The organism is Rathayibacter sp. KR2-224 (assembly GCF_049446075.1).
Lineage (GTDB): Bacteria > Actinomycetota > Actinomycetes > Actinomycetales > Microbacteriaceae > Humibacter.
On record NZ_JBMSEB010000001.1, the window covers coordinates 1,883,879 to 1,939,357 of the forward strand.

Genomic DNA, 55,479 nt, shown 5'->3' on the forward strand with positions numbered 1-55,479 from the left:
TCCATTGGGGTCGCCGATCCAGCCGGTCGGCAGTGAGTAGTGGAATTGCGGACGATACGGCTCTTGGTAGCTCGCGCCGCTGCTTCCCGTGGAAGACGAGACGGGCTGAGGGGTCGCCGCTTCGCTCGGGAGCGGCGCCAGGCCGGCCAGGGCGATTCCGCCGAGTGCAGCTGCAGCGACCGCCTTCGCGAACCGCGCCCGCAAGCTGAGACGCCTGGCCGGGCGGCGGAGGTGTGTTGGAACCATGGAACGACCTTCCTCTCTGAAGGTAAAGCGACTCGGGATGGCCCGTCAGAACAGATCAGGGCAGCGATACGTATGCGTCGCTCCTATCAATGCGTATCGACAACGGTGTGCAGCGGACCCATTCACCCGCCGCGATTTCACGCGACGGTGACGACGTCCTCCGGTCGGGTCACCGATGCGACAGGTTCGGTCTCGACCGTCGTGGCGAGGGTCCACACCACGGCGTCGACCGGCGCCTCGAGTGTCCACGCGGTGCCGCTGAGCGGGTAGGCGCGCGTGGTCAGCGAGCGTCCTGCGTTCGTGAACACCTCGATCACCGACCCGTCGAGGAACACCCTGACCGCGGGCCTGCCGGATGAGGCGTCGAAAGCGTCTATGGCGACCGCGCGGCCACCGCGGGCGCGGGAGCTCGTGCTGGCATGGTCGGTGTCGATGGTGACCGTCCCTTGTGCGGAGTCCAGGTCGATGTCGACCCACTCTTCGGCTCCGAAGCGCAGACGCACTCGGCCGGTGCCGGCGGGCACCGCGATCTCGGACTGAGGTGAAAGTGTCGAACCGTCGGCTGGTCGAGGGTCACCGGTGCGTAACCCGGCGAGCGCGGGATGCGGCTCGCTGCACAGCCGCGCATCGCCGGCATCGTCTGGGCTCAACCAGACCCGTCGCGGCAGCGAGATCGCGCCGGCCCAGCCCTCGTGCTTCCACCACGCCTCGTCGCGTCCCTCCCTGATCCAGCCGAAGAGGAGCGGCCCGTACGAACTCTCTCGAAGGACCGAGGGTGCGTAGAAGTCGTGGCCGTCGTCGACCGCGTGGGGTGCAGGCGCCGCGTCGATCGGGAAGGCCAGAACCGGCCCCGGCCCGTCGGCGAACGACCAGGAGCAGACGACGGCGATCTCGCGGCCGTCGACGCGGATGATCTGCGGGCACTCCCAGCCCTCCCCCGTATCGGCGCCGCCGACGACGCCTCGCTGCAACTCGGTCAGGTGACCGTCGTAGGCCCAGTCCAGACCGTCGTGCGAGCGGTAGTGGCGGATTGCGGCGAGCCCGTCTGCGGCGTCGGAGCCGACCGCCATGTGCCAGCCGTCGGCATCCGTCCATACGAACGGGTCACGGAGCATGCGGATGCCTTCGGTCGTTGCCGGGTCGTCGAGCAACCGAGTCGGAGGACCGAAGTTGGCACCGTTCTCGTCGCTCAGCGCCGTGAGGATGTGCTCCAGTGGCCTCGATTCGATATGGCCGGAGTAATACGCGCGCACTCGGTCACCGTCGACGACCGCGTTACCGGACCAGCATCCGTCTGAGTCGTATCCGCCGGGCAACGGGCTCATGGCGGGACGATGCAGTCTCCAGCGCACGAGGTCGGTCGTCGTCGCGTGTCCCCACTCGACCGGCACGGCCATGTCGGCCAAGGACCGGGACTGGTAGTAGAGATGGAACACGTCGCCGAGCTCGATCGGCCCGTTCGGGTCGTTGAGATAGCCGCGCGGCGGGCTGATGTGGAACTTCGGGCGATGGTGGGGATAGTGGTCGGCCATCGGCTCGCTTTCTTGAGACGCTCGGCCATTTGCGCCGAGCGGTGGACGGGCGACGACCAAGGGACGGCTCAGGGATGCGAGCCGGTCACGGTCGTGCTGGAGGCTGAGTCAGCGGAATGACCCGGCGGTGACGCCTTCGATGAAGTACCGCTGAGCGAAGATGAACAGGATGACGCTGGGGATCATGGCGAGGATGACGCCTGCCAGCACGATCGAGATCGATCCCGTTCCGAGGTTGCCCTGAAGGCCGACGAGGCCGAGCGGCAGCGTGAAGTGGCTCTCGGAGTTGAGGAAGATCAGCGGCCGGTAGAACTCGGCCCAGAACCCGGAGAAGTTCAGGATGCCCAGGGTGGCGATCGCCGGTGACGCCATGCGTGCGTAGACGTGCCAGAAGACGCCGAATTGAGTGGCGCCGTCGATGCGCGCCGCCTCCCCAAGCTCGCGAGGCATCTGCATGAAGTACTGCCGCATGAGGAACGTGCCGAATGCGCTGCCGAGGGCTGGGATGATCAACGCCCCGAGGGAATCGCTGAGACCGAGGATCCTCACGATGACGAACACCGGGATAATGATCGTCTGCAGGGGCACCATCATCGTCGCCAGAAAGACCCCGAACACGACGTTCTTCCCCGGGAACGAGACCATGGCGAAGGCGTAACCGGACAGGGTGCAGGTGATGGTCTGCCCGACCACGATCAGCACCGTGACGATCACGCTGTTGACGAAGAACTGAGCGATCGGGATCTGATTGAACACGGCAACGTAGTTGCCGAAGTCCCAGTCGGTCGGAATCCACTGCGGAGGATTCGAGAACGCCTCTGCAGGGGTGCGCAGCGACGTGCTCAGTGTCCACAGCAGCGGCCCGAACGCGAAGATCGCCCCCAGGATCAGCAGGACCATGCCGACGATGCTGCCCAGCTTCACGATGGGGCGTCGACGGCGCCCCGCGGCACGCACCGTGCTGTCTACTTCGAGTGTCGTCATTGGTAGAACACCAGCTTTCGCGCGGCGAGGAATTGGATGCCCGTGACGAGCAGGATGATCACCAGCAGCAGGATCGCGATGGCCGACGCGTATCCGAACTGCAGGTTCTGGAAACCCGTCTGGTAGATCGAGATCGTCGCCGTGGTTGTCGCCGTCCCAGGGCCGCCCTTCGTCATGATGTAGGGCTGATCGAACAGCTGCATCGCGTTGATCATCGCCACGACGGTCGCGAAGAGGATGGTCGGACTGATCAGGGGGATCTTGATGCGGAACAGCGTGCGCCACGGGCCGGCCCCATCGATCGCGGCGGCCTCGGTGACGTCGGTCGGCACGGAAGTGAGCGCGGCGACGAAGAGCACGAACGTGAAGCCGACCTGCTGCCAGACGACCACGAGGATCATCGTGATCTGCGCGGTCGTCGGATTGATGAGCCAGGGGATGCTGGGCATGCCGAGCTCGTTCAGGTAGTAGTTGATGAACCCGAACTTCGCGTCGAACAGGTATCCCATGAAGATCGAGACGGCCGCGGTGGATGCCAGCAGCGGCAGGTAGAACGTGGTGCGGAAGAACACCTTCGTCCACTTGTGCTTGCGACCGTTCACCAACACGGCCAGGAGCAGGCCGAGGCCGATCTGCAGCACCACGATCCCGATCGCCAGCAGGACCGTGACCCCGAATGACGACAGCACCTGCCCATCGGAGAAGAGCCTCGCGAAGTTCTTGAGGCCCACGAATTGCGGCGGAGTGATGACGTCCCAGGAGAAGAACGAGAGTCCCAACGACACGAGGATCGGGATGAGCGTGAATACGGTGACGAACGCCACCGCCAGCCCGATCATCAGGTAGCCGAACACACCCTCCCTCCGGGCCGCCCGTCGCACACCTGGGCGACGGGCGGCCGTGGAGGCCTTCACCCGAGACGCGGTCGCCCGCGTTTCGGTTGTTGCAGACATCAGGAGTTCGCCGCCGCCTTCTCGAGGTCGGACTGCATGCCGTCGAGCGCCGCCTTCGCGTCACCGCTCGACACGGCCTGCGTCGTGCGCTGGTTCAGCGAGGTGGCAAGCGCCTGGTAGTACGGCGGAGCCGAGATCGGGACCGAGCCATCCAGCTGATCCCAGAACACCGACCAGTGCTCGGGTCCGGTCGTCTTGTAACGCTCCGCTGTCATGAGCGACTTGCGGGCAGGGGTGGTGACATTGCCCGGGAAGACGAGGTCGAATGTCTCGGGCTGAACGAGCATCTTCACCACCTCCCACGCGAGGTCCTTGTTCTTCGAGGTGTTGAAGATGCCGTAGCCGGCCGCGCCGAACAGCGACTTGTTGCTCTTCCACTTCGGGAACGGCGCCACGTCGAAGCTGCCGGTCTTCATGCCCGCGTTATGCAGGCCGCCCGCCCAGAACCCGCCGCCGATGGTCATGCCGATGCGACCATTGGCGAACAGGCCCTGCAGCGTTCCGCCGCCTCCCACGTCGGGCGAAGGGGAGAGGTTCGCCTTCTGCAGTTCGATCACGTACTCGAGAGCCTCAACAGCTGCAGACGAGTTCGCGGTCGGTGCGCCCCACTTGTAACCGCCGGCCCTTCCCTTGGCTTGCGCGTTGTTGGCGTACGCCTTGTTCCACAGCCAGTCGCCGCCCGAGTACTTCTCCTCAGTGAGCAGATTTCCGTTGTTCGCATAAAGGAACGACGTCCAGCTGCCCCACAGGCGCACCACCCAGTCGAAAGCATTCGTGTTCGACCCGAGCGCCGCGAGCTTCTGTGCGTTGTTGTGGAAGTCATCCATGGTCCACGACGCCGAGGGGGCTGAGAGCCCGGCCTTGGAGTACAGGTTGCTGCTGTAGAACATGCTGCCCGCGTTGAAGCTGTCCGTGAGCTCGTACAGGTGCCCCTGGTACATCATCGACTCGACCAGTGCCGGGTGCACATCGTCGAAGTAGCTCTTCAACGAGCTCATGTCCTTCGTGACGTAGGAGTCCAACGGCACGATCATCTGCTTCGACGCCATCTCCTGGAGACCCTCGGTGGCCACACTCACCAGGTCGGGTGCGGAGCCGGCGGCGATCTGGGTCAGCACCTTCGCGATGAAGTCGTTCCAGTCGGTGCCGTTGATCCCGGTGATCTCCAGCGTCGCGTTCTTGTCGATCTTCTTGACCTGCGGTTCAAGCGCCTTCTGCAAGGTGGTCGCCGCGCTCTGCTGGCCGAAGTACAGCATCTTCAGGGTTGCGGAGGCGTTCTTGCTGCTGGTCCCCGCTCCCGCGGACGTTGCCGAACAGGCGGACAGCGCCCCCAGCCCCGTCAGTGCCAAGCCGGTGCCGCCGAGCTTCAATAGCGTGCGACGATCCATGGTCGGGCCAAAGCTGCCGGTCATAGTTCGCTCCTCTCTGAGCAGTCGTATCGCGAGTTCGGGAATCCCACGACTTCGCAACCAATACGTATTTACCGGTGCAACATAACCACGCGCCAAGAAAAATAGCAATACGTATTGGCGTCGTGACAGGATGGTTACGAAAGGGGGAGCATGCCGAAGCAGAGGAACCGCGAGACGGCGCCAGCAGATGCGGTCCCAGACGACCAGGTGGGCGCTCTGCGCCGCGTGACGATGAAGGATGTCGCAAAGCGCGCGGGTGTGAGTCAGCCGACCGTGTCGTTCGTGCTCAACGATCGACGGGATGTCTCGGTCGCCGAGGCCACGCGAGCCCGGGTCTTGGAAGCTGCGAGGGAGCTCAACTTCCAGCCGAACCAAGCGGCGAGGGCTTTGCGCTCGAACAAGTCGTACACGATCGGGGTGATCGCTGATCGCATCATTTCCGAGCCGTACGCCGGTCAGATCGTGCTCGGAGTGCAACAAGCGGTGCAACCGGCAGGCTACGTCTGCTTCGTGGTCGAGACGTCGAGCTCATCGGATGCGGTCGACACCGCCGTGCACAACCTGATCGCGCAGGGCGTCGCCGGGCTCATCTACGCGGCCCCTGGCCCGGAGCCGGTGCATGCCACCATCACCGAAGCCGGCGTGCGCACGATCTTCGTCAACTGCTGGGCAGCCAACCAAGAAGGCACACCCCAGATTCTTGCCGACGAATACCAGGGCGGTCGGGATGCCGCCGCAGCCGTGTTCGCGGCAGGACACCGCCAGGTCGCATACATCGGCGGCCCGGCAGACGACTATGCAACCCAGGAACGCGAACGCGGGCTGGTCGATGCAGCGCTCGAAGCTGGAATCGACCCGGTGAGCATCCGTCGGGAGCACCGCGACTACCAAGTGAACTCCGGCTATGAGCTCGCGCTCACCGTCCTCGCCGAGGACAAGCCCACCGCGCTGATCTGCGGCAACGATCGCATCGCGGTAGGGGCGCTCATGGCGGCGCACTCCGCAGGGCTCGACTGCCCAGACGACATCAGCATCGTGGGATTTGACGACCAGCCAGACATCGCCGCCCAGCTCCACCCTCCCCTGACCACCGTCGCCCTGCCGCACCTTCAAATGGGGCTGGCGGCCGGCCGCATGCTCCTCGCCGACGAAGAGCCGACGGGGCGGCAGCTCATCCCCTGCAGTTACATCCCGCGGGGATCCCTCGCGGGACCACGCACCGCACACGCCTGAGGCTCTTCAACGCGGGCTACCGCGGGCTCACGCGTGCTTCCGTTTGGTAGTACTCGATCGAGACGATGCCCGTTGCTTCGCTCCAGCTCGGGATGGGCGAGATCGAATCGGTCGGAGCGAGGTGAGGAAACCGTACGGCTCGCCCTGACCCGCTCTCGTCACCGTTCAGTACCCGCACCACCTGCCATGTCCCATTCACGTGGTCCAGCTCGATGGCGCTGCGGATTCCGACCCCGTGGTCCCCCCAGCAGTTCGCGCTGATCGAGCATCCGCGGGCCACCACGAAGATGCGGCCTGGTGCTTCGTGCACGATCACGGCGTACGCGGGGTAGATCGGCGTGGCGAGCCCCAACGGGTCGGCCGTCGTCACGGTGAGTTGCAGGTCGCCGAGGGTCACGGTCGCCGTCGTCTGCTCTTTCGTGAGCATGAAGCCGCGGGTTTCGGCGTTCGGTCGCTGCTTCAGGATGTGCGCGACCGCTGCCAGCAGATGGTAGCCGTCGCGTAGTTGCGCCGATTCGTCGTGGGACAGGACCGAGTCCGCACCGAACGGCGAGACCAGCATGGCGTCGTGCTCGCCGACGGCCCTGAACATGTGGGCGACGCCCTTCGCACCCCGCTGCATCTCGGGGATGAGAAGGCCGCCCGCGAGCTCGCGATAGTCGGCGGCGATGGTGTCGAAGTCGGCCGCATAGATGTCTGGGGCGCACAGATCGATGGCCGGAGCCGCGGCGCGCCAGATCGGTACGACCGACCGAACCGGGCCGCCGCTGGGATAGACGCCGGCGATCCGACCTCCGGCGAGCGCCACCGCGGGCGGTTCGTCGACCATGGACAGGTCGTAGTCGGTGGGGAGTTCGAGCCAGGCATTCACGAACATCGGAACGTCGAACGCTTCCCTTCCCTTCAGGGCGACGGCGTTCACGTACTCGGCGTAGGCCGCGGCCATGAACGCCTCCTCAACAGGCAGGGAGGCACCGAAGATCTCCGGCCAGGTGCCGGTCTCGCGCGACCCGGCATCCCGCCATGCCGTATGCACGGGCAGGCCCGGATGAGTTCGGATGACATCGAGAACGACCGCAGGAACCGGCGAGTTCCAGCTCTCCTCCGCGGCCTCGCCGACGTCGCGAGCACCGCCGAGGAGGCCGACCTCGTTCTCGACCTGGATCATCTCGACCACGTCTTCAGCAGCCACTTCGCTCAGGTGCCGCGTGAGGGCACCGAAGGCGGCAGCATCGGCGTCGCGGTTCGCCGCGGAGAACGGCGAGAGGATCTCCACCGGTCCGTTCTTTGTGCGTGCCCGCGGAAAACGCCGCGGATCGGTCTTCACGAACCCGGGCACGTAGGTCGACATCCCGTTCTTCCACGACCCGAACCACAGGGGAATGAGGCCGAGGCCGGAACTGCGCGCCGTCTCGAGCATGAAGTCGACCAGGGTGAAGTCGAACCGGCCCTCGTCGGGTTCGATCGTCTCCCAGGCGATCGGGGCGAGCACGGTCGTCGCCCCGAGTGCCCGTACTCGTTCGAAGGATCGCGCGATCTGCGTCTCTGTGCTCGAGCTCGAGTTGTGGAGCTCCGCACCCAGCAGCAATCGGCGAGTGCCGTCGACGAAGAAGCGCCCTTGCCGAATCTCTTTCACGTGGCCCGGGTGTCCCTCTTGCATGTCTCTTCTCTTTCCTCGTGGGTGGATCACGGCAGCGGATGACCGTGGTGCCGCAGGGGCCCCGCGCAGGCATCCCGCAGCACGGAGCCGACGGGCGACGCGCGCGGCAGATGTCAGGCTTCGGTCTGGCGAGCCTCAGAAGCCCTCGGCAGTCATCCGCCAGCCGTCCGGGAGCTCTGCGTCCGACTCGTACGCCCGCACGAGATGAGCGATGGCAGCCAGGAGGCCACCGTTGGAGGGCAGATACACGGGGAGGAACCCGGGACGTTGCGGGTTGTGACCGTTCTCCAGGTACTGGTTCTTCGGGCTGTCGAGCACGAGGAAGTGGAGAGACTTCTCAAGAAGCCCGAGCCGCGAAGCCGTCATCGACATGACCGGGTAGTCCCATCCCCAGGTCGACTGGAGGTTCCAGCGATCCTCCACCTCGATAAGGGTGCGATGCGCGATCGAGGCGTCGATGAGCTCGGTTGGCGGCAACCAGCCGTAGGCCATGAGCATCGAGGGGTGGTCTTCCCTGATCACGTAGGGCTCGTTGGAGATCGCGGCATAGGTGCCGTTCGGTAACACCGTCGGTCGTCTCATCCCTTCGGCGACCCGCGTCCACTCTTCGTCGTCGCTCTTGCCGCACAGCCGCCGCCATTCGTTCGCAACAGAAAGGGCCCACGACCAGTACGCCAATTCGAATGTCGGGTTGGCGGTCGTCGCGCGGTCCGGGTAGTAGCTCTCCTGCGCAGGCACCAGCGGCGGAGGGAGTTCGAACCCATTGGGGCCTTCGACGACGAAGCCGACCATGAACTCCGCCGTCGCCTGCACGAGAGGAAGGTGGCGCTGCACGAAGTCCACTCCGCGGCCTCGCGAGCGGATGAGCTCGAGAAGGTGGATGATATGCGGCTGTTGCCAGATGATGAACGCCCCGATCTCGCTCGGAGATTCGTCACCGGAGGGGTCCGTCTGCTTCGGCCATCGCGCGCCCGGGTATCCCTGGTGCCTGGCATGCTCGCGCGCCACGGGAAGCGTCGAGTGATACCACCCCAGGCTTCGTTCGAGCAGTTCGGGTCGTCCCCACAGGGCGAAATGCGCCGCGTGCCACCAGTGCATCTCGAGGTGGAACTTTCCGGACCACGAGTTCAACGTGAGTCCCGTTTCTTGCGGAGGTGTTGCGCCTGCACAGTTCACGGCGGTCAGGTATTGGGAGAGCACGACGCGTCTTTCCAGCTCGTCCGCTTCGGGTGCACTGCTACCTGCAAAGCTCACGGCTGCGCCGTTGTTCCAGAACTCGGCCCACCACGCGGTCGCCGCCGCGAACACCTCGGCGGCGGCCGGCACCGGCAGCTGCGCTCGGAAACGACGATCGACCTCGGAAAGGCGGACCACCACCTCGAGCGTCGACGACGTGGTGTGCGCGACCACGCCATCGGTGGCGACCCGCATCTCGACGCTGCCCGAGCTGGCGAGCTCGGCCGAGTACGAAGACGACCCGACGCGACGATGGGCCGTCGCCCGGCCGTGCCCGACCTCCCAACGGCTCGACGTCTCTGGCGTCGTCTCGAAGGAGGCGAGGTCATCCTTCTGCGATTCGAACCGCCACTCGACCGCGAGCCCCTGTGCCAACAGGTCCGACTCGACCCGGGTCGCGATGACGCTCTCGCTGGGATGCACGGTCGTGGTCACGTGCACGCGGGAGCCGTGCAGAACGTAGTCGGCTTCGACCGTTCCCGAGTAGAGGTCGAGGCGAAGATGCTTCTCCCGCAGTTCGTCGGGATGCCCGGGTGCGGTGAGAGCACCGCGTGCGGCGAGCGCGAGGCGGCCGAGGTGAAGCCGCCGGGGGTTGAAGTGCAACCAGGCGGCAGCCTCGAGATCCGCGGGGATGTCGTCGGTCGGGCGGTACAGGCCCATTCTGTCCAGGTACGGAACCACGCGTCGACCGTTCCGGTAGCCGGTGGTGGCGTCGCGAGGATCCATTCGTTCTCTGCCCGGTGTCTCGTACCAGCCCCAACTGGACTGGGTGCGGAGCGGGATCTGGTAGTCGTCTTTGCGGAACGGGCGGTGTGCCTGGGGCGGGAGTCCCTCGCCGGCCGCGGAAGGCGGGATCCGCGCCGGATCGGGCCGCAGCTCGTGGAAGTCGGCGAACGTCTGCAGACCCGTGCAGTCGACGGTCGCGGCGAGATCGCCGTTGCCGACCGTGAGAACGGCTGTCGGGTGGGCCCGAGTGAAGTGCGGATTGTGCCGTCTGACCAGAGAAGTTCGGTCGATCCGGTCGTGCTTCGTGACCATCGCGCGGCGTCCTATTTGATCGCGCCGGCGCTGATGCCGTCCACGATCTGGCGCTGCGCGACCAGGTAGAAGATCACGACGGGGATGATCGAGATCATCGTCGCGGCGAGAAGGATCTGCGGTTGAGGAGTCTCCGCCGACACGAAGCTTGTGAGGCCACGCTGCACGGGCATCAACGAGTTGTCGTTGAAGATCACGAGCGCCATCAGATACTCGTTCCACACGGCGAACGCCTGAATGACGGCGACGGCGGCCAGGCCCGGCCTGGCCAGCGGCAGCATGATGCTGAAGAAGGTTCGCACAGCGGATGCCCCGTCCAGGGCTGCCGCTTCTTCGAGGTCGACAGGCTGGGAGGCGAAGAAGCTCCTCATGATCAGGGTCGAGATCGGGATGCCCGACGTGATGAGAATGAGCACGTACCCCTGGCGCGTGTTCGCGAGATCGAGCGAAAGCAGCACCTTGTACTGGGCGAGGAACATCGCCGGGGCCGGAATGATCATCACTGCGAGGATCAATCCCGTGAACGCCGCCTTGCCCTTGAACGGGATGCGTGCGAGCGCGTATCCGGCAAGGCTCGACACCAGGAGGATGCCCGCCACCGCGGTGAGCGTGTAGAGGATGCTGTTGGTCAGGTAGACGCCGAGGTCTCCCTTCACCCAGGCCGTGACGTAGTTGCCCCACTGGGGCGCCAAGGGAACCAGCGTGCCGCCTTTGAGAAGCTGCGGCAGTGACTGCAGCGAGCCGGACAGCATCCAGACGACGGGAAAGAGTGCGCTGATGGCCGCAGCAGTGAGCAGCGCGTAGATGGCGACTCGTACCGGGGTGAGCCGCCGCCCGCGACGCACGCGTGCAGGGTCGGACGCCTCAGTGGCGACGTGCATGGGGGCATCAGTCGTGGTCGTCATGGTGGTCACCGGGGAGCTCATGCGTTCGCGCGCCGTCTGGACAGTGCGAGTTGCAGGACGGAAAGAAGAATCAGGGCGCCGCCGAAGATCACCGACATGGCGGCCGCGAGGCCGTAGTTGTTGTAGGTGAAGGCCTGCGTGAAGATCTGGAGGGTCGGGACCATGGTCGAGTAGCCGGGCCCGCCGTTGGTCAGCACCTGCACCGTGCCGAAGATCTGCAGTGCGGCCAGCAACGTCAGCAGACTGACGATCGTCGTCACCGGCGCCAGCTGCGGCCACGTGATGTAGCGGAACTTGGCCCATCCTCGAGCGCCGTCCAGTTCCGCCGCCTCGTAGAGATAGCGGGGAATGTCTTGGAGCCCGGCGAGGAAGAGGATGAATCCGAAGCCCCAGTGGAGCCAGAGGAACACACCGATCACGGCCAGCAATGCGACCTTGGGGTCGTTGAGCCAGTCGTGCTCGAGCCATCCGAGTCCGACCGCACCCAGGATGCGGTTGATGATGCCGGACTGCGGGTCGAGCATCGCGGAGAACACCATGCCGACCACGACCACGGAGAGCACCCCTGGCAGGTAGTAGACCGTGCGGAAGAACGCGCGTCCTTTTCGGATGCTGTTGACGGCGATGGCCATGGCCATGGACACGCCGTTGCCGATGAAGAAGCCGACGGCCCCGAAGATCACCACGTTCCTCATCGACGCCCAGAACGGAGTGTTCTGGAACGCCGCATGGAAGTTGGCCAGCCCCACCCATGGCGTATCGGGGCTCACGCCGTCCCAGGATTGGAAGCTCAGCAGGATCGCCTCGACGAACGGCACGAGGGTGAAGAGCGCGATCAAGACGAGCGCCGGGAGCAGGAACAGGTATCCCGTGATGCTGCGACGGCGGGTGAGCCGCCGTCCGTGCGGCGCCCCTGCGAGGGAGCGCCGCACGGCCAGAGGAGCCGAAGACGACGTCACTGGCTGCCGCCCTGTGCCGTTTGCACGTCGGCGACGACCTGGTCGACCGTCATCGTTCCCAGTACGAGCTGCTGCGAGTCCCGAGTGATCGCGTCAGCCACGGGAGCGCTGAACGTGTTCGGGATGACCTGCAGCGACTTGATCGAGGAGGCGAAACCCTGCAGCGGGGCCGGCAGCTTGCCGCTGGCGAGCAGCGTCGGGTTCGTCGGAATGATGTACGCCTGGTCTACGAACGCCTTCTGCTGCGCTTCGTCCGTCAGCCATTTCACGAAGTCGAGGGCGGCCTGCACGTGCTTGCCGCGCGGGTTCACGGCAGCGCCCTTGCCAGGCACGCCCGGAGCGCGAGGCGTGTACTTGCCGTCGGATGCCTTGGGGACCGGCAACGAGATGTACGACGTGTAGTCGGGAGACGTCGCGTGAGCGACCGATACGCCCGGGGTTCCGTCGAAGTACGCCGCGACGCTGTGCTTCGTGAAGAAGTTCGTCTCGACCGTCGGATTGTCGTTCTGGCCGCCCGGGAGGGCGTTGTTCTGGATGGCACCGGCCTCACGCAGGTCGGCGAGGAACTGGAAGGTCTTCTTCCAGCCTGAAGACGTCCAGCTGTACTTGCCCGCGAACGTGTCGGAGATCTGCTGGTCGGTGAGATAGTTCGAGGCGACGTACTGCAGCAGGTAGGGGCTGACGGATGCCGCGACCGAGAATCCTCCCTTGCCCGCCTTGTTGCTGGCGGCAAGCTTGCCGATCAGGGCGGTGGTCGTCTTCGGAAGGTTGTCGGCGCTGATGCCGCTGGCCGTCGGGTCGGCGAGGATGCCGTAGGACTGGGTCTCCCAGTGGGCGCTGTAGATGCCTGGCTTGATGCCCAGGTTGTTGCCCTTCACGAACGTGGCCATCTTGATCACCGATGGCGTGAAGTTCTTGCTCCAGTCGCCTTTCAGCTCCTTGGTCAGGTCCATGGCCCAGCCCGCCTTGTAGAAGGGCGCCATGGACGTCGCGTTGAGAGCCGAGAACACGTCGGGCATCTGCTTTGATTGCGCAAGTGCCTGCAGCTTCGGCAGGTAATCGGCGGGGCCGGGCGAGTCGACCGTGACCGTGACGCCCGTCTCCTTCTTGTACTGCTTCACCAGGTATTCGAGGGCGGCTTGCTGGCCGCGTGACTGGTTCAAGAACGTGAGGGTCACGCCCTTCTCACTCGTACTGGTCTGCTTGGCGGGCTGCCCGCTTGCGCTGCATCCGCTGAGCAGGAGCGCCGCGCTCGCCAATGCAGCACCCGCGATCACAGCCATCCGGCGGCGAACCCTGAATTGATTCACTTTCCTTGATTGCATTGTCCTCATCCTTGAAAGACATCGGGAGACGCGAGGTCCCCAGCTCTGGCGCGCAATGACGGATGTCCGCGCCCGGGATACTCAGGTGAACGAACACTGAGTGGGTATTAGTGTTCGCATCGTGGACGCTATCCTGACTCGCAAGTCGTGTCAATACAGAGTGGCCAATAGCTTTAGGCCGATGTTGCGCTAAAGTGGCGGCCATGACGAAGGTGACCGACGGTCCGCCGGTGAAGGCGGCCGGGGCGCGCGGCAGCTATGCCAAGACGCGGGCACGACGCCGTGCCATCGCAGAAGCCACGCTCAATCTCGTGCTCGAGAAGGGTCACAAGGCCGTGCTCACGTCGGAGGTGGCGAAGCGCGCGGGGTTGAGCGAACCTGGGGTTCTATATCACTTCCCGAGCAAAGACGACTTGCTGCTGGCCGCACTACGTCTATCTGACGAGTACGAATGGGGATCGCTCCCCGACGGTGAATCCGTTCGCCAGGCCCCGTATCGAGCCGCGGTCAGTCTTCAACGCACCAATATCGTGCGTTTGCACACGGCGATGTTCGGCGAGTCGAGCAATCCGGGGCATCCTGCTCACGAGTACTTCAAGGAGCGCTGGCGGCACGGCGATGAGCTGATGGTGGAGAGCATCCGCCGGCTGCAGTCCGAGGGCATCGTCGACCCCGACCTGGACCCGCTGCGAGCTTCTCGATGGATCCACGCGGCCTGGGAAGGCTTGCAGCTGCAGTGGCTCGCTTCGCCTGACTTCGACATCGCCAGGGAGCTGAGGGCGCTCATCGAGACGATCCTCGGCGACCGGTTCCGCGACACGCAGGCCTGAGCGGGCGCCAGTGCCGATGGCTCCCGCCGCGCTATTCGGCCGGCCATCCTCAGCGACCATCCTGTCTGCCGACGGGGGCAAGGTCCACGCGCGGCACGCTCGCGCCGTCAATTTGTGCCGCATCCCCTGTCGGATTCCGGCCGAAAGTGACGGCGAGGGGGTAGTGCTGTTCCGGGCCGATCAGCGGGGAGTCGCCGCGAGTAAACGCCGCGGCAGTCGGCCCATACGTCGCCTAGATCCAGAGGCCGTGGAAGAAGTCCGTGCGCTCCTCGGATGCCTCGCTTGCGAGCTCGACGCGGACGACGGGACCGGCGTCCCCCGACCTGAGCCGCTCGGGAATTTCGACGATCAGGGCTGAATCATCGAGAGTCCAGTCCAACTGTCCCGTGTGCCCGAGAACCCGCACGTCGACGATCGGCGCATCCAGGAGCCGGCTGGATGCGCCGAAGCTCGCGATGCGAATGCGGCCGTCTTCTGGCTGCGTCAACGCGATCGCGTAGACGTACCGGTGCCCCACCTCGGTCATCGTGGTGAAGCGCAAGTCCGCGCTCGTGTACGCGGCAGACGTGGCATCCGCGAACGAACCGGGCGTGGGCTGCGTCGGTCCCTCGCCGAACACGACCCATGGCGAGGTGCCGTAGATGGCCTCGCCGTTGACCGTGAGCCATCCGCCGATCCGCTCGAGAAGCTCGACCTCTTCTTCGGCGATGGTCCCGTCGGGTCGCGGCCCGATATTCAGCAGGAGGTTTCCGTTCTTCGAGACCACGTCTGCCAGCTCGGCGATGAGGTCCCCCGCGCTCTTGTAGTCGTGACCTTCGACCCAGCTCCATGACGTGCGCGAGACCGATGTGTCGTTCTGCCACACGTCGGGAAGGATGCCTCGCATCGTTCCGCGTTCGATGTCGAGCACCGCGGATCCCGGCGCGAAGGCATCCCACTTGTAGTTGATGACGACCTCTCGGCCCCATTCGGCAGCGCGGTTGAAGTAGTACGCCGCCAGTCGCCGCAGGTACGGCTCGAACGACGGCTCCTCGATGCCCGTGTCGAAGTAGAGGATCTGAGGTCGGTATGCGTCGATGATCTCTACCGAACGCAGCAACCAGTCTTCGAGGAAGCGCTCGGTGGGGTTCATCTCCTTGCGCAGCGCGGGGCCGTACAGATCGGAGTAAGCGGGGTCGCGAACATCCGAGTCGAACGTCACGCCGCCGTTCATGAAGAACCAGTGCTCGGCTCGGTGCGAGGATGCCCCGCGAATGAGCCACGCTTCGTCGACCGCAGCGAGGAGCTCGCCGAAGACGTCCCGCTTCGGACCGACCACGGAGGTGCTCCACCTCGACCGGGCCGTTCGATACATCGCGTAGCCGTCGTGATGCTCGGCGACGGGGACGACGTATTGCGCCCCGGCCCGCTTGAACAGCGCGGCCCACTCGGCCGGGTCGAAGCGTTCCATGCGGAAATGCGGGATGAAGTCCTTGTACCCGAAGTCCTTCTGCGCACCGTACCTGGCGACATGGTGCTCGAAAACCGGGCTCCCCTGCCGATACATGTTGCGCGGGTACCACTCGTTGTCGAACGCCGGAACCGAGTACGCGCCCCAGTGCAGGAAGATGCCGAACTTGGCATCGGAGTACCAGCGCGGCGGGCGATACTGCTGGAGAGACTCCCAGGTCGCTTCGTAGGGACCGGCGTCGATGACCGCTTCCACCGCGGCGAGGCCGGACGTGTTGTCGGAGATATCGACCGGTTCGGGCAGCGTGGCCGGGTCGAGGGGCTCAAGTGGCATTGGCGGCTGTTCCTTGTGTCGTGTTCGGTGTTCGGTGTTCAGTGCGTCGATGTCGGATGTCTCGGTGCGCGGTGGCGGCACGCGGCGCGCCTTTCGGGGGTCGGAGGCGCCGTACCGTCAGTCGTCCAGCCGCGCCACGGAGCCTCCCGGCACCAGTCGAGGATCGATGAGCCGGGTGATCCGCGGCTCGCCCGGGTCGTGCTTCTCCGACAGCCGCTTACGCATGATGGCTGCAGCCTCCTTCGCGATCGTGCGCGTGGGCTGCTCGATGATGGTGAGGCGCGGCATGGTCACCTGCGCCAACTCGAGGCTGTCGAATCCAAGCAGCGAGACATCGCGTCCCATGCGCAGACCCGATTCGTTCACTGCGATGACGGCCCCCATCGTCAGCTCGTAGTTGGTCGCGAACAGGGCGGTGGGCCGGTCTCGCCTACCGAGCAGCACGGCAGTTGCGGTGCGGCCGTGGTCGACGGTGAGCGGACCGGATGTCTGCAGCGAGGCATCCAGGTCGACCCCGGCGTGCAGCAGCTCGGCGGCATACCCAGCGGCACGCAGGCGCATGGTCGAGACCGTCTCGTCTCCCCCGACGACGCCGATGCGGCGGTGCCCGTGATCGAGCAGGTGCATGGCGGCGAGCGCACCCGCGCGTTCGTTGTCGAGGAGCACCCGGTCGACGTCGAGGTCGGACGCGTCCCAGTCGACGATGACGACGGGGATGCGTTCCGCCGCCTCCTGCAAGGGCGCGACGTCGTGCGCAGACGGAATCGCGATGATGCCATCGACCATGCGGTCCATCAGCAACTCGACCGCCTGCTCGGCCGGCGTCGGACTGGACGAGACGATGACCGTCATGCCGTCTTGCCTCAGTGATTCCTCCGCGCCGGCGATGATCGTGAGGTGGAAGTCGTTGTTCAGCACCGGCAGCAGCACACCGATGGTGCGCGAGCGCTGCAGGCGTAGGCCGCGGGCGAACGGATTCGGCCGGTAGTTCAGGTCGGCAGCGGCCGCCTCGATCGCAGCACGATTCGCATCGAGAACGGTACGCCCGTTGTAGTACTTCGAAATCGTGGCCAGGGAGAGGCCGGTCTTGCGCTGGATGTCCTTGTAGCTGACCATTTCGGCCTTACCCTCCCGCTCCGATCGTTCGTCTTGTGCGCCCGCCGCCGGTCAGCGGAGGCCCACGGTGAGGATGAGATTGGCGAAGAGGCGCTCGTCGCCCGTGGCGATGACCAGTCCGACGTCGGCCGAACGGGCCAGCTCGTAGAACGCCCACCTGTCAACGCGTTCGAACGGCACTCCCTCGCCCAGCAGCGACCGGTACTCGTCGTGTGCGTCGACGGGCGAACCGTCATCCGGCCCCATGATCGTGGCAGCCTCGAAATTCACCGCGGTCATGAGCGGCTGCAGCACCTGCCCGACACCGAGAAGGCCGGGAGCGACGTTCAGGTGGATGAGGCGCGCCGACTCGTTCTTGACGGTGAGGTACGGGTAATTGCCGTCGGCGATGAGCACCTTCGACCCGTGCCCCGCTGTGCCGATGGCATCCATCAGCGGCGGATGGATCAATCCGTATTTGAGCACGTCGGCCCTTCCTTCGATGACGGAGAAGTTCTCGAGAGAGTGCTGGTCACCGAACCCGGTGGTTCTCGTAACCGGACCAGCCGGGGATGCTGCCGTCGACATCCCAGAGATCCAGCCAGGAGCCGGCGCCGGGCCACAGGAAGACCTGTCCCTTGATCAGACGGTTGTTGCGCTCAACCGACCGCATCTCCTCGATCTCGTCGGGCGTCAGCGGATCGTCGACGATGGCTGCGAGGTTGGCCGCGTACTGAGCCTCTTTCACGGAGAACGGGATGGGGATCTGCCCGCGTGACACCGCCCACTTGAGGCAGATAAGAGCAGGGTGCACGCCGTGGTCCCGCGCGATGCGCACCACAACCGGGTGCTCGATGTCGACGATGTCGTCGGGTGTGCGGTCGCGCTCGGGGCGCGACGGCGAGCCCAGCGGCGAGTATCCGACGGGCTGGATGCGGTGGTCCAGGCAGAACCTGAAGAGCTCTGGCTGCTGGAAGGTGGGATGCAGCTCCATCTCGTTGAGCGACGGCGCGACTCGGGCATCGCGCAGGATGAGCTCGAGCTTGGGGATCGTGACGTTCGATGTGCCGAGGTGGCGCACCTTGCCCGACTCCTGCAAGCCCTCGAGCGCACGCCAGGTGGCCATGAATTCGTCGTGCACGTACGGCCGGGCCTGCGGGTCTCGCGCATCGGGATCGGCGAACGGAGCGTGGGAGTTGGGGAAGGGCCAATGCACGAAGACGGCATCGAGGTAGTCGAGGCCGAGATCGTCGAGCGACTTCTCCACGGATTGGACCGTGGCGTCGGGCTCGTGCGCGTCGTTCCACACCTTCGACATCACGAAGATCTCTTCGCGCTCGAGACCCTCGGCCCTGGCCTCCGCCAGCGCGCGGCCCACCTCTGGCTCGTTGCCGTACACCGAGGCGCAGTCGAGTAACCGGTAGCCCGCCTTCAGAGCGCCGCGCACAGCCTGCGAGACGGCATCCGCGCCATAGCGGTCCGACCCGAACGTCCCCATGCCGATGGCCGGAATCGCAGCGCCGGTGCGAAGGATGCGCCGCGGAACCGTGGCGGGATCAATGGCGACGGGATCGGGATTCGTGGCGGGCTGGGACATGGCGCCTCTCGAGTGTGCTTCAGAACGAAACGTTTCGCCTTGAGCTTAGGAGAGGTTGTCGCCGCGCGTCAACGTCCGGGTTCCCTTCTCCAAGACGGTGAGATCGGGGATCGATGTCTCTGCCGTAACGTTTCACCCGAGCTCGAGCAGGACGGGTCCAGCCGGCGGGGACCGGCGCCTTCCTATACTTCGAGCATGAACGAGGATGCCGCTCCGAGGGTCCTGGTGGTCGAGGACGACCGCCGGCTGGCATCCATGCTTGCCGAGCTTCTACAGACGGAGGGATACGAGGTGGTGCTCGCGCACGACGGTCAGCGGGCACTGCACGAGGGCCTCACGCGTGAGTTCGATGTCATGGTGTTCGACCGGGGTTTGCCTGTGATGGAGGGCCTGGATGTCTTGGGCAAGCTTCGATCCAGCGGCGTCGTCACACCCGCGCTGGTGCTGTCGGCGTTGGGCAATCCGGCCGACCGGGTCGAGGGCCTGAACCGAGGCGCGGAGGACTACCTGGCCAAGCCGTTCGATGTCGACGAGCTTCTCGCACGACTGCGCGTGCTGCGTCGACGGCTCCTCTCGACCGCTCCTGTTCTGCGTGTGCCAGGCGGCAGCCTTGATCTCGAGCGTCGCGAGGTCACGACGGACTCCGGCGGCACCGTGACCCTGTCGGAACGCGAGGCCGACCTGCTCGCACTGCTGGCCAGGCATCCTCGTCAGATCTTCACCCGCGACGACCTCATGGCGAGGGTGTTCGCCGACGCCGACGACAGCGGCGTCGTCGACACGTATGTTCACTACGTGCGGAAGAAGCTCGGGCGCGGCTGCATCGTGACCGTGCGTGGCATCGGATACGGCATCGGTCGCACGTCATGAGCACGACCGAGGCCATCGAGCTGCGACGTGCGGCCAGACGCCTGGCTGTCAGCTTCGCGGCGCTCATGGTGTGTCTCATCTTGATCGTGGGCGCCGTGGTGTTCGGCGTCGTCATCGCCGGTCAGAACGAGTCCATCGCTCAGTCGCTGGTCAATGCGGAGCATCTGGATTCGCCGAGGGATGCCGCGCCGGGCACGTACATCGCCATCGTCGAAGGCGGGCACACCCTGGTCTCCCAAGATGCGCCGAAAGGCTTCCCGGACGAATCGATGCTGGCGCAGGTGAGCCGGGATGGACGAGCGGCGGAGGCGACGAAGACGTTCGATGGACGGGACTTCGCGGTGCGAACGGACAGCGACAGCGGGCGCGTCGTTCAAGTGGCGGTGGGCCGCCGCGAAGGCCAGGAGGAGCTGCAGAGACTCGCGATGGCGTTCGCGGCGGCCGCATTGGTGGCCATCATCGCCGCGGGCTTCGGCGCCGCCTGGATGTCTCGACGTGCGATGCGCCCGATGGCTCAGGCTCTGGTGCTCCAACGAAGGTTCGTCACCGACGCGTCGCACGAGCTACGTACACCTCTCACTCTTTTGAGCACGCGCGCGCAGCTGCTTCGCCGACGCGTGCCAACCGACGACCACGGCGGTCTCGCCGAGGGCGTGGATGAACTCGTGCAGGATGCGAAGTCGCTCACCGAGATTCTGGAGGACCTCCTCATCGCGGCAGATCCGCGAGCGGCCGCCGAACGCACAGAGGTGGATCTCGTGGCGATCGCCGACGAGGGGGTCGGCACCATGAGCGCCGAAGCGGAAAGCCGCGGAATCTCGATCGTGCGCACGGGTGCCCGAGCGCCTGTCGTCGTCACCGGCGCTCGCAAGGCGCTCTCTCGTCTCGTCGTCGCGATCCTTGCCAACGCCCTCGATCACGCGCGCTCCGACATCGTCGTGGATGTCGGCATCCACGGCACGCAGGCGGTCATCCGGGTCGGAGACGACGGGCCGGGATTTCCGGCAGAGCTCAAGGAGCGAGCCTTCGATCGCTTCGCCAGTTCCAGAAACGGGTCAGACCCGGGTTCGGAGGGCGGCTCAGGGGCGGGCCAGGAGGGCGCATCCCGGCACTACGGTCTCGGGCTCGCCCTGGTTGCCGAAGTCGTCGCCAGACACGGCGGCGCGGTTTCCATCGACAGCTCCTCGCTCGGCGGCGCCGAAGTCGTCGTGCGGCTTCCGCTCTCTGAGTCGCAGCGCGACTGACCGCTCGTCCCCAACAGCCATCGGCCGGGCTCCCGGATGCACAGGCAATGCATCGACTCCTCGCCGCGTCCTTACAGCCCGGCTAAGAAAGTTGGAAGATCATCCGGCGAGAGTTGAATCAACGCACCTCGAAAGGAGCCACGATGAACACCAGGATCCGCGGAGCCCGCCTCGCCCGCACGCTGACCGCGGTACTCGGTGTCGGCAGCTCAGCTTTCGCCCTCGTCGCCGGTCTTGCCCTGTGGCACGCGACGCCGGTGCACAACAAGACCACCTCCAGCACCTCCCAGAGCACTGGGTCGGGCTCGTCGCAAACCAAAGACGATTCGAAGTCCGGAGACGATTCGTCGACAAGCTCGCCGACGCCCGACGACTCATCCTCCAGCACGCCCGCGCCGTCTCCGACCACATCCAGTCCGTCCACGGACTCCGGGTCGACGTCGAGCACCTCGCCCGTGGCGCCCAGCCAGTCGTCGAATTCGTCGCAGGCCACTTCTTCCGGTTCCTGAGCAGCTGACGAAGCGTGGACAGCGGTCGTGGCGCGGAAGGCAGGCAGCACATGACGATTCACGCGAAGACCGGAGCTCCTGCTCGCCGCGACTGGAAAGTCTGGGGGCTCGACGCATCCGTCGTGGTCGACGACTCCGAGCAGCTCGACGCCGCTGAGCACGCTGTGCGGGAGGTTCTGGATGCCGTCGACCTGGCGTGCAGCAGGTTCCGTTCCGACTCAGAGCTTTCGTTGCTGCGGGGACGCCTTGCTCACGGTGCGACGGTGTCTCCCATGCTGGCCGCGCTGGTGACGGCCGCACTCCAGGCGGCCGAGCTCAGCGGCGGCGACGTCGACCCCACACTCGGCAACGACCTCGAGGCGCTCGGATACGATCGCGACATCGCACAGCTCCAGACGTTCGGCACGTCGTCTGCCACGGTGCGGGTGCTACGCCGCCCGGAACCCGGCTGGAGGCGAGTCGCGTTGCACGACGGCCTGTTGACGGTTCCCGACGACCTCACACTCGATCTGGGAGCGAGCGCGAAGGCCGTGGCAGCCGATCTCTCGGCGCAGCGCATCGAAGCGAGCCTTGGCACTGCCGTGCTCGTGAGCCTCGGCGGCGATCTCGCCACGGCTGGTCGCCCCCGCGACGACGCCTGGGAGGTCCTGGTGCGCGACACAGCCGACGATCCCGGCCAACAGGTGCGCCTGGCCGGCGGCTGGGCGATGGCGACGTCGAGCACCCAGAAGCGCAGGTGGATGGCCGACGGGCATCATGTGCACCACATTCTCGACCCGAGATCGGGGCTGCCGGCCGCCCCCGTGTGGCGCACCGCGACCGTCGTCGCGCCGACCTGCCTGCGGGCCAACGCGCTCAGCACCGCAGCCATCGTCCGCGGTACCCAGGCTGTCGGATGGCTGGCCGCGCAGGGTGCGCCGGCCCGCCTCGTCGACGAGGCCGGCCGCATCCATGTCACCGAAGCATGGCCATCCGACATTGGGCGGGGTGATGACGTTGTTCGATAACGCCATGTGGGCTTTCGGCCGGATCAGCGGGATCGTGGCGCTTGCGCTGTTCACCGTCACCCTGATCCTCGGCATCGTCACGCGGTCCGGTAGGCCGCTGATCGGCATGCCGCGCTTCTCGGTGACGCTCGTGCACCGCAATGTGGCGCTGCTGGCATCCGCGTTCCTGGTGCTGCACGTTGGAACGCTCATGTTCGACAGCTATGCGCACCTGAACCTCGCCGATGTCGTCGTACCGTTCCTCGGGTCGTTCAAGCCGTTCTGGCAGGGCCTGGGAACCGTGGCCGTGGATCTCCTGATCGCCATCGTCATCACGGCGCTGTTGCGGAGGGCGGTGGGGGTGCGCGTGTTCCGGTTCGTGCACTGGTTCACCTATGCGATGTGGCCGATCGCGGTTGCTCATGCCATCGGCAACGGCACGAACGGAACGGACAAGTGGTTCCTGCTCGGCACAGTCGCGGCCTGCCTCTGCGTGGGAGCGGCGGTGATCTGGCGACTCACGGATCGCTTCAGTGAGACGGCAAAGGCACGAAGAGAAACGGGCGCGCTATGAGTGCCACGACCGCACCACGCTTGTTCGCCGCAGGTGCGCGCGCGAGCTACCAGACCCATCTGCAGACGTTCGGGTCATTGGACACCGGCAGCATCCAGTCCTCACTGTTGGGCGAGTTGGAACGATCAGGGCTCACCGGGAGGGGCGGTGCCGGCTTCGCCACATGGCGCAAGCTCCAGGCGACCGAGGAGGCACGCACCAGTCGGGTCATCGCGAATCGGCCCGTGGTCATCGCCAACGGGGCCGAGGGCGAACCGCTCAGTCTCAAAGACAAGTCACTGCTCGAGAACGCACCTCACCTGGTCATCGACGGTCTGCTCGCCGCAGCCGCAGCGGTGCATGCCACCAAGGCATACGTGTACGCGACGTCCCAGAGCCTCGAAGCGCTGGGTCTGGCGATAAGCGAGCGGCGGGATGCTGAGCGCATCTCTCTCGCCGAGGCGCCCGACACGTTCATCTCCGGTGAGGCGAGCGCGGTTGTGAACAGCATCGAAACGGGCATCGCGGTACCGCAGGACAGGGTGAAGCGACTGAGCGAAGCAGGTCTGAAGCGCCGACCGACACTCGTGCACAACGTAGAGACACTTGCGCACATAGCCCTCGTTGCCAGGTATGGAGCTGCGTGGTTTCGCGGCACCGGCTCTCAGAGGGACCCCGGAACCAGGCTCGTGACGGTCACGGGGAAGGCGCCGGGAGACCGGGTCATGGAAGTGCCTGGGGATGCCATGCTGGCCGACGTGCTCCGTGCCGCGGGCGTCGATCTCATGGGCGTGCGAGCCGTGCTCGTCGGCGGCTTCCACGGCGCGTGGGTGGAGCGTGACGAGCTCGACGCGCCCCTGTCGGCCGATGGTCTTGCACCGCTGGGTGCGAGCCCTGGCGCCGGCATTCTCTCGGTGCTCGGCCGCGACGAGTGCGGTCTGCGGACCACAGCGCGCATCCTCGACTATCTCGCACAGGAGTCCGCACGGCAGTGCGGGCCCTGCATGTTCGGTCTGCCCGAATTGGCCAGACTGTTCGAGGAACTCGCGACCGGTTCCCGTGAGAAGGCCCTGCCCGCGAGGCTGCGCGCCCTTGCGGCAGACGTGAGCGGACGGGGGTCGTGTCATCATCCTGATGGCACGACTCGCATGGCCGCCAGCGCGCTGTCCGCATTCCGCGATGACGTGCACGCGCACCTCCAAGGCCATTGCCTCAGCTCGAAGCGACGATAGGAGCAGTCGTGAGAGACATCGACGACTACGCGCGTCTGCACATCGACTGGACTCGTTGCGACGGCCGCGGCCTCTGCGCTGAACTCCTTCCCGAACTGCTCGACAGGGACGAATGGGGCTATCCGCTGCCGCTGCAAGCCGGTGATCGTTCCAACGTCGTGGTGCCACCGCACCTCATCGAGGCCGCCGAAAGCGCTGTGCGGGTCTGCCCTCTGCTCGCGCTCAAGCTGCTGGATGCGCCTGGCCGCTGAACGGCAGACGTCGCGCCGCTCACCTTCGCCGCAAGCTCGCTGCTTCAATCGCACGCTGACGGGGGCCTTTCGGCCCTATTGCCGCTCACGCGCAGTTGCGACGATCGGAAGTGAGCATCGGAGGAGCCATGAGCCGCTCGATTCGCCTTTCGTTGACACTTCTTGCCACCGCCATCGGTTTGACGGCGATGGCCGGCGGATTCGCGCTCGTGCTCGGCACCGTCGACACGTCGAACGCCGGCGGGATAGCCCCGGACTATGCGTTTCTCGAAGGCAGCCCGTTCACTTCGTACCTCGTACCGGGACTCTTGCTCGCAATTGTGATCGGTGGCCTGCACCTGCTCGCCGCATTCATGTTGGGACGCGGGTCGCGGTTCGGCCCGCTCGCTGCGGCGGTAGCCGCCTTCGGGCTTCTGATCTGGATCTTCGTGCAAATGGTGTTCATCCCGTTCGGCCCGCTGCAGGCGATCTATTTCGTGGCCGGGCTCGGCGAACTCGGGTTCGTCCTGCTCATCCTGGGCCTGCTGCACCGTCCGGTGTTGAGCCGGTCATGACCGCCACATTGCGCTTCCTGGGCGCGACCGACACCGTTACCGGCTCGCGTTACCTACTGGAAAGCGAAGGCCGTCGCATCCTGGTCGACTGCGGACTGTTCCAGGGATACAAGAAGCTGCGCGAACGCAACTGGGAGCCACTCCCGGTCGATCCGGCGAGCATCGAGGCCGTCGTCATAACGCACGCACACCTCGACCACACCGGATATCTGCCGATACTGGTTCGCGACGGATTCACCGGCCGCATCCATGCCACGAGCGGCACGGCAGAGCTCAGCGAACTGGTATTGCGCGACAGCGGGCGCCTACTCGAGGAGCAGGCCGACTACGCCAACCGGCACCACACCTCCCGCCACGCACCGCCGAAGCCGCTGTATACGGAGCGGGACGCCATCGCAGCTCTTGAGCGGTTTGATCCCCATCCGTTCGATGAGGAGTTCCAACTGGGCGAGATGAGCGGGACGCTCTTGCCGGCTGGACACATCCTCGGCGCGGCACAGGTTGCTGTGACGTTACAGGGGTCCCGCGTTCATTTCACGGGTGACCTCGGCCGGGTGGACGACCCGCTCATGCGTCCGCCCCGCCCTCTCGAGCCGACAGACGTTCTTGTCTGCGAGTCCACCTACGGAAATCGGGCACATCCAGCCGTGGATGCCGAAGGGCTCCTCGCGGAGATCGTCACGCAAACATGCCGCAAAGGTGGCGTCGTCATCCTGCCAGCGTTCGCGATAGGCCGCGCCGAATCCCTGCTCCTGCACCTGAGCAGATTGCGCACAGCAGGGAGAATTCCAGACGTGCCGATCTTCCTCAACAGCCCCATGGCGGTCGACGGATCGGAGATCTACGCCAGGTATCCGCAAGAGCATCGCCTCTCGAAACAGGAGTTCGACGCGATGTACCACCTGGCAACACTCGTGCATTCGGTCGATGAGTCGAAGGCGCTCAACACTCGAGGCGGGCCGGCGGTCATCATCTCGGCGAGCGGGATGCTGGAGGGCGGGCGCGTGCTTCACCACATCGCCGCGTACGGCTCAGATCGGAACAACGCGATCGTGCTCACCGGGTTCCAGGCCGGCGGCACTAGGGGCGCCGCGCTCCAGCGCGGAGAACGCTCGTTGCGCATCTACGGACGCGACATCCCGATTCGGGCGCAGGTTCACTCGTTGGAGATGCTTTCGGCGCACGCCGATGCTGGCCAGATCGTGGATTGGTTGGGTGCGGCGTCATCTTCGCCCGAGGTCATCTACCTGACTCATGGCGAGCCGGATGCTTCGGACGCCCTGAGACAACGCATCCAGCGCACACTCGGCTTGGCTGCAAGGGTGCCCGAGTTCGGCGAGACGGTCGCCCTCGGGCGGGTACACGAACACGCGGGTTACGCGTCGTAAGAAGAGCTGGAAATCGGCGGGACAGCGGTGGAGATCTTAGTCAGCCACCCAGCTCACGCCAGTCGGCGATTGCGTCGCCCTCTGCCCGAAGAATGCGGCTCCCCCGAACGACGATCGCTTACCCACGGTGCAGCAACTGCAGGCGGAGCACCCTCACCCGCGTAAGCGCCCATGCTGGCGACCCACCGCAGTTGCGCCGACCGGTGCCGCTCGTCCTCGAGAGCGTGCAGTACCGAGTGCGTTGACGGTGGCGCGATTCGGGGGAGCACATACACAACGCTATGCGGGCCGTCTGCAGTCCCTAGGGCCGTTAGTCCTACCGCTCAGGCGAAGGCTCGCTCGCCAACGCTCAGCCGCTCACCTCAGCGGCGCTAGGTCGAACTGACCCTGTCGAGGAACCGCCGATGAAAGCGGTAGTCCTCCGTGACTTCCGGATGAAACGCCGTCGCGAGGAGGTTGCCCTGCTCGACCGCGACGATACGCCCGTCGGGTAGTGCGGCGAGCGGCGTGACGTCCGTGCCGACAGACTCGATCGAAGGGGCACGGATGAACACAGCACGCACTGCCGGCGACCCGAGGGCGGGTATGTCCAAGTCCGTCTCGAAGGAGTCGTTCTGCGACCCGAACGCGTTTCGTCGCACGGTGGCGTCGAAGCCGCCGAACGTCTGTTGGCCAGGCATCCCGTCGATGAGCCGATCCGCAAGCAGCACGAGACCGGCGCAGGTTCCGTAAACCGGCATTCCCGAGTCGATGCGCTCCCGGATGGGCCCGGCCAGGCCGAACGCCCGGCTGAGCTTGTCGATCACCGTGGACTCGCCACCGGGAATCACAAGCCCGGCGACAGCATCCAGTTCCTGCGGCCGACGCACAGGAACAGCGGAGGCACCGAGTTGCTCCAGAACCCGCAGATGCTCGCGGAAATCACCCTGGAGCGCGAGGACCCCAACCTGCAAGCCTGTGCTACCAACCACGTTGCGCAAGCCGGTGCGGCGCAGGCACGTCGGCAACGTTGATGCCCACCATCGCTTCGCCAAGGCCACGCGACGCCTCGGCGATCTGCTCGGCATCGTCGAAGAACGTCGTTGCCTTCACAATCGCCGCAGCCCGCTTGGCCGGCTCTCCAGCCTTGAAGATGCCCGATCCCACGAACACACCGTCGGCGCCGAGCTGCATCATCAGGGCGGCGTCGGCGGGCGTCGCGACGCCCCCGGCGGTGAACAACACCACGGGAAGTTTGCCCGTCGCTGCGACTTCGGCGACGAGTTCGTACGGCGCCTGCAGCTCTTTGGCTGCAACGTAGAGCTCGTCCTTCGTCTTGCTTCGCAGCGCGTTGATCTCGCCCGTGATCGTACGGATGTGTTTCGTGGCTTCGGAGACGTCACCAGTGCCCGCTTCGCCTTTCGAGCGGATCATCGCCGCGCCCTCGACGATGCGGCGCAGCGCTTCGCCGAGATTGGTCGCACCACACACGAACGGCACCGTGAACCGCCACTTGTCGATGTGGTTCACATAGTCGGCAGGCGAGAGGACCTCGGACTCGTCGATGTAGTCGACGCCCAGCGTCTGCAGCACCTGAGCCTCGACGAAGTGCCCGATGCGGGCCTTCGCCATCACGGGGATGGACACCGCCTCAATGATCGCGTCGATCAGATCGGGATCGCTCATGCGTGCAACGCCGCCCTGGGCACGGATGTCTGCGGGTACGCGTTCGAGCGCCATGACCGCAACTGCCCCTGCATCTTCTGCGATCTTCGCCTGGTCCGCCGTGACGACGTCCATGATGACGCCGCCCTTCAGCATTTCGGCGAGCCCTCGTTTGACGCGGGTGGTACCTACTTCTGGGGCTTCGATCGTCTCGTTCACCGTGCCATCCTACGGAACTCTCGATGTGTGGATCATTGGGGCCGGGCGGCGACGCTCCCCTGCTGCGGCGCGATCAGTACCAGGGCCGGATAGGTCACGATAGCGACGGCCACATGCATGACACCGAGGGTGAACACGCCAAGCGGAGCCTGCCCGAGGTGCCATATCCAGATGTCGGGCAGTAAAGAGACCACGGTCACGATGACCGCGAGCCAGAAGAACAGGCGAGCCGCCCGGGACGCGAACAACGTGACGACCGGCCACGCCATGCACGCGATGAGAACGCCGACGATTGCGAGTTTGGCGTAGTCCGCGAAGGCGAAATGACCGTAGCCGACCGTCGAGGGAAAGAGCGCCTCCGCGGCGGCGACCAAGAGCGCACATGCAGCCAGGGATCCGGCCACCGCTACGACTGTCGCCACACCGAACCGCCACAGTCTCGGCTGCCTCGACCCCAACGGGAAGTCGATGCCGATCATGCTCAATACCTGCGGCACACGCGTGCTCTGCCCTTTCGCCGAGGACATCTGGTCTCCGCTTTCTCACCGCAGGCGCGGCATCCGGCTTGACAGTACGTGAGCCGTCTCAGCACTTTCTTAGCCGAGGCGCCCGCAGACCGAGTGCCGAGCTCGGGGACGCCGTCGCTCATGCCTGTGGCGCGGGATGGCCAGACTGTGCCGCCGGTCGTTGCCTCTCGGCTGCAGGCGCGTCGCAGAGGTGCACGATCAGCACGATCAGTCCGGCGATCGGAAGCAGCAGCCAGAAGAGTTCTGCCCAACTGCGGCCGGCGTCACGCAGCCTGCGGACGGACACGGCCAGGGTGGGTACGAGCACGGCGATCGACCAGACGCCGGCCAAGCTCGATCCAGTTTGCACGACGCCCCAGGGCGTCACTGCGTTCATCGAACTGAGTGCGGCGCTCACCAGGGTGCTGAACAGAATGAACCACCAGAATTCCGGCCGGCTGGCGCGTCCGGTGAAATCGGCGTACTTACGGAACACCGTTGCGATTGCTTGACCCATGTTCATGAGATGTCTCCACTTCAGGTTCTCCTGAACCCGAGCATCGGCCCCGACCCCACTGCCGGACAGTGCCGAAAGTCCCGGGAGACAGGAAGGCGAGATCCGGACACGACCGTGCACTCGCCGCTGGAAACCGATGATCGGTGCGCGAGGAGCACCGATCCCACGGGACCAAGGGCCCTTCGGTCCGAACCGCGACGCGCTTTGCTGTTCGTGAGGAGTTGACGATGGCACTGATGCGCGCGTGGCGGACCACCGGCTCGGCGGAGGGCCTTGAGCTGGCCGAGATACCAGTGCCTGAACCCGCAAGCGACGAGGTTCTCATTCGGGTTCTCGTCTGCGGCATCTGCAGGACCGACCTCCACGTGGTGGACCATGAGATCCCGGTGCACCTTCCGATCGTTGTACCGGGTCATCAGGTGGTTGGACGCGTCGTGGCAGTCGGAGCGGCGGTCAAGGCGATCTGGTCGGGGGACACCGTGGGTGTGGCGTGGCTGCGCCGCACATGCGGGCAATGCGCGTTCTGCAGAAGCGGCTCGGAGAACCTTTGCCCGCATTCCGAGTACACCGGGTGGGATGCCGACGGCGGCTTTGCAGAGTACCTGGTCGCGCCCGCCGCGTACGTGTACCGCCTCGCTCCAGACACCGACGCACTGACAACGGCCCCGCTGCTCTGCGCGGGAATTATCGGATATCGTGCCCTCTGCCGCGCCCGGCTGCCTGCAGGGGGCATCCTCGGCATCTACGGCTTCGGTTCGAGTGCCCACATCACGGCTCAACTCGCCATGGCAGGCGGAGCACGCGTCTTCGCCATGACGCGAGGCGAACAGAACAGGGAACTGGCCAGACAACTGGGCGTCGACTTCGTCGCGGATGAAACGGCGCGGCCGCCTGAACCGCTCGACGCTGCGATCGTGTTTGCACCCGCAGGCGAACTTGTTCCCGTCGCCCTGCAAGCGACCGGCAGCGGCGGAGCGGTTGTGCTCGCGGGTATCGAGATGAGCGACATACCGAGCATGTCGTACGCCGACGCACTATTCCGGGAACGGGACTTGCGCACGGTGACGGCGAACACCAGGGCGGATGGTGAGCGCTTCCTCTCCCTCGCCCACAACCTGAAGCTTCAGCCCCGTGTCACCACCGTCGTATTCGAGAGGCTGGCGGATGCTCTCTCAGCCCTGCGCGACGGAACCGCCAAGGGTTCCATGGTGCTGACAATCACCGAACCAGACAGGCAAGGAGACATCTCATGACGAGCAGGACAGTGGTCTGCTGGAACGACTCAGCGCCGGCGGACGCGGCGGCGGAGTGGGCGTTGCGGCGTGCAGGATCCGGCGGTCGTCGAGTGGAATTGTTCGACGTCGTCGATGCCGCAGACTTCATCGACGAGCCACTTCGCTTGGAGCGGGCACGCGACCTGGCAAGAGAGCGATTGGAAGAACGGCGATGCGACCTGGCGGACGCCTACCCGAACGCCCGGTTGGAGAGCCATTTGCTCGTCGGGGATCCGCTCTCTTTACTCGCAGAGAAGACGCGGCCTGGCACTTTGGTCGTCGTCGGCACCGCTCAGCGTGTGACTCCGCACTTCACGTACGGGTGGTCGCTTGGGGCGCGGCTCGCGTCGGCGGCCTCTGGGCCCGTTGCGATCGTGCCCTTGGAGGAACCCGAGGTCGCACAGGGCCGCTCCGGAGTCATGGTCGGGATCGACGAATCGGACATCAGCGAACTCGCCCTCCGCTACGCCGCCGGCGAGGCGGCCAGTCTCGGCGCGCGGCTCAAGGTGGTTCACTGCTGGCAGGAGCCGCTGGCGGAAGACCCGCTCGTTGTGCCGAGCGAGGCGTTCGTCGCCTACCACGAAACGGTGCATCAGGAACTCCTCGACCATCACGTTCGACTCGTCAAACAGGAACATCCCGAGTTGCACATCGTCCCTGTCCTCCTTCGCAAGCATCCGGTTACGGGACTCAGGTCGGAGTCTGACAACGAGTTCATGGTCGTTGTCGGAAGCAGGCGTCTGACCGGCTGGAAACGCGCATGGCTCGGTTCCGTCTCGCACGGCCTGGTGCTCACACTGCGGGCGCCGACGGTGGTCGTCGGTGACGAGACGGAGACGGATGCCTGAGCCGCGCCACCGTTCATTCCCCGAGCAGCCCGCTAAACCCCGACGACGTTGAACAGCCGGCCGATGAGATAGGTGGCGACGAGCGCGATCACACCGCCGATGACGACACGCAAAGCAGCCTTGCCTCGAGGGCTTCCACCGATGGCCGCTGCGAGATAGCCGGTGAGGGCGAGCGCGAGGATGACGGCCACGAACGTCACAGGTATGCGCAACAACTCGGGCAGCAAGATGGTGAGCATCGGCAGCGCGCCGCCGACGAGGAACGACAGGGCCGACGCGAACGCCGCGTGCCACGGGCTCACCACGTCGTCGGGGTCGATATCCAGCTCGGCCGACAGGTGTGCACGCAGTGCGTCATGCGCCGTCAGTTCCTCGGCGACCTTGTGCGCCGTCTCTTCAGAGAGTCCCTTCTCCCGGTAGAGGCCGGCGAGTTCCTCGAACTCCTCGTCGGGCATCGTCGCGAGCTCATGCTTCTCCTTCTCGATGAGCGCCCGCTCGCTGTCTCGCTGGCTGCTGACCGACACGTACTCGCCGAGGGCCATGGACACCGCACCACCGACCAGAGCAGCCAGACCGGCGATCACGATCGGCCCGGCGTTCGACGTCGCACCGGCAACACCGACGACGATCGCCGCGACGGAGACGATCCCGTCGTTGGCACCCAGCACGCCGGCGCGCAACCAGTTCAGCCGTTGCGCTGTGCCGCCGACATGTGGCTCATCGGGATGCTGGCCGACTAGAGACTCTGATTCGCGATCCGACATACCAGAACTCCACCACAACTACCGCATGACAACAACGAAGATGAGGCACACCTCACAGGCCCGCCCGCGGCTGCTCAGTGGCTCAAACGCCGTCGGCGTCCTCTGCCGGGACCTGAGGCCGGACCACAAGGACGGGGCACAACGCGTGATGCACGCACTGCTCGCCGACCGAGCCGAGGAGCAAGCTCGCGAAGCCGCCCCTACCGCGCGAGCCGACCACGAGCATCCGTGCCCCAGCTGCAACGGCGATGAGCACTTCCGCCGGTTGTCCCAGCTCGGCGCGGAAGGTCACGTCGACCGACGGGTGGGCTTCGACGAGCGCGCGGGTGTCGGCCCTCAACTTGCTGTCCACCACGCGAGAGATCTCGTCGAACGACGACACGTAGCCGAACTCCTCCTCCGGTGCTTCCGGCGCCGTGTCGATGCTCCAGGAGCGCACGATGACCAGTGGAGCGTTCAGTGCCTCGGCCAGCCCAAACCCCTGTAGGAGCGCCTGATCCGCACCCTGCGAACCGTCGTGGCCCACCACGATGCTGTCTGCCGCTGCCTGCTCCGCGGCATCCATGAGGTTGTTGTCGTTCATTGCGACTCCTGTCTCCATTCATCGGACAGCCTCAGCCAACCGCCTCGACCGCATCGTGGGCAGGGCCGAAAGTCCCGACGGCGTCCGAGGATAGGGCGTGCAGGGCAGCCGTCAGTGGGCGGTGACGCGCCGCTCGCGGGGAGGGCGGGAAGCACGAAGGGCAGCGAGGATGGTGGCGAGGTCAACGGCTTCCTGAAGCAGCGCGCCGATCGTCGCCGGGATGACGCCGAACGCCGCTATCGCCATCAACACGACGGATGCCGCGATCCCGAGCCAGATGCTCTGCATTGCGATTCGAAGAGTGCGTCGCGCGATGATGACGGCGTCGGCGACCCCTGAGATGTCGTCGACGAGGAGCACGACATCGGCCGACTCGCTTGCCGCCGTCGCGCCTTTGGCACCCATCGCGACGCCGACGTCCGAGCTGGCGAGCACGGGAGCGTCGTTGACGCCGTCGCCCACCATGATGACCGGCCGCTCCTCGATGGCGCGCACCCTGGCGACCTTCTCGGCGGGTGGGCATTCCGATCGGTAGCGCTCGATGCCGAGCTCGCCCGCAACTCCCGCCGCCGTCTCTTCGACGTCTCCGCTGAGCATCTCGATGTTCTGGATGCTCAGCTCGCGAATGCGTCGAAGCGTCGGCACCGCGTTCGGTCGCGGAGCATCGCGGGCAATCAGTGCGCCTGCGTAGGTGCCGTCGACGGCAACATAAATGGCCAGTTCACCCGTATTGATCGAAGTGCGCCGAGCATCGGATGCTTCGGCCACCACGAATCTGAAACTTCCGACCACGGTGCGGCGGCCCGCGATGTCTGCGACCACCCCCTCCGTCGCGTGCTCCTCGGCGAAGCGTGCGGGCTCGAGCTCGATCGATCGGGAGGACGCCGCCTTCATCACGGACGCAGCGAGCACATGTGACGAGTATTGCTCCGCGCTGGCCGCCCACCGGAGTACATCCTCTGCGACGAATCCGGCAGCTGGTCGAACCTCGCGGACCTCGGGTCGCCCCGAGGTGAGGGTTCCGGTTTTGTCGAAGACCACGGTCCGCGCCGCTGCCAGCGCTTCGAACACCGACCCGGCCCGAACGATGATGCCCTTGTGGGCTGCCAGGCTCATGCCCCCGATGAAGGCGACAGGGGCGGCGATCAGCAGGGGGCACGGTGTAGCGAGAACCAACACTTCCGCGAACCGTACCGGGCTGCCGCTGAGCAGCCATGCCGCTGCCGCCAGCGCGAGGGAGAAGGCTGTGAACGGGACCGCGAAACGATCCGCAAGGCGCACCACCTTGGCCTTCGACTGCGCGGCACCCGCGACGAGCGCGACGATCTGCTGGTACTGGCTGTCAGCGGCCACCGCCGTCGCACGCATGCGGGCGGCCTCCGTCCCGTTGGTCGAACCGCTCAGCACCTGCTCGCCGTGCAGCTTCTCGACAGGAATGCTTTCGCCGGTTATCGATGACAGGTCGAGCGCGGCTCGGTCGGTCAGCAGGTCCCCGTCGACCGGCACGACCTCGGCCGGCCGGATCAGCAAGACGTCGCCGATTCGCACCTCGTCTGCTGGAACGTCGACGATCGCTGCTCCGGTGTCACGATGCGCCAGGCGAGGCTCCCGGCGCAGCAGTGCATCGAGTTCTCGGCGAGCCCGGCGGTTCGCGTAGTCCTCCAACGCCTGCCCGCCGCTGAGCATGAGTACGACGATGAGTGCCGCGACTTCCTCGCCGACGAGCACGGTCGCTGCTATGGCCGTGATGGCCAGCAGGTCTACTCCGCCGCCGTTCACCCTGATGGTCCGCACCATGCGAACTGCGTAGCCGGCCGCCACGATCATCGAGTACCCGCCGGCGACCCACACGGCAGCCGACGTCAGGCCGGCCAGCGCGAGGCCCGCGGCGACGACCCCGATCAGCAATGTGGCCGATACGACCGGATAGCGCACGACCAGCCGAGCCAACCTGGCTGACCTCGTTGGTGCGGCTGGGCCCTTCCGTTCGTCCACGTCGAGGGTCATATGGACGAAGACGCCTCGCTGTTCTCTTCTGATGCCGAACTCTGGACCGCCTCGTCGTAGACGAACACGAGACGAGCGGGCACTCCCCCCGCAAGCACTTCGACCACCGCCTCATTGACATCGCCGAGGTCTCTCGGCGACGCGACCACGCGGGTCCGGCCCGCAGCGTGCAGAGCGAACACCTCTGTCAGATCCTGTCGGGTGCCGACGATGGATCCGATCACGGAGATGCCCTTGAGCACCGTGTCGAACACCGGAATGGTGAGCGCGCCGTTTGCGGGCAGCGAGACCAAGATCAACCGTCCACCCCGGTTGAGGGATCGGAACGCCTGGTCGAAGACGGAGGGCGCGACTGCCAAGACAATGGCGACGTCAGCGCCACCCATGGCAAGGATGGCTTCCGCAGGGTCGACGTCGGCAGCGTTCACGACCGCGTCTGCGCCGAGCTTGGTCGCCAGCTCGAGCTTCTCCTGTGTGATATCCACTCCCACGACCAAAGCGCCGACCAGTCTCGCGTATTGCACCGCGAGGTGACCGAGTCCCCCGACGCCGAAGATAGCGACCCGCTCTCCCGGTACGACGTGCGCGGCCTTCACCGCGGCGTACGTGGTGACGCCGGCGCACGTCAGCGGGGCGGCATCCATCGCAGTCACGCCGTCGGGAACGGGCACGACGAACCGAGCGTCGGCCAGCGCATACTCGGCATACCCGCCGTCGACGGTGTACCCGGTGTTGTACTGCTGCTCGCACAGGTTCTCGCGCCCGTCCACGCAGTAGCGGCACTCCCCGCACGCGTGCCCCAGCCATGGCATTGCCACGCGCTGGCCGACGGTTCTCGAGGTGACCCCGTCGCCGAGCTGCTCGACGATCCCAACGCCTTCATGGCCTGGCACAAACGGCAGCGCCGGCTTCACCGGCCAGTCGCCGTTGATGGCGTGGATGTCTGTGTGACAGAGGCCGCATGCCTCCAGCCGCACGAGTATCTGTCCGGGCCCGGGTGCAGGGATCGGGCGATCCTGAACCGTGAGTGGTTGATGAAACTGATTGACGACGGCAGCGCGCATGGCGGTTCCTTTCGGTTGAGAACCAGTCTCGATTCGCCGGTGGCGGCCGCCCGGGCCGAAAGTCCCGTCAGCTGGAGCTGGAACTGGTTCGATCGGAGTGACCTTCGACCCTTCCGGCGCGGCCCGGCGACGGAGAGCCTGAACCCATGAGCAACACGAGCAAGGCCGCGAACGCGACCATCGTCTATGAGTCCATGTTCGGCAGCACACGACGAGTGGCCGACGCCATCGCCGACGGCCTGGGCGAGAGCCTGGTCGTCAGTGTCATACCCGTCGGGGATGCTCCGCGATCGTTCGCTGACGTCGACCTCCTCGTCGTCGGGGCGCCGACGCACGTGCATGGGCTCAGCCGGGCATCGACCCGGGAGGAGGCCAGGAGCTGGGGAGCCGACCCCGACCGCCACCTGCAGCTGGAGCCGGATGCCGCGAGAGCTGGCGTCCGGGAATGGCTGGATGGCTGTGAGCAGCTGCCGTCGCGCTTCGTCGCCTTCGACACCAGAGCCGATATGACCGAACTGTTCAGCGGTTCGGCAGCGGCCGCGATCGACAAGCGCATGGGAAAGCTCGGCTCGCACCGACTGCTCGAGAAGAAGAGCTTCCTCGTCGACAAGCGGAGCTACCTGGAACCGGGTGAAGTCGATCGCGCCCGCGAGTGGGGCTGGTCCATCGCCGCGGCGCTGCACATCCTCGTCGAGGACTGAGAGGTAGCTGCGTCTCTCGCCCGCGACGCAGGCCGGGTCGCGACTCAGGCAGAACGCGAAGACCGAGCGCGTGGTGACCGAGCGGTGAACCGCGCCGCGCGCCTGGCGACGCGGTGGGGATAGCCTCTGCGTCGCGCCTGGGCGGCGCGCGGAGCGCTCAGGCGAGCGTAGTACCAGACCTTCGCGAGCTCGACGAGAACGAGGTACACCGCGACCATCCCGACGAGCGCGAGGAAGAACGGCGCGGGCAGCAGCGCGAATCCGAGCAGTGCTCCCACAGGAGAGTACGGAAGCCAGACACCGAGTGCGACCACGGCGAGGACCGAAACGGTCAGCGGCATCGACGGCCGGCTCCGCAGGAACGGCACACGGCGCGTTCGCACGGCGAAGACGATCAAGGTCTGCGTGGCGATGGACTCGATGAACCATCCGGCCCTGAACTCCGGGGCGACCGCGTGGAAGACGAAGAGCATGAGTCCGAACGTCGCGAAGTCGAACACGGACGAGATCGGTCCGAACAGCAGCATGAAGCGGCGAATGGCACCGATATCCCAATGCGACGGCGCTCGCAGCTGCTCGGGATCGACGTGATCGCTCGGGATGGCGAGCTGACCTGTGTCGTAGAGCAGATTGTTCAACAGGATCTGCCCGGGAAGCATCGGAAGGAACGGAAGGATGATCGAGGCGATGGATGCACTGAACATGTTGCCGAAGTTGCTCGACGTGCCCATCAAGACGTACTTGATGGTATTCGCGAAGATGCGGCGACCCTCGGTCACGCCGTCCGCGAGCACTCCGAGATCCTTGTCCAGAAGCAACACGTCGGCGGCGTCCTTCGCCACATCGACCGCGGAATCGACGGAGATCCCGATGTCCGCGTGATGCAGCGCCAGAGCATCGTTGACACCGTCGCCGAGAAAGGCGACCGCGCGTCCCTTCTCCCTAAGAGCACGGATGATGCGCGACTTCTGCTCGGGTGAGACCCTGGCGAAGATGGTCGCGCTTCTGGCGGCATCCGCGAGTGCTGCATCGTCGAGCTGCTCGACCTGTGCTCCGGTGAGCGTGCCGAGCATCGCCATCCCGAGACTCCCGCAAACGCGCTCTGCAACCACAGCGCCGTCACCGGTTGCGATCTTCACCTCGACCCCGAGCGCTGCCAGCCGCTCGAGGGATGCCTTCGCGTCGGCCTTCACGCTGTCCACGAAGCAGAGGAACCCGCGCAGTGCCAGTCCCTGCTCGTCGGTGGGGCGGATGCTCTTCACTCCGTCTGCCTGCCGCGTTGCGACGGCCACGACCCGGGCCCCGGCCGCGTAGAGCGCGTCGAGAGTCTCCCCTGCGTTCGGGGGAGCCGCCGGGCAGAGCGGCAGCACCGACTCCGGGGAGCCTTTGACGACCAGCAGTGCCGGGGACCCGGCCTTGGCGACCAGAGCAGTGGACATGCGGCGTTCGTGATCGAAGGGAAGAGCATCAAGCCTGCGGTATCCCGATGTGACCGCGTCCTTAGCCGGGCCACTGGACAACAGGGCTGCGTCGAGCGTATTGAGCCCGACGACCGACGGCGTCTGTAGATCTGCTTCGCCGGCCAGGAGGCCCAGCAGGACCAGCTCCGATGGTGATGCGGTCTCGTCGACGGTGATCGCACGATCGAATTCGATGAGGCCGCTGGTGAGCGTGCCTGTCTTGTCGGTGACCAGGAGGTCGAGATCGCCGAGATCTTCGATGCAGACCAGGCGTTTGACCAGCACCCGTTGGCGTGCAAGTGCCCGAGACCCTGCGGCAAGGCTGGTGCTCACAACGGCCGGGAGCAACTGGGGCGTGATGCCGACAGCGATCGCCAGCGAGAAGAGGAGCGATTCGACGACGGGTCGCCCGAGGAGCAGGGCCGCGATGAAGATGACCGAGGTCAGGATGATCGCGAGTCCCAGCAGGAACGTCGAGAACCGGCCGAGCCCCCGTTGGAATTCCGTCTCAGGCGCCTGTTCCGCCAAGCCGACCGCGATCCGGCCGAATTCCGTGTGCGGTCCCGTCGCCACCACGACCCCGACGCCCGAACCTGCATGCACGACCGTGCCCATGAGTGCGCAGCAGTCGAGGTCACCGAGCCCCGTTCCCGCCGGCACCGGTTCGCTGGTCTTGGCAGCGGCCGATGCTTCACCCGTGACGATGCTCTCGTCGCATTCGAGGGCCGTGCAATCGAGGAGCCGCAGATCTGCCGGAACCACCGTGCCGACCGAGAGCACGACGACGTCTCCCGGAACAAGCTCCGTGACGTCCACGTTCTGCCGTGCGCCGTCACGTACGACAACAGCCGTGTGACGAAGTCGATCGTGCAGCGCGTCGGCGGCTCTTTCGGCGCGGAATTCATTCACGAATCCGAGCCCGACGCTGATCAACAGGATGACCGCGATGATGAGCGACTCGATGCCCTGACCGACGAACGCGGAGATCAAGGCAGTCACGAACAGCAGAAGCAGGATGGGGCTGCGCATTTGACGCCAGAGCACGCGAAGAGGTCGGGCCCGATGCTGCCGCACGGCATTCGCTCCCCCGCTCGCGAGCCGCTCAGCGGCCTCAGCCGAACTCAGCCCCGCGGTGGTGGATGCCTGCTCGGACAGCACAGCACGGGCATCCTTCGACGCCGACAGGCGTACTGCGCTCAGGTCGTCGGCGCTTTGGTCGCCAGGGCGCTGGCCGCCCGCGCTCTGGGGCGAGACCACGGACGGATGCTTCTCGCTGGCCACCACGGCCTCAGTCTGCCCTTCGGAGAGGGTTTCGATGCGATCACCCGATTCAGCCGGTCTCGGTGTCACGTGCGGTCGACCGGCTTGGTTCCGTGGATCACGAGTACCGGGCAGTCCGCGTGTTCGACGACCGACCGGGAAACGGACCCGAGCAGCAGGCCGGTGAAGCCACCGAGGCCTCGGCTCCCGACGATGAGCATCTCGGCTCCTTCCGCCTCGGCGATCAGCTGCCGCACCGGAGATCCGGTGCGGATCACCGTCGAGTACCATAACGGCGCCGTCTTTCCGAACACCTCCGTCGATGTCTCGGCCGCAATCCTGCGAGCATCTTCTTCCGGCGACCAGCCGCCCATGGCGTACCCGGGCCACGACTGCGGGTATTCCCACACGGTCACGCCGACCAGGGTGCATCCGAGGTTCTCCGCGATCCTGGCTCCGCGCCTCAGAGCGGAAAGAGACTCGGGCGAGCCGTCTACGCCTACGACGATGCGGCCGCCCGGATGGATGCGGTCCTCGCTCTCGGTCACGTTCTCGTTCATCGTTTCGTTCCTTTCAGAGTCCGGTTCGCGAATCGAGGCCTCGACTCCGAGCCGCTGCACCTAGCCGGGCAGGTTCGCGGGACATGCCCGCTGGTGTGTCTTCCGCGGCGACGGGCGCGTGCACGACGATGGTCGGCGACGAGAGGTTGAGCAGCACTTCGTATGCGACCGCCCCCAGGCTGCCGAGCCGTCCGTTCGGCCGTCGCGAGTCCCCGATCACGAGCAACTCGCCCTTGCTCGCCAGCTCGTTCAGAACGGCTCCCGCAGGGCGGTGCACGATCCTGCTCCGGATGATGACGTGCGGCTGCCGCTGCCGGGCGCGCGCCACTGCGCGTGCCAAGACCTCGCGTGCCTGGTCGTCTCGTCGCAGCTGCCAATCGCGACGCTCGTCGTCGTGATCGAGGTCCATGCCGACAGGCACTCCCGACGAGCGCACGGCGACAAGCTCGCAGCCTCGTACGGATGCCATGTCGACGGCCAACTCGACGGCCGCCCGACCGGCAGGGGCATCGTCGACGCCCACGACCACCCCGCGCCGCAACTGGGATGCGGACTCCGGAATGACGGCAACGGAGCCGGTGACCAGGTTGACGAGTTGGAGACTGCGTGATCCCAGAGCCCGGCCGTAATGGAACCCGGTCTTGTGCGTGCCTACCACGAGCATGGTGCCTGGGGCGTCGAACGACGCCAGTTCGGCCATGGGGCTGCCCGATCGCAATTCGCTGGTCACGCGCACGTCATCCGCCAACGACCGTGCGTAGGCCGTCTCTCTTGCCAGCAGCGCACCGGATTGCTCGTCGATCTCGTCGATCATGCTTGTGCCGATGGTGTCCCACTCGTCGTCTGCGATATGGACGAGCACGACCCCGGCGCCGCGTTCTCGTGAACGAGCGACCGCCCAGCGCAGGGCCGCCCTCGACGGGACGGAACCGTCGACGCCGACCACGAAGCTTCGAATGTTCATGCCGGTACCTCCGACAGCAGTTTGTCGCCGCCCGGACAAGCGTCGAAGGGCCATTGGTCCCGCGGCGTCAAGGCGAGACTGCGCGCCTGGACAAGAGGGCCATCCTCGTCAGACGCCTTTCCGGTGGCTACACTCAGGGACGGGGGAAAACTCCCGATCGGTCGACGAAACCGTCGGGAGAAGGAGTACTCATGCAGGGCGACGAGCCCATCACCTTTCCCGACGCACCACGCGCCGAATTGGACAACGCGCTCGGCAATCTCGTCGAACAGGCCCGCAAGGTTCTGGAAACGCAGGGCCGCCTTCGTGCGCTCCTCCATGCGAATCGGGCACTCGTCTCACAGTTGGACCTGCCCAGTGTCCTTCGCAGGATCATTGAGGCGGCAGTGGAACTGGTCGGCGCGCGCTACGGCGCGCTGGGCGTCATCGCAGAGTCGGGTGGCCTCGAGCAGTTCATCCATGTTGGGATGACCGCGGACGACGTCGAGCGCATCGGGCACCTCCCTGAGGGCCACGGCCTTCTCGGCGCGCTCATCGACGATCCGCGGCCCATCCGGCTCGACTCGATAGCCTCCGACCCGCGCTCCTCCGGCTTTCCGGTCGGTCACCCGCCGATGACCGCCTTCCTCGGCGTCCCGATCACAGTGCGCGGCTCCGTCTACGGAAACCTGTACCTGACCGATCCGGTCTCCGGGAGCTTCAGCGAAGACGACGAGCAACTCGTGAAGTCCCTCGCCGCAAACGCCGGATTCGCCATCGACAACGCGCGTCTTTTCGCTGAGACGGCGTCTCGTCAGGCGTGGAGCGCTGCGGCCGCCGAGATGACCGCAGCCATCCTCGGAGGTGAGGCGAGAGGGGGTCCCCAGGAGCTGGTCGACCGCGTCGGGCCGCTCGTCTCCGCTCGGTCCGTCTGGGTTGTCGAAGCCGATCTACGCCACGGCGAAGCGCGCGTTCTTGCTGCAGGGGACGGGGCTAGCCATCGAGCGCCACTCGTACTTGTCGACGACCAGCTTCGTTCTGCCATCGAGGGAGCCCTGCCGGCTCGCGTCGAGCATCTTCGCATGCACGAGACGGGCGAGCGGGAGGCGGGACCCGCCCTGGTGGTCCCTCTCCAGCACACGGCCGAGCGTCCGGCGGCTCTGATCGCGCTCCGCGAGAGCGGTGATGACCCGTTCACGTCGTTCGAGCTCGAGCGCACTGTCGCTTTCGCCGGGCAGGCCGCCCTCGCCATGGAACTCGCGTCGGCCCGAGCTGACAGGCAGAGGATCGAGCTTCTGGAAGACAGGGCTCGCATCGCACGCGACCTTCACGATCACGTCATCCAGCAGCTCTTCGGGGTCGGAATCGAGCTGCAGAGCGTGGAGTCGATACTCGGACCCGGGCCCGCGACGAAGCGCATCGAAGGCACGGTCCAATCGCTGGATGATGCGATCAGTCAGATCAGAACGATCATCTTCGCGCTCTCCCGTGACCGCGAGGCGGGAGGCAGCCTGCGTCACGCGCTCCTCGACATCGTGCATGAGATCGGCGGCACCCTTCCGGACCCGGCAACAGTGTCATTCGCGGGCCCTGTCGACGTCGTCGCCGCGCCCCGACTGTCCGACGACGTCACCGCATTCGTGCGGGAGGCGTTGACCAACGTGGTGCGGCACGCCGAGGCGACCACCGCATCCGTCGTCGTCAAGGCAACGGCCGATGATCTCGAGGTCGCCGTCGCAGACGACGGGCACGGCATCGGCGAAACGACTCGTCGCAGCGGACTGGGGAACATCGCCGATCGCGCCAACCGACTGAACGGCGAGTTCTCGGTGGAGTCGGGAGCCGAAGGGACGCGCCTATTGCTCCGGCTGCCGGTCGAGAGCGGGGAAGGATGAACGCCGCGCCCATCCGGGTATTCCTCGCCGACGACCACGAGATCGTGCGCAGGGGAATCGCTGCCATGATCGACGGCCAGGACGACATGGAAGTCGTGGGTGAAGCCGCGACCGCAACGCAGGCGCGCATGCGCATCCCGGCCGTGCTCCCCGACGTCGCTGTCCTCGACGTGCGGATGCCCGACGGGAGCGGGATCGACGTCTGCCGCCTCGTCAAGCAGGAGCATCCGCAAGTGCGCTGTCTCATGCTCACGGCGTACGACGACGAGGAAGCGCTGCGGGTGGCCGTCATCGCGGGGGCCGACGGATACGTCATCAAAGACATTCGGGCGGGGCTGCTGCTCGACAGCATCCGCGCAGCCGCGCACGGTAAACGCTTGATCGATCCCCGCCTGGCGTCCCGAGTATCGTCACAACTCCGAGAGACCTCAGACGATCCCCGGTTCACCTCCCTCGGCCTGCGCGAGCGCCAAGTGCTCGCGTTGATCGCCGACGGGCTCACCAACCGGCAGATCGGCGAGAGGCTGGGCCTGGCGGAGAAGACCGTCAAGAACTACGTGAGTTCCCTGCTGTCCAAGCTCGGCCTCGAACGACGCACGCAGGCCGCCGTGCTTCACCTCGAGCACCGCGCCGACACTTGACCGGCGACTGTCAGAACGGCGCCGGTTAGAACAGCGACGGCCAGAACAGCGACGGTCAGAACAGCGGCCAGGGCGTTGCGGGCATCCACCCGCTCGGTGCGGGGAATCGCGGATCGGCGAGCATCCGATCGCAGCGCTCGGCGAAGGCATCGAGCTCGTCCTTGGACAGCAGCGGCCCCAGCTGCGAAAGCAACGTGCCGCCCGGGCGCAGGGCCGCACGCACGCGCTGCACGCCGTCGACCTCTTCGGCCGTGAGGGACTCGCCCACCCAGCCCCAGAGCACGGTGCGCAGCTTGTGGTCGACGTGGAACGTGAGACCGTGGTCGATCCCATAACGGTGCCCGTCCGGCATGGGCAGAACGTGGCCGCCCTTCCGGTCGGCGTTGTTCACGATCGCGTCGAAGACGGCCAGCTTGCGCAGCTCGGCCGAGTCCTCGTGCACGAGCGCGACCGGCCGGTCGTCCTCGTCGAGGCCCTCGAACACGGGCAGCCAGCCCTGCGCGAGGATGCCGCCGGCTGGCACGACGTCGACGGGGTCGCATGCGGTGTCGACGTGCTGCCAGAGCTGCAGCATGCCGGGCCCCAAAGGGCCTTCGCCGATCCAGGTGTACGGAACGACGTTCCAGCCCAGCCACTCCGAGACGAGGTACGCCGCCACCTCACGGTCGGCCAGGTCGCCGTCGGGAAAGTCCCAAAGCGGTTTCTCCCCCGCCGTCGGCTTGTACACGACGGGCACGCCGTCGATCGAGGCGAGGAACGTCTCGTTGGACGCGGCAGGGATGCGCGCCACCAGCTCGAGCGGACCGGCCGGCTGGGCCGCGCTCACAACGACTCGGGCAGCACGCACACGTGGCCCTGCGGTTCCATCGGAAGGCCGCACAACGGGCACAGCGGTCGCCCGGCCGCAACGACCTCTCGCGTAGCCCGGACGAACGCGCGCGCGGTGCCCACGGGCATCCTGATCACGAGTGCCTCCTCCGGGTTCTCCTCATCGCCCGCGATCCCTTCGTCGAGTTCGTCGTCGAGCTCCACATCGGAGTAGGCCTGCAGCACGAGTTGCGCGGTGGCGGGGTCCCAACCGAGGCCGATCGTTCCCGTACGGAATTGTTCGTCGACGGGTTCGAGCGGCCCTGTGTCGATGAGCTCGGGCGATGCGTCTGCCGGGATGCGGTGCGGGTTGCCGTCGTCCATCATCTCGTCGAGCAACTGCCCTGTGTGCATGGCGAGCAGCGCGGCCTGCTCCTTCTCGAGCAGCACGCTGACGAGCCGTCTGCCCTGCCGCACCTGCAGATAGAAGGCACGCGCACCCGGCTCGCCGATGGTGCCGACGAGTACGCGGTCCGGCCAATCGAAGTCGTAGACGACGGTGGGCATGCGGACAGCATAGGAGGGTGGCACCGGTCGGATCCCGTGTGTTACGCCGACGCCCGGGGGATTGCGGATCAGGCCGGTTCCGCACCGCCGCCGACGGGGGCATCCGCATCGGCCACACCCTCGTGCAGCCAAGCGAGGTCTCCGCCGTCGGTGTTGATCGCGATCACACGAGGCGTCCCGTCTGCGTAGTGCACGATCGAAACGGATGCCGGCCCCACGTTGATGCGCTGGAACAGATCGAGGTGCATGCCGAGGGCGTCCGCGAGCACCGACTTGATGATGTCGCCGTGACTCACCGCGACCCACACCGCCCTCGGTCCGTGTTCTGCCGTCACCGCGGTGTCGTGTCGCCGCACCGCTGCCACCGCACGCGCCTGCATCCCGGCCATCGACTCACCATCGGGAAAGACGACGGATGCCGGGCTCGCCTGCACCTGCGCCCACAGCTTCTCGCGCGCCAGCTCGGCCAGCCGCCGGCCTTGCCACCGCCCGTAGTCGCACTCGGTCAGCCCGTGCTCGACGACCAGCGTCGGCGAACCCTGCTGCTGCTCGAGGATCACCCGCGACGTTTCCCGGCAACGCTCCAACGGACTGCTGACCACGCGAACGAGCGGAACGGGCGACAGCCGTTCGGCTGCGCGCCTGGCCTGCTCGCGGCCCACCTCGTCGAGCCCGACACCGGCCGCCCGGCCGACCAGGACGCCTGCGGCGTTCGCTGCGGTGCGGCCGTGCCGCACGAGGATCGCCGTCGCCATGCATCCGAGGGTAAACGGGTTGCCATGGACGCGCCGCCGCGGCGTCCCACCCACCGCCGGTTGAGTAGCGGCGCAGCCGCGTATCGAAACCGTGGACGGGATGACTGGTTTCGATACGCGGCGCTCACGCGCTGCTACTCAACCGGCGGTGGCGGGTGTCAGGAGCCGCGCAGCATGGCATCCATCGTGCGGTACGCGTTCGCGACGATGGTCAGCACCGGATTCACGCCGCCGTTCGTGACGTGCACCGAGCCATCCGTGATGCGCACGTTCGGGTGTCCCCACACCCTGCCGTAAGGGTCGACGACGCTGCGTGCCGGATCATCGCCCATGCGGCACGTACCTGCCTGATGCTGACCGACGCTGGGCGCCCAGTCGCTGCGGCCCGTTCCGACCGGCGCCACCGCCTGCGCACCGGATGCCTGCAACCATTCGGCAGCGCGCTCGGTGAGGAAGTCGCGAGCCCGGAAGTCCTCCTCCAGCAACGCTCCGCTCAGCCGAGCGACCGGTGTACCCAGCTCGTCGGTCACCGATGGATCGACCGTGACCCGGGAATCAGCGCTGGTCAGCTCCTGGATCGGACCCATGACCCTCAGCATCTTGCTCGCGAGCCGACGCATCCCGGCCTTGGACTCTGCGCCGAATGGAGGCAGGAATCCCGCGGCCGCGAGATACCTGTAGGTGTTCGACGGGGTGGTCACGAACTCGTTGGCGATCATGCCGCCACCGATGATGCCCTGGTTGCCGTGCTGATAGACCGTCGTCGCGATGGATGGGCCCGGGCCGAGCAGATCGACGACGTCGTCGTCGAAGATCCCCGTGGCGCCGCCGTAGAGGTGGGCCTGCAGGTGCCGTCCCACCTGATCCGAGTTGTTGCCGATGCCGGCCGGTTCCTGCTCCGACCTGCTGTTCAGCAGCAGCCGCGCGCTCTCCACTGCGCCCGCGGCGACGACGATCTGCTCGGCGTAGACATCCCTGTTCCACACGCCGTCGTCGGCGCGGCCCGCCACACGCACCCCCGTCACCTTGCCCGCCGCGTCGACGATCAGGCGCTGGGCGCTCGTGCGGATGACGATGGAGCAGTTCCCTGTGTCGACGGCTTTCGAGAGCGTGGTGTTCTGGCTGCCGTTCTTCGCATCGACGGGGCACGCGAATCCGATGCACATGGCGCATTGCATGCAGGCAGAGCGCCCGAGGTAGGGCTGCGAGTTGATCAGCAGCGGCGGCGCGACGGTCGGAAAGCCAAGTGCCGCAGCACCCCTGCCCAGAACCTGGTTGGAGACCCCGCCTGGCATAGGCGGCATGGGGTACGGACCCGATCGGTGCCCGGCGTGCGGAATCTGGATGCCCGCCCCGCTCACGCCCATCTCCCACTCCGCCTTGAGGTAGTAGGGCTCGAGCTCTTCGTACCCGAACGGCCAGTCCGCGAGTGCGCTGCCCTCCGGCACACCGTACGTGCTGGCCATGTGGAAGTCCGTCGGCGAGAACCGCCAGGCCTGAGCGCCGTACACGCGCGTGCCGCCGCCGACCGTGAACGCGTTGTTCCCCCACGAGGAGTCCGTGGGCTGGATCACGTGGTCGCCTGCTCTGTTGTGCAGCACTCTCGGATGCCCGTCGCCGTCCGGCCCGCTCACGGGGGCTATGGCCCATTCCGAACGCGCATTGCGGATGTGGTCCCTGTGCAGCTCGTCCGTGCCCGGCCATCCCCCGGCCTCGACGACCAGCACACGACGACCTGCCGTGGCGAGCTCGGCAGCCGCGACGCCGCCGCCGGCCCCTGAGCCGACGACGATCACGTCGTATCGATCTGCGATTTCGCCGGGCGTGATGAGGCCGGTGTGGCGATCGCTGACCACGGTCGCGGCGACCGGCCATCCGCCCACCGGCTCCGACCGCCAGCCGAGCATGCGCCACGAGAACGCGCCGGCGTTGCCGCCGTTGGTCGGGTCGGCGTAGTAGCCGCCGCTCACGAGTTCAGCGAACCAGAGCCAGTCGGCATGCTCGAGCGGGGCATCCGTCTCAACGAGGGCGTGCATGCGAGGCGCCCAGTCCGGGCGGTCTCGGAGGACGCCGGTCAGAAACCGCGTCGCGCCGGCCTGCGATGCCGACGGCCAGTCGTCGGCGGGCACGGCGAGGTCGGCGAGTTCGTTGAGTCGTTGTTCGTGGTGGCGGACGAATTCTTCGGGTTCCATGTGTTGTTGCAGTTCCACTCAGCGCACGATCAGCACGGGACAGTTGGCGTGCGAAGCGCACTCCGAGCTGACGGAACCGAGCAGCAGACCGGCGAACCCACCCCTGCCGCGGGAGCCGAGCACCAGCATCTCGGCGCCCGTGCTGCGCTCGATGAGCACCTGTGCCGGATGCCCGTGCTGCACCACCGTGGTCAGGAGCGCCGGTCGGTCGCTGCCGTAGGCATCCTTCAACGCCTCTTCGAGCGTGTCCTTTGCGATCTCTTCGAACGACGGCTCGGCCGCCATGGCGTACGGCGAAAGCGCAACGGGATAGCTCCAGGTCGTAACCGCCTCGATGCGAGCGCCGAGCAGCCGAGACAGCCGGTCGGCCTGCCTGAGGGCGTCGATGGACTGCTCGGATCCGTCGACCCCAACCACGATCCGCGGCGCATCGGACCGGCTTTGGTCGGCGTGCTGCTCGTTCGTCTGGCGCTGCGTTGCGCTTTCGTTTGTCTCGCTCATGTCTTCAGCATGCTCCCGTGCCCGGAGGCGACGCCACCTCCCATTCGGTCGACGAGGGACTACTCCTCGTCGCTCCAGACGGTGTCGTCACCCCACGGTGCGACGTCGATCTCGTTGCCCTCGGCGTCGGCCAGCGTCCACCAGTGCGGCGCGAACTTCTCGTCGGCGATCTGACCACCCGCGGCGAGCGCGGCGGCGATGCGCGCCTCGGCCTGGTCACGCGGAAGAGCCAGATCGATGTGGAAGCGATTGCGCTGCGGCCGCGGCGCATCCATCTGCTGGAACCACACCGACGGCCCGATTCCGCGCGGGTCGACAAGGTCGTCGTCCCCGCGCCGGTCGTACCCGAGCACGGCCTGCCAGAACGGCAGCACGGCCGGGATGTCCATGGCGTCGATCGCGATCTGCACCGCGTGCACGCGAGTGTGGTCGGGCTCGATGCCAAGCCGCCGCGCGGCATCCTCGATCTGTACGGCGAGCGCGGAATCCCGTTCGCTGAGCCCTCCCACCTCGTGCGTCTGCAGCCGAACCGTGACTGCGGGGTAGCGCAGGTCGATGTCGGGATGGTGGTTGGCGGCATCCGCGAGTTCGCCGATGGCGTTGACCAATTCGAGACCCTTCGCGAACGATCCGGTGGCGAAGTAGGCGGTCGCCCCGCCGTAGACGCGATGCCACGTGTCTCCGGGAACCGCCTCGTGGAACTGCTTGACGTCGATGCGCTGCACCATGGTGTCCTCCCCACGTCCATGCAAGCCCGCCTGCCTGCGGCGGTCAAGGCTCGGCGTAGCATCCTCGCGTTCGTGTGCTCCCGTTCGGCGCAGTGTGCCTGTTCGCCGTTGCGCCCGCGTGGAAAGATGGCGGCATGACGGGCACCCTGCACATCACCGGCGATGCGGCCGCCGACGAACTGCTCTCCACGTCTCCGCTCGCGCTGCTGCTCGGCATGCTGCTCGATCAGCAGGTGGCCATGGAGATGGCGTTCAGCGGACCGGCCAAGATCCGCGACCGGATGGGCGGCCTCGATGCCGCGTCGATCGCGGATGCCGACCCGGATGCCTTCGCGAAGCTGTGCGCGACCCCGCCGGCGGTTCATCGGTTCCCCGGATCGATGGCCGGGCGCGTCCAGTCGGTGTGCCGTGCCGTCGTCGACGACTGGGGTGGTGACGCGGCGGCGATCTGGGTCGAGGGCGACCCGGACGGACGCGAGGTGCTCAAGCGCCTCAAGGCGCTGCCCGGGTTCGGGGACCAGAAGGCGCGCATCTTCGTCGCGCTGCTGGGCAAGCGCTACGGATACGACGGCGCGGGCTGGCGCGAGGCCGCCGGCGACTACGGCGAGGACGACTCGTACCGTTCGGTCGCCGACATCGTCGACGAGGCATCCCTCGCTCGGGTGCGCGAGACGAAGCGTGCGGTGAAGGCGGCCGCAAAGGCGCCGTAACCACCCCAACTGCCTGAGAACGACGGCCGAACACGACTGACGAACACGACTGTCAGGAAGAGGAAGAACGTACATGACCTACGTCGCACGCGAGGATCGCTACGACCGGATGCACTATCGCCGCACGGGACGCAGCGGCCTCGACCTCCCCGCGCTGTCGCTCGGTCTCTGGCACAACTTCGGCGACGACCGTCCTCTGGAAACGCAGCGCGCGATCGTGCGCCGCGCCTTCGACCTCGGTATCACGCACTTCGACCTGGCCAACAACTACGGTCCGCCGTACGGCTCGGCCGAGACGAACTTCGCATCAATCCTGCGCGAGGATCTGCTGCCGTACCGCGACGAGATCATCCTGTCCACGAAGGCCGGCTGGGACATGTGGCCTGGGCCGTACGGGCAGGGCGGCGGCAGCCGCAAGTACATGCTCGCCAGCCTCGACCAGTCGCTTAAGCGCATGGGCGTCGACTACGTCGACATCTTCTACTCGCACCGCCCGGACCCGTCGACGCCGCTCGAAGAGACCATGGGCGCACTCGACACCGCGGTGCGCAGCGGCAAGGCGCTGTACGTCGGCATCTCCTCGTACAACGCGGATGACACGCGCAAGGCGGCCGCGATCCTCGCCGACCTGGGCACCCCGCTGCTGATCCACCAACCGTCGTACTCGATGCTGAACCGCTGGATCGAGACCGAAGGGCTCCTGGACGCCGCGGGCGAGCTGGGCGTGGGAGTGATCGGCTTCACCGCGCTGGCGCAGGGCATGCTCACGGGAAAGTACCTGAACGGCATCCCGGCCGGATCGCGTGCGGCCGAGGGTTCGTCGCTCTCGGGCGAGCTGCTGTCGGAGGCCGCGCTCGCGCGCATCCGCTCGCTCGCCGACATCGCCGAGGAACGCAATCAGACGCTCGCCCAGCTCGCGCTCTCCTGGGCGCTCAGGGATACCCGCGTCACCTCGCTCGTGATCGGCGCGAGCAGCGTGGGCCAGCTGGAGCAGAACCTCGCGGCTCTCGACCACCTCGACTTCACAGACGACGAGCTGACGGCGATCGACGAGCACGCGGTCGACTCAGGCGTCGACCTCTGGGCGACCGCCCGGCGCGGCGAGCTCGGCCCCACAGCCGGTTGAGTAGCCGCGCGCAGAAACCCGGCCCCACCGCAGGACCCCGCCCTCGCATGAGACGGTGACATGAAGCCACGCCTCGGCGGCGCACTGCGGCGGGTCAGGCGTCCTTCTGCAATTGCAGCAGCAGCTGCGGCGCGCGGCGGTCGAGGATGCGTCCGCCGACTCGTACCCCGACCGTGAGCGCGATCGGGCCCAGCACGATGCCTGCGGCCAGACCCGCCCAGCCCCAGACCGGCTGGCCGGTGAGGAGGGCGAGCACGAGGAAGACGATCTCCGGCGCCGTGATGACCGCGAGCACGCCCCAGCTGATGAAGGTCGACCCGAGCAGCGCCGTGTTCGCGCCCGGACGCGTTCTGAACGGGTTGTCGCCTGGCGCCGGTGCCGGATAGACCAGCACGGCCGACGTGATGGAGCACACAGCGAGGCCGCCGAGCAGCAGGCCGAGGGCGAGGCCGAGCAGGCCGGGCACGGGCTGCCACTGATCGGTGAGCCCCGCCGTGATCAGCGTGACGGCGACGACCGCAGGCAGGCCGAACGTCAGCACCGCGGATGCCCGCCCCCACCGATCTGCGCGGCCGGGCACGCCCTTGCTCACGTGCAGCACGAAGGCCGTCGAGTCGAAGGACACGTCGGCGATTAGCGTGACGCCGAGCAGGAACGCCACGAACGGTCCCGCGCTCACCACGAGCGGCGGGAACTGTGCGAGCGACGAGTAGAACCAGAGCAGGACCGGCATCACCGGGATGATGACGAGCTGACGCAGGTAGCGAGGATCGCGGAACCAGTAGATGAGGCACCGGGCCGCAATCGCGCCGGCAGGCGTTGCGGGCAGGAGCCCGAAGAGCCCGAGCTTGCCCTGGGCTCGCACCCTCGAGGATGCGTGCGCGGGCGTGACCAGCGCACGCGCGAGACCCCACCGCCACACCACGAAGACCACGGCGATCGTCGCGGCCCCGATCAACGCCCGCAGCACCGCGCCGAGGGGATCGCCGAGCGCCACCTGCGACGGGATCGCCCAGATCGCCCCGAGCGGCGTCCACGACATCGCGTCGGCCAGGCTCGGCAGCACGTCCGCAGAGTGCCGCAGCGACGAGGCGGTCCCCGCGATGATCGGCCCGAGCAGAATGATCGGGATGAAGATGAGGATGCCCGCTGCCTCACGGAACCGCCGCCCTGATGCCAGGCTGGCGGCAGCGGACGTGACGGCGCGGGACAGCATCACGCACAGAACCGCACCCGCGATGCCGCAGATGAGCGCGAGCACGGCGATGGCCGGCATCCGCAACCACGAGCCGAACGTGAACACCGACGCGATCATCGTGATGGCGCCAGGCACGGCGACGATGCCCGAGATGAGCAGCCCCGTGAGCAGCGTGTTCAACGGGATGGGATAGGGGGCCAGATGCGGGGCATCCAGTGTCTGCTCGACCGAGAAGAAGAGCGGCAGGATGGCCCAGCCCAGCGTGACGACGGAGCCCGCCAGCACGACGATGGTGCGTACCAGGTCGACCGGCGCGAAGTTCAGCGCGAAGAGACCGAGCACCACCATGCCGAGCACGAACAAGCCGTAGAGCGCGCCGATTATGACGGCGACGAGCTGTCCGACGCTGCGCTTGAGACTGTTGCGCAGCACCAGCAGGCGGAGCCTTACGAGTGCTGCAACCACTCCGGACCCTCCTGCACGCGGCGCCCGCCCACCAGTTCCACGAAGCGGTCTTCGAGGTCGGCGCCGCCTCGCACCTCATCGACGGTTCCCGATGCCACAACCTGGCCGTTCGTGATGACGGCCACGTGGTCGCACATGCGTTGCACGAGATCCATGACGTGCGAGGACACGATGACGGTTCCACCGCCACGCACGAAGCCGCCCAGGATGTCGCGGATGTTCGCCGCCGAGATGGGGTCCACCGACTCGAATGGCTCGTCCAGCACGAGCAGCCGGGGGGCATGCACCATGGCGCACGCAAGAGCGATCTTCTTCGTCATGCCCGCCGAATAGTCGACGACGAGCGTACCGGCCGCCGACTCGAGGTCGAGCAGCTGCAGCAGATCCTTGGTGCGCGAGACGGATGTCGGCCGGTCCATTCCGCTGAGCAGGCCCGCGTACACGACGAGCTGTTCGCCGGTGAGCCGGTCGAAGAGCCTCGCCGCATCGGCCAGCACGCCGATCTGCGCCTTCGCCGTCAACGGATGCTGCCACACGTCGATGCCGTGCACCGTCACCGAGCCGGCATCAGGTTTCAGCAGGCCCGTCGCCATGCTCAGCGTGGTCGTCTTGCCTGCACCATTGGGGCCGACGAGGCCGTAGAAGCTGCCGACAGGCACGTCCAGGCTGATGCCGTCGACCGCACGCTTCTGGCCGAACGATTTGTAGAGCCCGCGCATCGAAAGCGCCGCCGTTGCGTCAGGCGTGGGCGGACTCATTGCGTCGGTCATGGCATCCTCCTTGGCAACGTCGTGCAAGTCTGGCACGTCACCAACCGACAGCTTCCCCTGCCGAGACGAAGCCGACAACCCAGCACGCGACGCAGAGCACGAACGCTCCCACCGTGATCCACCAGCTGGGTGCGTGGCGAAGCATCCTGATCAGTCCGCCGACGAAACCGGCGAGGGCCACGACGACGGATGCCGCACCAGCGGCGATCAGGCAGGCGACGGCGGCCTGGGCGCTGCACGTCTGCGCGGGGCAGTAGTCGAGAAAGGCGAGTCCGAAGATGGCCACGAACGAGGCGATGCCGATGAAGATGCCGGTCACCAACCACACCACGACCGACAGGATGATGTCCCACAGCAGGTAGGGCGGTCTCGCCTCCGGGACGGTCATGGTGCGAGTTTACGAACCGTGCATGAACGTCCACCGCATCCGCCGCGAGCGCACACCGTGTGCGACCGCCGCAACCCGATTTTGTACAGGTCTGTCTGATACGATCGAGTCATGGCAACACGCGACAAGGGCCCGTCGCCACGCGAGCGTCTGCTCGCCGCCGCCGACGAGCTCTTCTATGACGAAGGCATCCACACCGTCGGCATCGACCGCATCATCGAGAAGGCGGGCGTGGCGAAGGGTTCGCTCTACTACAACTTCGACGGCAAAGACGACCTCGTGCGCGAGTACCTGGCCGGCCGCCACGCCCGCTGGGCAGCCCGCATCGAGGCCGCGACCGGGGCCGTGGATGATCCGCACGCGAAGGTGCTCGCTGTGTTCGAGGAGCTCGGCCGCATCTTCCGCGAGCCCGACTATCGCGGATGCGCCTTCTCTCGCGCCATTGCCGAGGCCCAGCCCGACAGCGCCGAGGTGAAAGAGGCCGCCAGCTATCGAAACTGGGTGCACGGCCTCTTCGCTCGCCTCGCGGATGAACTGGGTGCCGCCGAGCCGTCGGCCCTCGCCGAGCACCTGGTCGTGCTCTACGACGGTGCCCGTATGTCGTTCCAGATGGACCGCGACGCGAAAGCGGCCGAGTTGGCTCGCGACATGGCTGCACGGCTCATGGATGCCGCGCGGCCCGTTTCCGCCGCGCGCTGAGCGTAGTCGACAGGCGACTTAGACCGCCGCCGGGCAGTCCGGGCACAACGTCGATGCGGCCGTCACCGCGCGGCGTTCTCCGACTGCCCTGCGTTGCTGGGCAACCAGCCCGACCGCTCCGGCCAGAAGCACAACGACTCCATACACGACGACCGTGGAGGTGAGCCCGAGCGGTGCGATGAGGAATCCGCCCACGACCGCTGGCACGCCGAAGGCCAGGTAGGCCACGGTGTAGACCGCCGCGAAAACGCCTGCTCGCTCGTGCGGCTGAGCCAGTGCGCCGAGCACGCGAAGCGACCCGGACAACGCCGCACCGAATCCCGCCCCGCCCAGCACGCCGCCCACGATGAACAGCGGCAACGAACCCGCGTACACCGACGTCACGGTCACCGCGGCTCCGGCCAGAACGGCCACGCACGCCACGATCAGAACGCGCCGGGCGGCAACCCGGCCGAGCACGAGCCCGACAAGCGCTGCGGATCCCGGCGCCGCGAACGCGGCGACACCATCGACTGCTCCGCTGTCGATGTGGAACACCCTGAGCACGATGGTGGGTCCGAGCCCGAGGAACAGCGCGCCCAGGGTCCAGGTCGCCGCGATGCCCGCCACGGCCGCGGCGAACTCGCCTCGCACAGCAGGAGGCAGCGCGATTCGAGGCACGAGGCTGCGCAGAGCGCCGGACTGCCTGGTCGAGGTCTCCGGCGAGAGAGCGGCAATCGCGAGGCCGAGGATGCTCGCGACGGTGAGCGCGGCGAACACGATCGCGTTCGCAGCGGCGCCGAGCTGAGTCGCGAACCCCGCGAACAAGGCGCCAAGCGCGAGACCGCCGGGCGGAACGGCGCCTGCGATGACCGATCCGAGACGCTTGCGGTGCTCGGGCGCCAGCTCGACGATGGATGCCGTGAACGCACTGGTGGCTGCGCCCGTCGCGACCCCCTGCAGCGTGCGCGCCACGATCACCCAGCCGATGCTCGGTGCGACGACGAGCCCCGCCATCGCAACCGCTTGGAGCGCAAGCGCGCCGATCAGAACAGGGCGCCGTCCCAGGTGGTCGGAGAGCTTGCCGGTCACCAGCAGTGCGGCGATGAGCCCGAACGAGTAGACGGCGAAGGCCAGCGTGAGAGCCCACGACGGGAAGCCCCACTCCTGTTCGAGCAGGAGCAGCATGGGCGTAGGCGCCCCCGAGGCGAGGTACAGCCCGACGGCCGCCAGCGCCGTGCCGACGAAGGCGGCACCGGTGGGAAGCGTGAGCCGGCGCCTGGCGACAGGCAGCGGAACGGGCGCGGTAGCGGGCGAGACGTGGGAGGTCATC

Annotated in this window: 54 protein-coding genes (1 of these 54 running past the window's edge); 18 read left to right on the forward strand and 36 right to left on the reverse strand. The window is 66.6% G+C overall.

The window, feature by feature from the left end; all coding sequences use genetic code 11:
• The 5 genes from ACO2Q7_RS08550 to ACO2Q7_RS08570 all read right to left on the reverse strand — a co-directional run.
• Positions 1-246 carry the start of a GH32 C-terminal domain-containing protein gene (locus ACO2Q7_RS08550; protein WP_423355180.1) on the reverse strand. It extends 2,310 nt beyond the left edge of the window, so the window shows 246 of its 2,556 coding nt (coding positions 1-246); its start codon is at positions 244-246; its stop codon lies off the left edge, out of view.
• A 137-nt stretch (positions 247-383) separates the two neighbouring features.
• Positions 384-1,778, reverse strand: coding sequence for a glycoside hydrolase family 32 protein (locus ACO2Q7_RS08555; RefSeq protein WP_423355181.1), 1,395 nt, complete (start codon positions 1,776-1,778; stop codon positions 384-386).
• Positions 1,779-1,886: 108 nt separating this feature from the next.
• Complete coding sequence (locus ACO2Q7_RS08560) at positions 1,887-2,762, reverse strand: carbohydrate ABC transporter permease (RefSeq protein ID WP_423355182.1); 876 nt, start codon at positions 2,760-2,762, stop codon at positions 1,887-1,889.
• Entirely contained in the window at positions 2,759-3,715 is a 957-nt protein-coding gene (locus ACO2Q7_RS08565) for a carbohydrate ABC transporter permease (protein ID WP_423355183.1), read from the reverse strand. The genes ACO2Q7_RS08560 and ACO2Q7_RS08565 overlap by 4 nt, the downstream gene beginning before the upstream one ends.
• Positions 3,715-5,127 carry an ABC transporter substrate-binding protein gene (locus ACO2Q7_RS08570; RefSeq protein WP_423355184.1) on the reverse strand — a complete coding sequence of 471 codons (1,413 nt, stop codon included), beginning with the start codon at positions 5,125-5,127 and terminating at the stop codon, positions 3,715-3,717. The genes ACO2Q7_RS08565 and ACO2Q7_RS08570 overlap by 1 nt, the downstream gene beginning before the upstream one ends.
• Before the next feature lie 150 nt (positions 5,128-5,277).
• Here ACO2Q7_RS08570 and ACO2Q7_RS08575 point away from each other — a divergent pair, with 150 nt between their 5' ends.
• Positions 5,278-6,360, forward strand: a complete 1,083-nt coding sequence (locus tag ACO2Q7_RS08575) for a LacI family DNA-binding transcriptional regulator (RefSeq protein WP_423355185.1) — start codon at positions 5,278-5,280, stop codon at positions 6,358-6,360.
• Between the two features lie 16 nt (positions 6,361-6,376).
• Here the strand turns inward: ACO2Q7_RS08575 and ACO2Q7_RS08580 are convergent, their stop codons facing one another.
• The 5 genes from ACO2Q7_RS08580 to ACO2Q7_RS08600 all read right to left on the reverse strand — a co-directional run bounded on the left by ACO2Q7_RS08580 (position 6,377) and on the right by ACO2Q7_RS08600 (position 13,441).
• Positions 6,377-8,020, reverse strand: coding sequence for a DUF5597 domain-containing protein (locus ACO2Q7_RS08580; protein WP_423355186.1), 1,644 nt, complete (start codon positions 8,018-8,020; stop codon positions 6,377-6,379).
• A 135-nt stretch (positions 8,021-8,155) separates the two neighbouring features.
• Entirely contained in the window at positions 8,156-10,294 is a 2,139-nt protein-coding gene (locus tag ACO2Q7_RS08585) for a hypothetical protein (protein WP_423355187.1), read from the reverse strand.
• 11 nt (positions 10,295-10,305) lie between these two features.
• Positions 10,306-11,199: a carbohydrate ABC transporter permease gene (locus ACO2Q7_RS08590; protein WP_423355188.1), complete on the reverse strand. Its 894-nt coding sequence runs from the start codon at positions 11,197-11,199 to the stop codon at positions 10,306-10,308.
• A gap of 17 nt (positions 11,200-11,216) precedes the next feature.
• Positions 11,217-12,158: a carbohydrate ABC transporter permease gene (locus tag ACO2Q7_RS08595; RefSeq protein WP_423355189.1), complete on the reverse strand. Its 942-nt coding sequence runs from the start codon at positions 12,156-12,158 to the stop codon at positions 11,217-11,219.
• The gene (locus tag ACO2Q7_RS08600; protein ID WP_423355190.1) at positions 12,155-13,441 is read right to left on the reverse strand and encodes an ABC transporter substrate-binding protein; all 1,287 of its coding nucleotides are present in this window, start codon (positions 13,439-13,441) and stop codon (positions 12,155-12,157) included. Before ACO2Q7_RS08600 ends, ACO2Q7_RS08595 begins: the two co-directional genes overlap by 4 nt.
• A gap of 245 nt (positions 13,442-13,686) precedes the next feature.
• Here ACO2Q7_RS08600 and ACO2Q7_RS08605 point away from each other — a divergent pair, with 245 nt between their 5' ends.
• On the forward strand, positions 13,687-14,313 hold the full coding sequence (locus ACO2Q7_RS08605) for a TetR/AcrR family transcriptional regulator (RefSeq protein WP_423355191.1): 627 nt from the start codon (positions 13,687-13,689) through the stop codon (positions 14,311-14,313).
• Positions 14,314-14,545: 232 nt separating this feature from the next.
• On the opposite strand, the gene ACO2Q7_RS08610 is transcribed toward ACO2Q7_RS08605, so the two are convergent.
• From ACO2Q7_RS08610 to ACO2Q7_RS08625, 4 genes are all read right to left on the reverse strand, one after another.
• Positions 14,546-16,096, reverse strand: coding sequence for an alpha-L-fucosidase (locus ACO2Q7_RS08610; RefSeq protein ID WP_423355192.1), 1,551 nt, complete (start codon positions 16,094-16,096; stop codon positions 14,546-14,548).
• A 117-nt stretch (positions 16,097-16,213) separates the two neighbouring features.
• Positions 16,214-17,212 (reverse strand): LacI family DNA-binding transcriptional regulator, encoded by a 999-nt coding sequence (locus ACO2Q7_RS08615; RefSeq protein WP_423355193.1) that lies wholly within the window; start codon positions 17,210-17,212, stop codon positions 16,214-16,216.
• Positions 17,213-17,263: 51 nt separating this feature from the next.
• Positions 17,264-17,677, reverse strand: coding sequence for an RbsD/FucU family protein (locus ACO2Q7_RS08620; RefSeq protein WP_423355194.1), 414 nt, complete (start codon positions 17,675-17,677; stop codon positions 17,264-17,266).
• A 46-nt stretch (positions 17,678-17,723) separates the two neighbouring features.
• The gene (locus ACO2Q7_RS08625; protein ID WP_423355195.1) at positions 17,724-18,788 is read right to left on the reverse strand and encodes an aldo/keto reductase; all 1,065 of its coding nucleotides are present in this window, start codon (positions 18,786-18,788) and stop codon (positions 17,724-17,726) included.
• 195 nt (positions 18,789-18,983) lie between these two features.
• Between ACO2Q7_RS08625 and ACO2Q7_RS08630 the strand changes: the two genes are divergently transcribed.
• The gene (locus ACO2Q7_RS08630) at positions 18,984-19,658 is read left to right on the forward strand and encodes a response regulator transcription factor (RefSeq protein ID WP_423355196.1); all 675 of its coding nucleotides are present in this window, start codon (positions 18,984-18,986) and stop codon (positions 19,656-19,658) included.
• The gene (locus ACO2Q7_RS08635) at positions 19,655-20,902 is read left to right on the forward strand and encodes a sensor histidine kinase (protein WP_423355197.1); all 1,248 of its coding nucleotides are present in this window, start codon (positions 19,655-19,657) and stop codon (positions 20,900-20,902) included. Before ACO2Q7_RS08630 ends, ACO2Q7_RS08635 begins: the two co-directional genes overlap by 4 nt.
• A gap of 118 nt (positions 20,903-21,020) precedes the next feature.
• Here the strand turns inward: ACO2Q7_RS08635 and ACO2Q7_RS08640 are convergent, their stop codons facing one another.
• Complete coding sequence (locus ACO2Q7_RS08640) at positions 21,021-21,395, reverse strand: hypothetical protein (RefSeq protein ID WP_423355198.1); 375 nt, start codon at positions 21,393-21,395, stop codon at positions 21,021-21,023.
• 66 nt (positions 21,396-21,461) lie between these two features.
• Between ACO2Q7_RS08640 and ACO2Q7_RS08645 the strand changes: the two genes are divergently transcribed.
• The 6 genes from ACO2Q7_RS08645 (at position 21,462) to ACO2Q7_RS08670 (ending at position 26,375) form a co-directional block, all read left to right on the forward strand.
• Entirely contained in the window at positions 21,462-22,418 is a 957-nt protein-coding gene (locus ACO2Q7_RS08645; RefSeq protein ID WP_423355199.1) for an FAD:protein FMN transferase, read from the forward strand.
• Positions 22,402-22,971 (forward strand): ferric reductase-like transmembrane domain-containing protein, encoded by a 570-nt coding sequence (locus ACO2Q7_RS08650; RefSeq protein WP_423355200.1) that lies wholly within the window; start codon positions 22,402-22,404, stop codon positions 22,969-22,971. Before ACO2Q7_RS08645 ends, ACO2Q7_RS08650 begins: the two co-directional genes overlap by 17 nt.
• Positions 22,968-24,182 (forward strand): NADH-ubiquinone oxidoreductase-F iron-sulfur binding region domain-containing protein, encoded by a 1,215-nt coding sequence (locus ACO2Q7_RS08655; protein ID WP_423355201.1) that lies wholly within the window; start codon positions 22,968-22,970, stop codon positions 24,180-24,182. The genes ACO2Q7_RS08650 and ACO2Q7_RS08655 overlap by 4 nt, the downstream gene beginning before the upstream one ends.
• Before the next feature lie 8 nt (positions 24,183-24,190).
• A complete protein-coding gene (locus ACO2Q7_RS08660; RefSeq protein ID WP_423355202.1) occupies positions 24,191-24,433 on the forward strand; it encodes a ferredoxin in 243 nt (80 codons plus the stop codon).
• Between the two features lie 128 nt (positions 24,434-24,561).
• A complete protein-coding gene (locus tag ACO2Q7_RS08665; RefSeq protein WP_423355203.1) occupies positions 24,562-24,987 on the forward strand; it encodes a hypothetical protein in 426 nt (141 codons plus the stop codon).
• The gene (locus ACO2Q7_RS08670) at positions 24,984-26,375 is read left to right on the forward strand and encodes an MBL fold metallo-hydrolase (protein ID WP_423355204.1); all 1,392 of its coding nucleotides are present in this window, start codon (positions 24,984-24,986) and stop codon (positions 26,373-26,375) included. Before ACO2Q7_RS08665 ends, ACO2Q7_RS08670 begins: the two co-directional genes overlap by 4 nt.
• 371 nt (positions 26,376-26,746) lie before the next feature.
• Here the strand turns inward: ACO2Q7_RS08670 and pdxT are convergent, their stop codons facing one another.
• The 4 genes from pdxT to ACO2Q7_RS08690 form a co-directional block, all read right to left on the reverse strand.
• Positions 26,747-27,346, reverse strand: coding sequence for a pyridoxal 5'-phosphate synthase glutaminase subunit PdxT (gene pdxT, locus ACO2Q7_RS08675; RefSeq protein ID WP_423355205.1), 600 nt, complete (start codon positions 27,344-27,346; stop codon positions 26,747-26,749).
• Positions 27,336-28,238 carry a pyridoxal 5'-phosphate synthase lyase subunit PdxS gene (gene pdxS / locus ACO2Q7_RS08680; RefSeq protein WP_423355206.1) on the reverse strand — a complete coding sequence of 301 codons (903 nt, stop codon included), beginning with the start codon at positions 28,236-28,238 and terminating at the stop codon, positions 27,336-27,338. The genes pdxT and pdxS overlap by 11 nt, the downstream gene beginning before the upstream one ends.
• A 32-nt stretch (positions 28,239-28,270) precedes the next feature.
• Positions 28,271-28,765 carry a DUF6069 family protein gene (locus tag ACO2Q7_RS08685; protein WP_423355207.1) on the reverse strand — a complete coding sequence of 165 codons (495 nt, stop codon included), beginning with the start codon at positions 28,763-28,765 and terminating at the stop codon, positions 28,271-28,273.
• A 118-nt stretch (positions 28,766-28,883) separates the two neighbouring features.
• Entirely contained in the window at positions 28,884-29,267 is a 384-nt protein-coding gene (locus ACO2Q7_RS08690; protein ID WP_423355208.1) for a DUF805 domain-containing protein, read from the reverse strand.
• Positions 29,268-29,488: 221 nt separating this feature from the next.
• Between ACO2Q7_RS08690 and ACO2Q7_RS08695 the strand changes: the two genes are divergently transcribed.
• Together ACO2Q7_RS08695 and ACO2Q7_RS08700 are read left to right on the forward strand one after the other, a co-directional pair.
• Positions 29,489-30,514 carry a zinc-binding alcohol dehydrogenase family protein gene (locus ACO2Q7_RS08695; RefSeq protein WP_423355209.1) on the forward strand — a complete coding sequence of 342 codons (1,026 nt, stop codon included), beginning with the start codon at positions 29,489-29,491 and terminating at the stop codon, positions 30,512-30,514.
• Entirely contained in the window at positions 30,511-31,383 is an 873-nt protein-coding gene (locus ACO2Q7_RS08700; protein WP_423355210.1) for a universal stress protein, read from the forward strand. The genes ACO2Q7_RS08695 and ACO2Q7_RS08700 overlap by 4 nt, the downstream gene beginning before the upstream one ends.
• Positions 31,384-31,415: 32 nt before the next feature.
• On the opposite strand, the gene ACO2Q7_RS08705 is transcribed toward ACO2Q7_RS08700, so the two are convergent.
• The 4 genes from ACO2Q7_RS08705 to ACO2Q7_RS08720 form a co-directional block, all read right to left on the reverse strand.
• Positions 31,416-32,147 (reverse strand): VIT1/CCC1 transporter family protein, encoded by a 732-nt coding sequence (locus ACO2Q7_RS08705; protein WP_423355211.1) that lies wholly within the window; start codon positions 32,145-32,147, stop codon positions 31,416-31,418.
• 82 nt (positions 32,148-32,229) lie between these two features.
• Entirely contained in the window at positions 32,230-32,730 is a 501-nt protein-coding gene (locus ACO2Q7_RS08710; protein WP_423355212.1) for a universal stress protein, read from the reverse strand.
• 111 nt (positions 32,731-32,841) lie between these two features.
• Positions 32,842-34,737 (reverse strand): heavy metal translocating P-type ATPase, encoded by a 1,896-nt coding sequence (locus tag ACO2Q7_RS08715; protein WP_423355213.1) that lies wholly within the window; start codon positions 34,735-34,737, stop codon positions 32,842-32,844.
• Positions 34,734-35,801, reverse strand: a complete 1,068-nt coding sequence (locus ACO2Q7_RS08720; RefSeq protein ID WP_423355214.1) for a zinc-dependent alcohol dehydrogenase — start codon at positions 35,799-35,801, stop codon at positions 34,734-34,736. Before ACO2Q7_RS08720 ends, ACO2Q7_RS08715 begins: the two co-directional genes overlap by 4 nt.
• A gap of 146 nt (positions 35,802-35,947) precedes the next feature.
• Between ACO2Q7_RS08720 and ACO2Q7_RS08725 the strand changes: the two genes are divergently transcribed.
• Positions 35,948-36,502: a flavodoxin family protein gene (locus ACO2Q7_RS08725; protein ID WP_423355215.1), complete on the forward strand. Its 555-nt coding sequence runs from the start codon at positions 35,948-35,950 to the stop codon at positions 36,500-36,502.
• A gap of 44 nt (positions 36,503-36,546) precedes the next feature.
• Here ACO2Q7_RS08725 and mgtA read toward each other — a convergent pair whose 3' ends face one another.
• The 3 genes from mgtA to ACO2Q7_RS08740 all read right to left on the reverse strand — a co-directional run bounded on the left by mgtA (position 36,547) and on the right by ACO2Q7_RS08740 (position 40,746).
• Entirely contained in the window at positions 36,547-39,246 is a 2,700-nt protein-coding gene (mgtA, locus tag ACO2Q7_RS08730) for a magnesium-translocating P-type ATPase (RefSeq protein WP_423355216.1), read from the reverse strand.
• A 62-nt stretch (positions 39,247-39,308) separates the two neighbouring features.
• On the reverse strand, positions 39,309-39,782 hold the full coding sequence (locus ACO2Q7_RS08735; RefSeq protein ID WP_423355217.1) for a universal stress protein: 474 nt from the start codon (positions 39,780-39,782) through the stop codon (positions 39,309-39,311).
• 13 nt (positions 39,783-39,795) lie between these two features.
• Entirely contained in the window at positions 39,796-40,746 is a 951-nt protein-coding gene (locus ACO2Q7_RS08740; RefSeq protein WP_423355218.1) for a universal stress protein, read from the reverse strand.
• 191 nt (positions 40,747-40,937) lie between these two features.
• On the opposite strand from ACO2Q7_RS08740, the gene ACO2Q7_RS08745 reads away from it, so the two are divergent.
• Together ACO2Q7_RS08745 and ACO2Q7_RS08750 are read left to right on the forward strand one after the other, a co-directional pair.
• Complete coding sequence (locus ACO2Q7_RS08745) at positions 40,938-42,620, forward strand: GAF domain-containing protein (RefSeq protein WP_423355219.1); 1,683 nt, start codon at positions 40,938-40,940, stop codon at positions 42,618-42,620.
• On the forward strand, positions 42,617-43,261 hold the full coding sequence (locus ACO2Q7_RS08750; protein ID WP_423355220.1) for a response regulator: 645 nt from the start codon (positions 42,617-42,619) through the stop codon (positions 43,259-43,261). Before ACO2Q7_RS08745 ends, ACO2Q7_RS08750 begins: the two co-directional genes overlap by 4 nt.
• Positions 43,262-43,316: 55 nt before the next feature.
• Here ACO2Q7_RS08750 and ACO2Q7_RS08755 read toward each other — a convergent pair whose 3' ends face one another.
• From ACO2Q7_RS08755 to ACO2Q7_RS08780, 6 genes are all read right to left on the reverse strand, one after another.
• Positions 43,317-44,087: an SCO1664 family protein gene (locus ACO2Q7_RS08755; protein WP_423355221.1), complete on the reverse strand. Its 771-nt coding sequence runs from the start codon at positions 44,085-44,087 to the stop codon at positions 43,317-43,319.
• The gene (locus ACO2Q7_RS08760) at positions 44,084-44,635 is read right to left on the reverse strand and encodes a DUF3090 domain-containing protein (RefSeq protein ID WP_423355222.1); all 552 of its coding nucleotides are present in this window, start codon (positions 44,633-44,635) and stop codon (positions 44,084-44,086) included. Before ACO2Q7_RS08760 ends, ACO2Q7_RS08755 begins: the two co-directional genes overlap by 4 nt.
• A gap of 68 nt (positions 44,636-44,703) precedes the next feature.
• Positions 44,704-45,390, reverse strand: a complete 687-nt coding sequence (locus ACO2Q7_RS08765) for an MSMEG_4193 family putative phosphomutase (protein WP_423355223.1) — start codon at positions 45,388-45,390, stop codon at positions 44,704-44,706.
• A gap of 158 nt (positions 45,391-45,548) precedes the next feature.
• Complete coding sequence (locus tag ACO2Q7_RS08770) at positions 45,549-47,582, reverse strand: GMC oxidoreductase (RefSeq protein WP_423355224.1); 2,034 nt, start codon at positions 47,580-47,582, stop codon at positions 45,549-45,551.
• Positions 47,583-47,600: 18 nt separating this feature from the next.
• Complete coding sequence (locus ACO2Q7_RS08775; protein ID WP_423355225.1) at positions 47,601-48,083, reverse strand: universal stress protein; 483 nt, start codon at positions 48,081-48,083, stop codon at positions 47,601-47,603.
• A gap of 59 nt (positions 48,084-48,142) precedes the next feature.
• Positions 48,143-48,811: a VOC family protein gene (locus tag ACO2Q7_RS08780; protein WP_423355226.1), complete on the reverse strand. Its 669-nt coding sequence runs from the start codon at positions 48,809-48,811 to the stop codon at positions 48,143-48,145.
• A gap of 134 nt (positions 48,812-48,945) precedes the next feature.
• On the opposite strand from ACO2Q7_RS08780, the gene ACO2Q7_RS08785 reads away from it, so the two are divergent.
• Entirely contained in the window at positions 48,946-49,521 is a 576-nt protein-coding gene (locus ACO2Q7_RS08785) for an HhH-GPD-type base excision DNA repair protein (protein ID WP_423355227.1), read from the forward strand.
• Between the two features lie 73 nt (positions 49,522-49,594).
• Positions 49,595-50,647, forward strand: a complete 1,053-nt coding sequence (mgrA, locus tag ACO2Q7_RS08790; RefSeq protein WP_423355228.1) for an L-glyceraldehyde 3-phosphate reductase — start codon at positions 49,595-49,597, stop codon at positions 50,645-50,647.
• A gap of 94 nt (positions 50,648-50,741) precedes the next feature.
• Here mgrA and ACO2Q7_RS08795 read toward each other — a convergent pair whose 3' ends face one another.
• From ACO2Q7_RS08795 to ACO2Q7_RS08805, 3 genes are read right to left on the reverse strand one after another with little or no spacing between them, the layout of a single operon-like run.
• Positions 50,742-52,310 carry a transporter gene (locus tag ACO2Q7_RS08795; protein WP_423355229.1) on the reverse strand — a complete coding sequence of 523 codons (1,569 nt, stop codon included), beginning with the start codon at positions 52,308-52,310 and terminating at the stop codon, positions 50,742-50,744.
• Positions 52,292-53,080 (reverse strand): ABC transporter ATP-binding protein, encoded by a 789-nt coding sequence (locus ACO2Q7_RS08800; protein WP_423355230.1) that lies wholly within the window; start codon positions 53,078-53,080, stop codon positions 52,292-52,294. Before ACO2Q7_RS08800 ends, ACO2Q7_RS08795 begins: the two co-directional genes overlap by 19 nt.
• Positions 53,081-53,117: 37 nt before the next feature.
• Complete coding sequence (locus ACO2Q7_RS08805; protein WP_423355231.1) at positions 53,118-53,468, reverse strand: hypothetical protein; 351 nt, start codon at positions 53,466-53,468, stop codon at positions 53,118-53,120.
• A gap of 111 nt (positions 53,469-53,579) precedes the next feature.
• Here ACO2Q7_RS08805 and ACO2Q7_RS08810 point away from each other — a divergent pair, with 111 nt between their 5' ends.
• Positions 53,580-54,167, forward strand: coding sequence for a TetR/AcrR family transcriptional regulator (locus ACO2Q7_RS08810; protein WP_423355232.1), 588 nt, complete (start codon positions 53,580-53,582; stop codon positions 54,165-54,167).
• Between the two features lie 18 nt (positions 54,168-54,185).
• Here the strand turns inward: ACO2Q7_RS08810 and ACO2Q7_RS08815 are convergent, their stop codons facing one another.
• Entirely contained in the window at positions 54,186-55,478 is a 1,293-nt protein-coding gene (locus ACO2Q7_RS08815) for an MFS transporter (RefSeq protein WP_423355233.1), read from the reverse strand.
• Position 55,479: the final 1 nt, after the last annotated feature.

Coding starts and splice junctions, on each gene's coding strand:
- ACO2Q7_RS08555 (WP_423355181.1), bottom strand. CDS start 1,778: ATGGCCGACCACTATCCCCACCATCGCCCGAAGTTCCACATCAGCCCG.
- ACO2Q7_RS08560 (WP_423355182.1), bottom strand. CDS start 2,762: ATGACGACACTCGAAGTAGACAGCACGGTGCGTGCCGCGGGGCGCCGT.
- ACO2Q7_RS08565 (WP_423355183.1), bottom strand. CDS start 3,715: ATGTCTGCAACAACCGAAACGCGGGCGACCGCGTCTCGGGTGAAGGCC.
- ACO2Q7_RS08570 (WP_423355184.1), bottom strand. CDS start 5,127: ATGACCGGCAGCTTTGGCCCGACCATGGATCGTCGCACGCTATTGAAG.
- ACO2Q7_RS08575 (WP_423355185.1), top strand. CDS start 5,278: ATGCCGAAGCAGAGGAACCGCGAGACGGCGCCAGCAGATGCGGTCCCA.
- ACO2Q7_RS08580 (WP_423355186.1), bottom strand. CDS start 8,020: ATGCAAGAGGGACACCCGGGCCACGTGAAAGAGATTCGGCAAGGGCGC.
- ACO2Q7_RS08585 (WP_423355187.1), bottom strand. CDS start 10,294: ATGGTCACGAAGCACGACCGGATCGACCGAACTTCTCTGGTCAGACGG.
- ACO2Q7_RS08590 (WP_423355188.1), bottom strand. CDS start 11,199: ATGACGACCACGACTGATGCCCCCATGCACGTCGCCACTGAGGCGTCC.
- ACO2Q7_RS08600 (WP_423355190.1), bottom strand. CDS start 13,441: ATGGCTGTGATCGCGGGTGCTGCATTGGCGAGCGCGGCGCTCCTGCTC.
- ACO2Q7_RS08605 (WP_423355191.1), top strand. CDS start 13,687: ATGACGAAGGTGACCGACGGTCCGCCGGTGAAGGCGGCCGGGGCGCGC.
- ACO2Q7_RS08610 (WP_423355192.1), bottom strand. CDS start 16,096: ATGCCACTTGAGCCCCTCGACCCGGCCACGCTGCCCGAACCGGTCGAT.
- ACO2Q7_RS08615 (WP_423355193.1), bottom strand. CDS start 17,212: ATGGTCAGCTACAAGGACATCCAGCGCAAGACCGGCCTCTCCCTGGCC.
- ACO2Q7_RS08625 (WP_423355195.1), bottom strand. CDS start 18,788: ATGTCCCAGCCCGCCACGAATCCCGATCCCGTCGCCATTGATCCCGCC.
- ACO2Q7_RS08630 (WP_423355196.1), top strand. CDS start 18,984: ATGAACGAGGATGCCGCTCCGAGGGTCCTGGTGGTCGAGGACGACCGC.
- ACO2Q7_RS08635 (WP_423355197.1), top strand. CDS start 19,655: ATGAGCACGACCGAGGCCATCGAGCTGCGACGTGCGGCCAGACGCCTG.
- ACO2Q7_RS08645 (WP_423355199.1), top strand. CDS start 21,462: ATGACGATTCACGCGAAGACCGGAGCTCCTGCTCGCCGCGACTGGAAA.
- ACO2Q7_RS08650 (WP_423355200.1), top strand. CDS start 22,402: ATGACGTTGTTCGATAACGCCATGTGGGCTTTCGGCCGGATCAGCGGG.
- ACO2Q7_RS08655 (WP_423355201.1), top strand. CDS start 22,968: ATGAGTGCCACGACCGCACCACGCTTGTTCGCCGCAGGTGCGCGCGCG.
- ACO2Q7_RS08665 (WP_423355203.1), top strand. CDS start 24,562: ATGAGCCGCTCGATTCGCCTTTCGTTGACACTTCTTGCCACCGCCATC.
- ACO2Q7_RS08670 (WP_423355204.1), top strand. CDS start 24,984: ATGACCGCCACATTGCGCTTCCTGGGCGCGACCGACACCGTTACCGGC.
- ACO2Q7_RS08685 (WP_423355207.1), bottom strand. CDS start 28,765: ATGTCCTCGGCGAAAGGGCAGAGCACGCGTGTGCCGCAGGTATTGAGC.
- ACO2Q7_RS08690 (WP_423355208.1), bottom strand. CDS start 29,267: ATGAACATGGGTCAAGCAATCGCAACGGTGTTCCGTAAGTACGCCGAT.
- ACO2Q7_RS08695 (WP_423355209.1), top strand. CDS start 29,489: ATGGCACTGATGCGCGCGTGGCGGACCACCGGCTCGGCGGAGGGCCTT.
- ACO2Q7_RS08700 (WP_423355210.1), top strand. CDS start 30,511: ATGACGAGCAGGACAGTGGTCTGCTGGAACGACTCAGCGCCGGCGGAC.
- ACO2Q7_RS08705 (WP_423355211.1), bottom strand. CDS start 32,147: ATGTCGGATCGCGAATCAGAGTCTCTAGTCGGCCAGCATCCCGATGAG.
- ACO2Q7_RS08710 (WP_423355212.1), bottom strand. CDS start 32,730: ATGAACGACAACAACCTCATGGATGCCGCGGAGCAGGCAGCGGCAGAC.
- ACO2Q7_RS08715 (WP_423355213.1), bottom strand. CDS start 34,737: ATGACCCTCGACGTGGACGAACGGAAGGGCCCAGCCGCACCAACGAGG.
- ACO2Q7_RS08720 (WP_423355214.1), bottom strand. CDS start 35,801: ATGCGCGCTGCCGTCGTCAATCAGTTTCATCAACCACTCACGGTTCAG.
- ACO2Q7_RS08725 (WP_423355215.1), top strand. CDS start 35,948: ATGAGCAACACGAGCAAGGCCGCGAACGCGACCATCGTCTATGAGTCC.
- ACO2Q7_RS08735 (WP_423355217.1), bottom strand. CDS start 39,782: ATGAACGAGAACGTGACCGAGAGCGAGGACCGCATCCATCCGGGCGGC.
- ACO2Q7_RS08740 (WP_423355218.1), bottom strand. CDS start 40,746: ATGAACATTCGAAGCTTCGTGGTCGGCGTCGACGGTTCCGTCCCGTCG.
- ACO2Q7_RS08745 (WP_423355219.1), top strand. CDS start 40,938: ATGCAGGGCGACGAGCCCATCACCTTTCCCGACGCACCACGCGCCGAA.
- ACO2Q7_RS08750 (WP_423355220.1), top strand. CDS start 42,617: ATGAACGCCGCGCCCATCCGGGTATTCCTCGCCGACGACCACGAGATC.
- ACO2Q7_RS08760 (WP_423355222.1), bottom strand. CDS start 44,635: ATGCCCACCGTCGTCTACGACTTCGATTGGCCGGACCGCGTACTCGTC.
- ACO2Q7_RS08765 (WP_423355223.1), bottom strand. CDS start 45,390: ATGGCGACGGCGATCCTCGTGCGGCACGGCCGCACCGCAGCGAACGCC.
- ACO2Q7_RS08770 (WP_423355224.1), bottom strand. CDS start 47,582: ATGGAACCCGAAGAATTCGTCCGCCACCACGAACAACGACTCAACGAA.
- ACO2Q7_RS08775 (WP_423355225.1), bottom strand. CDS start 48,083: ATGAGCGAGACAAACGAAAGCGCAACGCAGCGCCAGACGAACGAGCAG.
- ACO2Q7_RS08780 (WP_423355226.1), bottom strand. CDS start 48,811: ATGGTGCAGCGCATCGACGTCAAGCAGTTCCACGAGGCGGTTCCCGGA.
- ACO2Q7_RS08785 (WP_423355227.1), top strand. CDS start 48,946: ATGACGGGCACCCTGCACATCACCGGCGATGCGGCCGCCGACGAACTG.
- mgrA (WP_423355228.1), top strand. CDS start 49,595: ATGACCTACGTCGCACGCGAGGATCGCTACGACCGGATGCACTATCGC.
- ACO2Q7_RS08800 (WP_423355230.1), bottom strand. CDS start 53,080: ATGACCGACGCAATGAGTCCGCCCACGCCTGACGCAACGGCGGCGCTT.
- ACO2Q7_RS08805 (WP_423355231.1), bottom strand. CDS start 53,468: ATGACCGTCCCGGAGGCGAGACCGCCCTACCTGCTGTGGGACATCATC.
- ACO2Q7_RS08810 (WP_423355232.1), top strand. CDS start 53,580: ATGGCAACACGCGACAAGGGCCCGTCGCCACGCGAGCGTCTGCTCGCC.
- ACO2Q7_RS08815 (WP_423355233.1), bottom strand. CDS start 55,478: ATGACCTCCCACGTCTCGCCCGCTACCGCGCCCGTTCCGCTGCCTGTC.